The sequence below is a fragment of the Legionella pneumophila subsp. pneumophila str. Philadelphia 1 genome (assembly GCF_000008485.1).
Classification (GTDB): domain Bacteria; phylum Pseudomonadota; class Gammaproteobacteria; order Legionellales; family Legionellaceae; genus Legionella; species Legionella pneumophila.
Window position 1 is genome coordinate 173015 of sequence record NC_002942.5, and the last position, 57671, is coordinate 230685.

The window sequence follows — 57671 nt, forward strand, 5'->3', positions numbered from 1 at the left end:
AAAACTTTGCTGGTGGGGAAGCTATCGCTGCCTAATAAGCACTTTAGTTAAACCATCACTGTGTACTGGCCAATAAACCCAGTATCCCGTTCGACCGAGCCCGCTTATCGGTATCGAATCAACGGTCATAAGAGATAAGCTAGCGTCCTAATCTATCCCGGGTTATGGCGCGAAACTCAGGGAATCGCTGTGTATCATCCTGCCCGTCGGAGGAGCCACAGTTAAATTCAAAAGACAAGGCTATGCATGTAGAGCTAAAGGCAGAGGACTTGCGGACGCGGGTTCGATTCCCGCCGCCTCCACCAATTCATTATCCGATACAGTCCAATACCGGGTCTTTCCCAAATACCTGAATCTTCTACACATCTTGTTTATTCCAAACAAACATGATCAAATCACCTCTTTTTGAGGTATGTATGGACTTAGCAGTTGAAGATACTACAGCATGGTCGGAAGCTATTTTTGGTTCAGTTGCTTTAGGGGATAAACGACTTACTCGTCGGTTAATTCAAATAGGCAAACAATTATCATCGACGCCTGGTGGTTCTCTTTCAGGAAGTTGTGGAGGGCAGGATGCGCTTATAGAAGGTAGTTATCGTTTTTTACGAAACAAACGAGTCACAGCGAATCAAATTGCAGAGGGTGGTTATCAAGTAACAAGCTGGTTATCTCAGTCAATCCCCACGCTTTTAGCCATTGAAGACACAACCACGCTCTCCTATACCCATCAAGTAAAAGAATCATTAGGTGATTTAGGCGGTCCTAAAGAAAAAAGCAATCGAGGTTTTCATGTTCACACCACCATGCTCATGGATGCAGAACAAGAGAAAACAATAGGATTAATCGCGCAAGAACGTTGGTGTCGAGATATCAAAGAAAGAGGCAAAAAAAATCATCGACGAGTAAGGTTATATACAGAGAAAGAAAGCTATAAATGGGAAAAGAATACTCGGGAATTAGAGAATCGATTGGGTTCTAAAATGTCTGATGTGATTTCTGTTTGCGATAGAGAAGCTGATATTTTTGAATACATTCAGTACAAGTTAGACCATGCTCAACGTTTTATTGTTCGAGCGAGCCATAATCGAAAACTAGAAGGAAGTAACTGTTATTTATTTCAAATGTTACCTTCAGCAGTAAACTTGGGTATTTATACAATTGAAGTGGCTCAAAAAGCAAATAGAAAGAAACGCCAAGTGACTCTTGAGTTAAAAACAACATCTGTTACTTTCTCACCTTCTGAACGAAGAGCTAAAGCACGTGAATTAAAACCAATCACTTTAAACGTAGTAATCGCTAAAGAGAAAAATCCATCTGAAAGCGATTGCCTTGAATGGATTCTATTAACAACAGAAGCCACAACAACATTAGAGTGTACCCGAAAAATAACGCGATATTATGAAATGAGATGGCGCATTGAGGATTTTCATAAAGCATGGAAATCGGGGGTTGGTGCTGAAGAGCAGCGTATGCAATCAATTGAAAATTTAGAGAAAATGATTGTCATTCTCTCATTTGTAGCAATTCGATTACTCCAATTAAAAGAGTATTTTGAATACCCGACTACTCTAGTTATCAATGATAGCAGTACTTCTTGCGATGAATTGCTCACTGATGCTGAATGGAAAGTCTTATGGAATAGTGTTGAAAGAAAATCATTACCTGAAAAAATACCTACTGCTGCTTGGGCTTATAAAGCAATAGCCAAGTTGGGCGGTTGGACTGATTCCAAAAGAACTGGGAAAGCAGCTTGGTCTACTATCTGGAAAGGATGGTTCCGATTACAGGAACGAGTAGAAGGGCTTAGGATAGCTAACGAGTTGATGGAGATGTGATCAAGAGACAGCCCAAATACGGGGGCATTTTATCAAGCACATAATACTCTAACTCTTAATCGGTAGTTTTCAAAGTTTCTAAACCCATAAGCTCTTCGTTGTATTAATTTCATTTTCCGATGAAATCCTTCAGTGATGCCATTTGATTTACTAAACCGCCACATACAGGCAATTTCTTCTTTCCATGAATCTAAGGTTTTTCCCAGGGCAACTAATGATTTAAATGGGCTTTGTTTCAAGTTCTGAATCATTTTTAAGAAGAGAGGAATGATTTTACGGCATCGTACTTTAGTTAGAGTTTTATTCATTAATAGCTCATGAAGCTGTTGTTGGAAGTGATAAATGGCTTCAATGGCTGGATTTTCAGCGAGGAAAGTGTCTCGCTTTATTTTCTTATGAGATGTGAGTTTATCTGGTTTGGTTCGCAACAAAGCCAATAGACCTCGGTTATTTTTAATTGAGCTGGATAACTCACGATAAGTCATCATACATTGATGTTGTACTAATCGAATGACGTGAAACCTATCAGCTACTATTTTAGCGTTTGGGAAATGCTTTTTGACCAGAGAGCGGTAGGTATTACTTAAATCCATACAGACCACTTGAACACGGTCTTTCCCTTTTAAAGAGTTAAGGTAGTGATTTAAATCAACCTCTCTTCGTCCTTTAACGATATCAAACACTTTATGCTTTTTAAGGTCACATAAGGTAGTTGCAAAGCCATGTTTTCGACTAAAGAAGTGCTCATCAAGACCTAACACTTTTGGACAAGGCGTATTGAGCAATTCATTTCCTTCTATTTGATAGCGTCTATGATACCAACGTTCAATGGTTGCTTTCCCTTGTTTAAATTGAAGAGATAACTCTTTCTGGGAAATACCACTCGTATGGTGATGAAATATTTGAACTTGTAAACGCTCTGTAGACCGTTGATATTTAGCAATTCCGGGAAATTGTTGATTACCATAACGACCGCATTCATTGCAAAACAGTTTGTATGCTTTGAATCGAAGAATAGTCCGTCTGTGACCTATTAATTCATGATGAACCTTTCGTTCATAACTCGATTTCTTTCGAACCTTTTTGCTTGAACAATGAGAACAGCGTGGTAAACGGTTATAGGTTAAATCCAATAACAAGGGTTGATAACCACTTGCTTTTTTTATAGTAAAACCAGGCAAATTTAGGATAACATCATGTCTCGGCACTTTAATCTCCTTTTTGATCGCGAAATCAAGAGGTTAGTTTATACTAACTTGATTAAAGTGCCCCCTTTGTTGGGGTAGAGCCTTTATAAATACCAGCCTTTGAACTAACTTTTTCTGCTTTAAATCACCGTTAACCCATGTTTTATAAGGGTTTTCCATAAATGATAAAACAGCCATAAGTGCGGTTTCAAAATCAATTTTGTTATTAGAATGAAGCTCTATAGATTGTAATATCTGTAATTTTTGCTCTTCTAATTCTTCAATTTTTTTCTCTAAAGCGCGTTGTATTACCTGGCTAGTAGTTTCAATAAACCTGCTGGTACTAGCGTTTATTTGTTTTTCAATTTTGAGTAACTCTTGCTGCAAGGTGTAAAGATTAATATTTCGTTGTTCCATTTTTTTATTAAAATGCTCTTGTGTAATCGCTTTAGTGAGCGTGACTATCTGCTTAGTGGGAGTAATTTCTTTTAAACTACCTCTAAAAAAATTTTCCAATACTTCTCGACTAATGTTTTTCTTCGTTAAGCCACGTTGTTTATTGTTACAACGATAATAGGGGTATTTGACGAGGTCAAGCAAATTTGTACACCCCAGTTAAGCCACTTTTTTCATTAACCCCCAGTACCGATTTTCAAATTGATTCGGACTTAGATAATCCAAAGACGAATGCAATTTTTGATTGTTATAAAACATAGTCATGTAATCTAGAATATCTTGTTTTGCCTCCCGTCTGGTTTGATAATTACGCCAATGAACTAATTCATCCTTCAAGCGGCTGAAAAAACTCTCAGCAACGCTATTGTCCCAGCAGTCACCTTTTTTGCTCATGCTGCCCACAAGGCCATGTTGATTGAGAAGGCTGCGATATTGTTTACTGGCATATTGTGAGCCCCTGTCGGAATGCACAATAAGGCCTGCTTTTGGCTTTCTCTGCCAAATGGCCATTGTTAATGCATCGCAAACTGTATCAGCCTTCATTCTCGAACTCATGTTCCAACCAACCACTTTTCGGGAAAACAAATCAATTACCACCGTCAGGTATAACCAGCCCTCATGGGTTGGGATATAGTTCATATCGGACACATAGGCACGATTGGGTTCATTGACCTGAAATTTCCTGTTTAAAACATTATCAAAAATAGGTTGCTTGTGATTGCTGTTTGTTGTCACTTTGTATTTCTTTTTATAGCGAACAAAAATACCCGCTTCACGCATTAATCTACGGGTTTTTCTGCGGCCAACCGGATAACCAAGAGCATTCAGTGCTTTCCTTATCCTGCGATTTCCATACGAAAACTTGCTGGATTCTGAGATTTTTTTAACCCACTCCAATAGCTCTTCATGTTCTGGTTCATTGTTCGGTTTTGTGCTCTTCCTTTTTTGATAGCTATAGTATCCAGAAGAAGTAACGCCCATGAGATGGCACATCATGCCAACCGGCCAGGTCTTCTTATGTTGGGCGATAAACGAATATTTTATTTCGCTTCTTTCGCAAAGAAGACCGTCGCTTTTTTTAGTATTTCTTTCTCCATTGTCAGCCTTCTGACTTCTTCTCGTAACTGACGAATTTCAAGTTGCTCTTCCGTCAATTTTCCATTTCCACGAAAAGCATTTTCATTATTCTCCGCTGCCTCTCGAATCCAGCGACTCAAAATATTCGAATTAATTCCCAAGCTCCTTGCTGCTTCTGGACATGTGTATCCTTGCTCAGTTACTAAACTAATCGCATCCAGTTTAAATTCCTTTGTATATTTTCTTCTTATAGACATTGTGACCTCCAATTAAACAAATTATCTCTTAACTGGAGTGTCTAAATCAATTGAACCACATCAATTCGATCTTGCCAAAGATAATGGCGAGAAATTCATTCTACCATACGCGCAATATTTTAATTTAGAAGATTTGAATAAACTTATTAAGGGAGTTATTGAAAATAAAAATCCCTGGCCAATCAATCAGATAATACATGCTGGAGGCATGGACGAGATCTTTCGTCAATTGTATCAAGACAAGAAAGATATTTCTGGTGCTGATGATATGTGGATACAATTATGGGACACAATCTTGGCTGAGAACGCTAATGATAATTTCCATGGATTTGAAGAACTACTAAAAAACAATAATATCATTCAATGAACTACAAAATTTGCTATATATGGAGTTGAAAAAGCATAGAATTTCTCTTCATTATGAATAGTTACTGCAATATCATACCAATCACTTTAATAGGATTGGACAGAATTAAAAAATATGAGCCAAGATAGTTTTCAATCGTCTTATACTCCTGTTCATTATGGGAAATCAGCTTCTGAATTTAGCAAAGAAAGAGGTCAGTGGCTTCTTGCCAACGTAGAGCAGCAGATTGGCTGGCCTCAAAAAAGAGCTTTAATTTCTTATCGCGGTCGCAAAATTTTATTATTGCCGGCTACAAGTAAATATTATGCAGGGGTAGCGGTAATTACTAAAATAGGTCAGTTAGATGAGGGCAAAATTTTTGTAATGCAGTTCTTAAGTGCATTAGCCTGGTACAGGCCTAGCAAAATTGACATTATTCAATGGACTAATTCAGCAACTCAAGGTTCTCTAAATCAATATTTAAGGTTAGAGCTAACTAAACGGCCAGGTATGACAGCATTATTTTTCCGGCCAACCATGTTGCCAGATCCTAAAAATAAAAATGCCCAGCTCGCTTTATCATTATTCAGAGAGGGATTGTCGTTAAATCATTTAGGGTATTCATTCTTAAGCTATTATAAAATTATTAACATGAGATATCCTAACGGTGCTACTCAAAAACAATGGATTAGAAGTAATCTATATAAACTCGAGAGTTTGAAATATTTGTCGGATCGATTAAGTAGTTTAAAACAAAAACATAATGATCTTGCGTATTATATTTATACAGAGTGCCGATGCGCTGTGGCGCACGCCGGGGGAACGGCTCCTGTTTATGATCCAGAGAGCCTCTATGACGAAATTCGTTTTTATGAAATTCAACCAATTGCACATGCTTTAGCAAAAATTATAATAGAAGACGAATTCTGTATTAAAACAACAAATACTATTCTTAAAGAACATTTGTATGAATTAGAAGGCTTTCATTATCTTATAGGGGATAAGGTAACTAAACGATTGAAAGATAGAGAAAGTATATCAACAACAGAGATTCAAATTCCACACTTAATTAGCTTACGTCTTTGGGGTAAAAGGAAATTCAGGGCGTTCGAAAAATTATCTGTTACAGTTATAGGAATTAACAAAGGTATTGTTCAACTAAGTTTGACGCGTGACGGTAGAGTTATCATTCCTTTAGCATTAGATTTTCCCAGTGAAAAATTAATTTTCGAACCAATGACCGGTGCTGATTTATCAGATGATGGCACACCAAATGCGGCATCACAATTTGCTGATACTTATCGATTTTATGGAGAGGTAATTGCAAACGGCATTCTGGAGGTTTGGGACGTAAATTCAAATTTAATCTTAGGTCGATTACTTGAGTATTTACCAGTTAATATATTGCCTTCGCAGACGAAAGATAATTTGATTAAAATTGAAAAAAGATGGAGGGATGAAGCAAAAAGAAGAGTTGTTGCGATTAAATCCCCCAATGGGAAATGAGAAAAGGCATGCATATTTATTTAAGTGTAAAAAGCTGGATATGACCTGACCATGAATTATTGATTACAATCTAATCTGACAATTTCGCCACTATTGCTGACCAACATGAATCACTTTTACACCCGAAACGTTCAATTGCCAGTTTTAATAAGTTCAATTGCTTTGTTTAAGTCTGTTGAAGAAAAGTGTCTAAATTCGCTAGAACCGGGAAAGCTATTTCTAAATGATAAAGGCTGACCAAGTTTAAGAATTTGGCTTTCAATTCTCTTAGCCATTACAGTACCTACATTTTCAAGCATAACTATTTTAGGTATGAATCCAGCGTCTTTGGCAACATCATAAATTCTCTTATCACCTAGATTTTCGCTAGTTATGCCTACTTTATAAATGTCAGCCTCCGCATGCCACAGATAAACCACATCCCTCGTATTATATCTATCTAAATATTCTAAATGCTCTGTAATATCATCTAGTACTCCAAAACGTCTAGCTGCCACATATGCATTGTTATTATTTCTGTAAAAGTCTGCTCTAGTTGAATATTTTAATGCCTCCTCTGCTAGTAATTTCGGTGTCCAATTTACTCTTTCTGTGTATTTCATATGAGAACAAACTTCATCTAAAATACCTCTTTTGTGTGCTATTCCATAGGCTGTAGATCTCATTTGGAGTTCATTTCTGGTCTTATACTTTTTAGCCTCTTGAGCTATCTCTTCATTTGACCAATATTTGTGTTTAAATTCCATGTGCCCGCATGCTTTATCCAGAATAGTCCTTCTTTGGGCTGCTGCATATGCTAAAGGACTTGATAGTTTAAAGTCACTTCGTGATTTAAATTTAGTAGCTTCTTCAAAAATCATTTCGTCAGTCCAATTAACATGATGTACTTCCATGTGTGAACATATCTCATCTAAAATGCCACGTTTTGCAGCTATTTGATAAGCATTACTAATAGAGCTAAACTCGCCTCTTGAACTATATTTCTTAGCTTCCGATAAGAGCATTTCATACGTCCAATCGGTCTTCATATCGATCATATGCATACAGACATCATTTAAAATCCCGCGTTTCCATGCCGCTTTGTAAGCACCAAGGTTACTGGCACGAAACTCTGATTTCGTTTTAAATTTAGAAGCTTCATCTCTTATTTTCTCCTCTGTCCATTTTGGATGTAGGTTATCCATATGAGTACAGATTTGATCTATAAGCTCTCGTTTATGGGCTGCTTGATACGCTCCGGAAGAACCATTCTTGAAGTCGATTTTAGATTGATATTTCTTCGCCTCAGTCGCCAACATTTCATCAGACCAAGACATATGGGCTGGGATCATATGAGAGCAAACTTTTTCTATAATGCCTTGGTACTTGGCTGCCGCATAAGCTGAGCAATTCTTGGTACGAAACTCTTGTTTTGTCTGGTATTTTCTAGCTTCCTCAATCAGCTTTTCATATGTCCATTTCGTGTATGCCATAGTATTACTTATCCGAGTTTTTCATTTTTTTATTTTGTAACAAACTGGAACTCATTAAAAATGTCATTGATGAATTGCTCGATGTAAGTGATTAATTCTAAATAACCAACATTAGTACTTAATGCCAATTTTGAGAGCCATCCTTTAAAGTCTTCTTCATCATCACTTTGATAGCCAGGAATTGAGTTATCATTTAGAAAGATCATAATTAAAGTAGCTATATCTCGAGATACTCCATCCTTATCATGTGTCAGCTCTTTAGCTTTAATGTGAGAATTAATCCCCAAAAATTTGCACAGTTCAGAAGCTAATATATCTTTTTTTCTTATTTTTTCACGCAGCTCTGGTTTAAAATACAAAATGAATATAATGAAAATTGAAAGGTGATACCATTTATCGGGTGCAAATTGATCACTCTTTAATGTATGAAATAACTCCAAGTACAAAATAAAATTACTTATTTCTCGTAAAGAAAGTTCGTTGATTATGATTAAATTATTTAATAAATCAAATCTTGAGTCTAAATAGTACCTGCTGTGTGCCTTTAATATATCGCTATTTCTTATTAATTGGTCTGCGTAATGATAAGACACATGTTGTTTTCTTTTATTTGAATACTTATCCGTAGGTAAATAAAATTTGAATTTAATAAATTTATCAAGATATCTATGAGCATCAAGAGCTAAGCCATAGCAATGGTTCACAGAGGCTTTCATCTGGGTGTAGTTTGTTACCAAAATGAATTTAACATTTGCGACATCAAATACATGTTTAATTTTCTCAATTATTGCGATTGCAAAATCGGGTTTACATCTATCAAGTTCATCAATAAAGATGACAAGCTTTTTTTCGACAGTTAAGTCTTGTAAGATTAATTTTAAGCTATTGATATCTTTTTTAGCCTCTTGATAGTCTGTAATAACTCCATCAACAAGATTTTGACTACCTTCATCAACAGCTTTCTCTAACTCTTTTTGGAACTCCTGATCTAATGTTTCTGTATTTGATCTTAGTAACCAAGCAACGCTTGCTCTAGCAGAAGCTTTTAAGCCATAACGAAAAATAGCTTTTGCTTTGTTTAAGAAGGCAATTTTCTTGGAGCTATCCTCAATTAACTCCGATATTGCAGCAACGATTGGGATTAATGGGTCATTTGTATGATCAGCCTCAAATGCGTCTATATAGGCACAAATCAAGGTTTCATTAAATTCATCGTTAATTAGCTTTATGGTTTTACGGCAAAACTCTGTTTTACCCGTACCCCAGCTCCCATCGATTACCATTGGTGAAATATCAATATTACTATTAAGTATATTAATTAGTTTTTTGGCCACTGGTTTCCGGTCAAACTCATCCCGGGTTGCAAATGAAAATTCAAAATCAGGCAAAGCTAAACTCACTGGTTGGGTGACCGAGAGGGTCCATTAAATTATATTGTTTAGATAATTTCAAGGCTTAAGCTGAGCAATTATATGAATCAAATAAATATTATTTGCTTAAGGTTAAAGAGGCTCTAACTTTTACTATATTTAAGATTAAGCCAAGGGAATAATATCTTAATTTTACGCTACTTTATTAAAGGAATCATTATGAAAAAGATAATCCTAGATACAAGCATACTTAGGTCATTGTCTTTATCTAAAAGTGCAGAGGTTGAAGCATTAAATAAATTGATTAAATATGAACATGTTGAGGTTTATTTACCGTATATTATTTACAATGAATATATTACTCATTTAAGGGATGAATTTAATCAATCGGTAATAATACTTAACAGGGAGGTTAGGAAGTTAAACAAATATTTGTATAAATCTCGCAGCATTAAGGATGAATTTTTAAAAGCCGTTGATCAGATAAATTTTGATGAGATTAACGAGTTTAATTATTGGATTGACAAATACCAAATCCAAGTTGCAACTAATTTAGACTTGGATCCAACAGTAGTCTTAACCGATTATTTTAATGGAAAATTACCATATCGATCACTTAAATGTAGAGAGGATATACCCGACTCTTTTATACATCATGAAATAATGAAATATTCCGAGCAAACTAAAGAAGAGATTATCTTTATTTGTCATGATAAAAAATTAATCAAGTCCTTTGAAAACACAAGAATTTCTTTGTATGACTCTTTAAAAGACTACGTACAAAAACCAGAGACTAATAAGTTATTAAGTGCTATTAAAGCCGAATTTCTTGTCGAACTATATGACTATTTTGTTGAAAATATTGAGGATGTACGTGAGCGCATTGAAAATGATTTATCAACAAAGATTGACTATATGGAGATTCAGTCGAATCACATACCAAGTGATAATAACGAAGGCAATATAGCAAGTATTGAATATGTTGACCCTAAAGATTTTAAAATTATTAAAGATAGCTTGTACCATTATGGAGATGATTTATATACCTTTGATACGGTATTTCTAGCGGATGTCTCTGTAGATTTCTATATCTATAAGCCAGATTACTATTGTCTAGATGAAGAGTTTTATACCGAAGATCATAATGACCATTATTTTTCTGCCCAAAAATCTATTATTGTTGAATTCAAATGTAATATTAAGGTTAATATATTAATTGATGAGGATGATGACTCAGTAACATATGAAAATCTTGAGATTAATGACATTAGTTTTTCAGGCTAAAGTCTAGACATCTCATAATGCAGCCTCCATGCTGACCCTTGTTGTTGTTATACTTCTATTTGGATAACAGCTTAGTAATTAGGTTCTACTCTCTACCGGTGATAATAACTTAATTACATCTCTATAATTGGCATATATTTCAATGGTTATTTTAGATCATTTACTACGCAGCCACTGCCAAAAGCTCATTTCCCCACTCCAAAATATGGGAATTGAACCGGTTCCAATTTTCACACGACACCTCCACCAATTAACCATCCAAGACACTCCAATAACATCCATAACCTCTTGTAAACACTAGGGTTACTACTAGTGGTTTATATCTTAATCTTGTAAAAAATGAGTCTGTTCTTGGCTTAGATCAAAGTTTGGCAGAGACGGCTTTTCGAGAAAAAAGAAATATAGATAAGATTTGTATGGCCATTCGCTAGTCCAAAAGACATACATGTTCAGGATTTGACCCTTTTCTGCTCTTTTCTATAGAATTGAGCCATGTTACAGAGGGATTAATTAATTGGTGCACTATCCCTTTTACCATAAAAATGGTACAACAAATTAAATTATTCGAGACCAAAAGCTAAATAAATGAGGCATTAATTCATGTCTAATGTATCTATTAGAAAGGCTACTCCCTTGGATGCAGAGGCGATTGCATCAGTACATGTTCATTCTTGGAAAAAAGCTTACCAACAATTTATTCCAGAAATAGTACTCAATAGTTTATCAATTGCTGAGCGCACCCAACTATGGAATGAACTACTAAATAATGGCGTAACAGTACTTGTATTGGAAATTGATAATCAAATAATTGGGTTTGCGAGTATTTGTACATTTCGTGATGACATAGAGGATAACTCTAAAGGGGAAATTAGCGCTGTTTATATACACCCCAATTTTTGGCATCAGGGATTTGGTAAGAAATTGTCTCTCGCTGCGTTAAAAAACCTGAAAGAACTAGGCTATTCTGAAGCCTTACTTTGGGTTTTATCAGATAATAGTCAAGCGCGTAGCTTTTACGAGGGTATAGGCTTTGAATTAAATGATAAATCAAAACTTGCGGAGTTTTACGATGGCGGAGCGTTATTAAAGGAAGTGCTGTATAAAAAGAAATTATAATCTCTATATATCATGTTCTTAAAATGATGGGTTTGTGGACTGTGTAAGGAAAAGAATATAGCTTTTCTATTTGGATCTTAACTGGTTGTAAAACTCTGGTCAAAAATCAAAGTTTTTTTCCTACATCCAGAATATTCTTACGCAAATATATAAAACAGACATGCCTATTATTGGAATTATAACAAAGCCAAGAAAAAGGTGAATCTGTGTCCTGTTTTCTGATGAGGATCTGTAAAATTTTTTGAATTTATTAAAAATTGACATTCAATTGATACCCTTGCAATTTATTTCATTATATATCTTAAAGCTCTACTTTTGATGCTAATTAAAATCGTAGAAAATTACCATCCCAGTGCCTGCTGTTTTGATATTAATGTATTAAACAGGAGGAGTAATTTTGAGGCAATCTTGGGTTGGTTCGCAACGAATCAACCCATAAGCTAGAGCACTAATTCCAGGGGTCTTTGGTCCAATGCATAGTAACATTGTTACCAAATTGATCGTAACTCTCCCTTGCTGAGCGTTCTTCCAGTTTAGCGAACAAACTATTAGGGTGTTTGGCTGATGTTGTGCTCGTTAATGGGCGACGGCCGTCCTCGGTGTAGCTCAATCTGGGGTCTTGAGCTTCGGGAGCAATATGTTCTTGTTCTTTACTGTTTTTCATAGGTTTCATTATCTATCCTCAGGTTAAAAGTTGTTTTGGTGTAAGTAAAACTCAAATAGTCCGTAAAATATTTCAAATGAATAAAATACACAATAATTGTACTTTAAATGTCCAGTTTAATTGTGGTTTAAATAGGACAATTTACGGTTATAAAGGGACAATGTGAGCTTATCCAAAGAAGAGTGGGTTAGAGCAAGGTCCTTGTTCGAGATGTGAAAGGCTCTTAAATTAACTTAAATGGGAGCAAGGAAAATCCTTTTATTTGGTGAAATCTTTATGCGTGTTCAACCATTTGGAAAGACGTGTTTGCTGCTGTGGTATTCCTATGGGCGAGCCTCAAGAATAGTCGTTGTATAGGGGAAACAATTCCAATCTTTTTTTACTCCATTGATGATGATACTAATCTCGGAAATTTGCTCTAATCCCCCTTGTAGTCCTGTATTCAAGAAACATACCTTGTTAATTCCATCCATTGTAATGAATAAATTGGTAGTGTCAGGGCTGATAGCTACATTTGGAGGCCAATAATAAAGATCATTGCTGTACCCTAAAGGAGATGGCAGTCCTTTTACCATGATAGTTGCTCCAAAAGACTCGGCACAGATCCACATTAATACTAAAAATAGAGTGGGTTTCATAAGTTCGTATCCCTTTTAACCAATAATATGATAATGAGATTGCCTAAAGACATTTGCCTACATACTCCTATACCATATAGGATAGACTATTATAACGTGGTGTACTTGATTTGAACTCCTCAGACGGGATAAGTAAACACGTGATTGAAGGCAGACCCCTATGTGACCTTTTCAATCTAGTAAATCCCTGTTTGTTTTTAAACTCTCTGTTATGTAACTGTTATGTAAAAACGCTTAATTAGGAGTATTGCTCTTTAAACTAATGCAAGGGTCGTCAGTAGTTGACAAACCATCTGTGGCAAGGCTGCCACAACGTCGATATACCAGTGCAAAATCATTTTTTGCTGACTTGTTTGTATCGCTGGAAGAGTCTTTGGAGCGGGTGCACTACAATGATTTACTAAAAACACTACCAACTACGGCCATTTGCGTTCTGTCAATACGGCGTTAAATCAAGTTGAAAATAGACAAGGGATCTACTCTAAAATGGAATTAAAGAACATGAATCAGCGTCTTGAGCGCCTAGGTTTGTTTATGAAGTGCCATACCGACCCAAGAGGCCATCGTCACCCTGACCTCGGACAACAGCCAAACTTTTTTGACCAGTCGACTGAAAAAGTGAATGTTAAAAGCCATCAAGATAAAGGCATTTCGTTTTGACATCCAGGAACTTGGAAATACCTGTAAAAAGTCAGAATAATGCAATGGGAAGGAGGGCTGCCAACCCCGGGTTTTGGGTGCCACCACTATAAAAATAGGGACAAGCCTTTCTTGTAAGCTTGGCTTCACAAGTTATTTTCCTGAGCTGGGGACATTATTTTAAATTTGAAAAGACAACAAATATCGAATTTTGCATTTACAAAAAACAAATAAATTTGTATCGTTTAAGTGCATCTTGTTTAATAAAAGAGATTTTCTCTATGAAGCGATACATCTGGTTTCATCCATCCTATGTTTTAGAGTCTACTGAGGCAACTTTGCTTGGCCAGCAAACCAATGCCAAGGATCATGGTTATATCTTATTAAACGATCAGGAATTAGGAAAAGTCACATGCGAAGATCATCTGACAATCATGGGACATTCCACACTTGCGCCAACACCAGCAGAGGATACCGGATTGTATATACAGGGGGATACAGCAGATGATCTAATCAGACGATTAACTACTAATGGGTTAAAGGAAGCCCCCAAGATATTGAGCCTTGAATCTTGTCGAGCAGGAATCTCTGGTGGCCTTGCCCAGCAACTGTCACGCTCTCCTTTTTTTAAATACACGTTGATTGAAGCGAACCTAAACAGCGTAGGCCGAAAACCCATGGAAATGCAATGGAATTTTCCAACTGACTCATTAGGTCGCGCCGTATTAAAACTGGATAACAGCCCTTGGATGTTCTATCTGGGTGGGTTCCTGGTTGGGAGACTCACTCATGATGCCTATACTACGGAGGATTTGTTTAGCCTCCTGTCTCCCCCAACTTTTCATAAGCATTTCTTTGCCAATTATCAACCAGGCTTTTTTGGAGGACGATCTGGACGCCATTGTTTGTTTAACAAGACCACAATTACACTGGAAAAAGCGTCAAATTTTGCCCTTGAAGACCAGGATTCAGCCAGTGCTAAGGCTCTTGAAGTGGTCTTGAAAAAGCTTTATTCCCAACCAGCTTAATTCAACATCAACATGACTTACGAAAAAACCCACACTCTTTGTTAAAAATGTTTTTAATTTAGCCATTTAGTTTATCTAAACTCCCTTATTAGCAATATTTTTTGCCTTGACCTTGGGGTTTTTCGTAAGTCCTGAGCAATAGACTTTTAGTCAGACTCACCTCAATAATATTAAGGAACAATATGATGTAACACATGATTATGTAAAATGACTTTTGAGAGAAGCATGGTTAAAACTGAAAATAATTATTTTTTCATGGCATAAAGGAATTGTTTAAAAGGCGATGTCATTGGATTGAACGTCACTGGTTTTAATTTCCTCGCAATTTGGCAGCGTCAAAATGTGATTATTCTGCGATGAAAAATAACCCTTTTTTGTTGGCTTTGACGTAATAGAGTGCTTCATCCGCTCTCGCCAAGAGGGTGTTTATCGATTTGTCACTTTGGATTGAAATAGTCCCTCCAATGCTCACAGAGATGTGAGATTTTGCCAATTTTTTTTGTAGTTGTTGTGCTTTTCTTTCCAGGATTTTCACATCAATGCCTGAAAAAATAATAGCAAACTCATCGCCGCCATATCGAAATACGTTATCCGTTTTACGGACAAGCTTTAAAGATTCCTGGGCAACTTTTTTTAATATCATATCGCCATAGATATGTCCTTGCGTATCGTTTATTCCTTTAAAATCATCCACATCGAAAAATAATAATCCAACTGCTTCCTGGTTTTGATGAAAGTTTTTAATAGCTTCATTCCCTGCGATGAAGAAATTTTCCTGATTGTAAACATTGGTAAGCGGATCAGTCTTTGCTTTTTCAGATAATTTAAAATTTAAATTCTTGAGTGCGGTGATGTCTTTTTCTATTGCGCCTAAATAACATAAATTACCCTGCCCGTCTCTTAAATAAACTATTGAAAAACTAATCCAATAAGGTGTTCCATCCTTAGTATAGTTTAATAAATCCACATTGATATTCGTTTGAGCTTTAAGTGCTTCTTTTATCATTTTTAATGTGTTTTGATTGGTTTCTTTACCTTGAAGGATACGTGGTGTTTGGCCAATAATTTCATTGGCTTTATATTTTGAAATGTTTTCAAAGGCTTTATTCACCCAAACCACTTCCGGACCATTAGGTGCATCAAGTGGTTCTGCTTTGGTTATAATGACCATATCGTTGGTTTCATCAATTAATTGAAGTTTTGCTCTTTCAATGTTTGTAAGCATTTGTCATATATCCAATAGCCAATCCATTTTTATGCGCTTGCTTTGATATAGTCGGGTATTTTTTCGTAAGGCATAGGTTTCTCAAACAAAAAACCTTGATAAAAATCGATGGCATAATTTTTTATAATCTGTAACTCGTCTTCTGTTTCTATGCCTTCGCAGATTATTTTTATCTTTAGTTTAGTAGCCATCTCACATATTTTTTCCAATATGATTTGTTTGAATTCATTTGTATGAATCTGGCTAATCAATTCTTGATCAAGTTTAACGTAATCAGGTTGTAACTCAGTAAGCAAATTCAAAGAGCTGTAACCAGAGCCCAAATCGTCAAGGGCGACACAGTAACCTTGATTTCTGTAATAATCTATTATTTTTAACAAGTGTTTTTTATCTTTTACTTCATCACTTTCAGTGACTTCAAATACAATTTGTGCAGGTTTAATGGATGTTTTTTTTAAGGATTGGTTCGTTGTTGTCAAGCAAAAAAGGGGATCGTAAATGGCTGTTGGGTTAAAATTAATGAAGATTTTTTTGTCAGCGATGTCAATTTTGCTCATATTTTCAATGTGGCATATACGTGCTTTTTTATCTAACAAAAAAAGCATGTCGCTCGATTTTGCTGCTCCAAATAAATCAGAGGAAGGCAGTATATTATTATCTTGCTTTCCCCTGAGAAGGCACTCAAAACCATAGGGTTTGAGTGTGGTATTATGCAAAATAGGCTGGCAGAAGGTTGATAGCCCCTGATTTTCAATGAGTCCAACCAGCCATTGAGACAAACACAACCCCACAATTTTTTTTAATGAATGCGTATGATTGAGTACTCTCTCTACGTTTCTGTCCGCGATATCAATTGGCAACAAAACTGCTTTGCTGTCCTCAAGTTCCGCTTGTGAATAACATCGCTCCAGTGCATGACCTATGTCTTGTGCTCTCTCAGCAGTAAATAATAATTCGATAATTCCGCTGTCTCTTTTATTGATATCAAAATTATTTTCGGTTAAATGCTTTAATAATTTTGAATAGCAATGACCTCGTGGGGGTAAAATGAGTAACTGGTAGGTTCCCGATAAATGGTAGGTTGCCGCTGAATCGCATTTTTCGCAAGGCATGCTATTTCCCTTGATTGACTGGGTTTCCTTTAGTTTGATTATAGTATATGTTTTCCGTCGCGAGGCTTGGAGGAACAGTAATTACCAAGCAAGAGGAGATATGTCTATAGGTGCTCGTCTGCTCTTAAGGTCAGTATTTCATGTCCATTATCGGTCACTAAAATGGTATGCTCCCATTGTGCAGATAATTTATGGTCTTTTGTGACAACAGTCCAACCATCCCCTAAAGTCTTGACTTCTTTACGGCCCAAATTGAGCATTGGCTCAATAGTGAAAGTCATTCCTGCTTGTAATCGTAATCCGGTATTTGGTTTACCGAAGTGCATAATGTGAGGATCTTCCCACATGGATTTACCAATTCCATGCCCACCAAACTCTCGTACTATTGAATATCCATGTTGTTCTGCATGTGTCTGGATTATGTTTCCGATGTCTCCAAGATGAGCCCCTGGGCGAACTATTGAAATAGCTTTGTATAGGCATTCCTGGGTAACTTCCACTAACTTTTTAGCAAATGGCTTGATGTTGCCGACGAGAAACATTTTGCTGGTATCCCCAATATAACCGTCCTTTTGCACAGTCACATCAATATTAATGATGTCGCCATTTTTAAGTTTTTTCTCTGAGGGGATGCCATGGCATACCACGTGATTTATCGAAGTGCAAATGCATGCGGGAAACCCATAGTGGTTTAACGTCGAGGGAATCGCTTTCAAATCCTCGACAATATACTGACGACAAATTTGTTCAAGCTCCTTTGTACTGGTACCTGCAATGACATAAGGCTCTATCATTTCAAGTACAGATGCGGCCAACTGCCCAGCAACGCGCATTTTTTTTATTTCTTCAGGCGTCTTCACTAACATCGTATATTTCACCTAGTGAAGCTTGATGGACTAAAATTTTAAGAATGTCAGTATAGGTAATGGAGGGATTTTCTTCTGCCAATTTCCCTATTCTAATCCAATATTCTGCTTGTGAATTGATTGACCGACTCATGGCTCTTGCCATCAGTTTGGTTGCTTCATGCAATTCGTCCGAAATTTTTACTATGCCCATATTTTCTCCAAAAAATGTATAATATAGCGTTTTAATATAAAATGATACATTTCATTATAAAATATATTTTTTGGGGAATAAATAAATCGGGCAATAGATTAAGGGCAGGCTTCCTTTTTTCCAACGCGAGAATAAGGGAGCGATTACAAATGAAAAAGAGAAGACTCTGGAGGTTTATATTGGTGACAATAATAATTTTCTCTGAACTGCATAGAGAATAAAAGCACTGGTAACTGCCGGAATGATTGCCAGGAATGCAAAGCCAAAAAATAGATAGGAGAGCACTAATTCAACGAATGGTGATATAAAAACAAGTAAGAATTCAGGGAATTTCCATACAATGAGTTCGCGAATAAAAGCATCCAATATGAATAACATCAGTAACGAGACGTTTCCTACGTAGAATCCAAAAATAAAATAAGGATAAGGTTTATCTGAAAAAGTTTTGTATCGAAAAACAAACAACAAAGCGGCGGCAATAAATGAAGAGAAAAATAATAAAGCACCGCTGAGATCCGATTTTGGCGAGGCAAGCAACATGCGTAGGGAATCATCATAACCGAAAGCGATAAGGCATGAAATAATGCTTAATAACCAATAGCTAAGTAGATAGATAATAAACAATTTCAATTGTTTCGCGGTCTTTTCTTTCATAACCAATTTTAATCAAGCTGTTTTAAACGGCGCTTCTATCTTTGGGATTTTAACACGACTCTTTGGGCATTGATGCATGGGCATGCTCCTGAACGGGGCCACAGACTGCTGTCTTAAGGGGGACTCAAATATTAGGATGGCTTTATAATCGAAGCAATCACTTAGCTTTTTATGTGATTATTTTGTATTATAATAATCGAAAGATGACTGGGATTTTCCAATGAACTTAAAAAAAGAAGTGTTCTTAAACCAAAATTGTGCAGAAATGATGATAAAGAAAGCTGCTCGGTTGATTTTAGGCAGTGATCTTGATTTTGAATACACTCGAGATGTTCAAGATATTCAAATTGATCTGGGCCCTGCTTTTATGTTCAGTCCAGACGAAGAAAAAACACTGTGGGTTAGTGGGAAAAATCAGGAAACGTTGGAAAGGGATCTGGCGACTCTTAATAAAAGCAGTGCCTACTTTTTCCGGACTGGTACTCAAGGAGGGGCTGGTCATTGGCAAGTCCTGTACTATGAGGCTGCTAAATCAGGTTGGGTTAGCTATTCATCTCAATCCAATCACTTTCAAGTGACTGACAGCAATGGGAAGTTAACAGCCAGTGGTAAGGGACTGCTTGTTCCCCATGCCAATTGGGGAAAGGAAAATGGAAATTATGCATTTTTGCTCGTAAACGCAAGTGCACAAAACATCATTCATGCAGCGAATTTCGTGTATATTTTCAGAACTCAGAATGAGGATGCTGCAATACAATATTGTGCGCTCAATCAGGCGCTTCATCCAGAAATAAAGAGAATAACTATAACCAAAGTTCAAACACAAACGAGGTTAACACCAGAGATTCATTGTCCCCGGGGAGATTTATCTTATGCGAATCTTAAAAATGTATACAGTAAGCATCTAGCCTTGTTGCATGTTATCAACCGCCTGGAAGCAGGAAGTAAAAGCTACAATCCTTACTGGATGGGTAGTCAAGAGAAGCTCAATAAAATTTTTGAGGCACTTGGACATTGTTATCAAAAAGGCCTTGATGTCGATAATGAATTAAACAATAGCAACAGCAAATTATCCAAAGCAATCAATATGCGCCGCCTCCCATCGCTTTTTAGTTTTTGGTGTGAAAAAAACGAATCTTTCGTGGAATCAAGAAAAATAATTGAAGAACACAGGATTTGCAGGCTAAATAATTTATAAAAGCTGTGTATAGTTTATGGCATGACCTCTCATGTTGTTGATGTTGTATAGGATATAACAGTTAACGGTCATTACTATCTCAAATGGAGTCTGCAGTAACATCTAATGGAGCCAGAGGCTCCAGTTAAATTTTAGATCATGGGCAGGATTTTCCGTTTTCTTTGGCGCGAATTAGGGCACAGAGCTTATTAAGGAAAAAGGAAAAACCGGACCTTTTATGCTTTAATTACTCATGATCCATTCAAGTCATGCTTTATTGACCGATAATCTTTACTAGGACTCTTTTATCACGGTGGCCGTCAAACTCACCATAGAATATTTGTTCCCATGGACCAAAATCCAGTCTTCCTTCTGTAATAGCGACAACCACTTCTCGCCCCATGATTTGGCGTTTGATATGGGCATCAGCATTATCCTCACCAGTGTCATTATGGCGGTATTGCTCAATGGGTTGATGGGGTGCTATCCGCTCAAGCCATTTTTTATAATCCTGATGCAAGCCGCTTTCATCATCATTGATGAATACAGAAGCGGTGATGTGCATGGCATTAACCAATATTAAACCCTCTTGAATACGACTTTCTTTTAAGCATTCAATGACTTTATCTGTGATATTGATAAATCCCATACGCTCTGGGATATTAAACCATAGTTCTTTTCGGTATGTTTTCATGTTTTGACAATGATTTGGGCATAAATCAATAACTGGCAACATATAGCATTCCTGGTTTTATTTCAAATGGATGACAATTTAATCTTTATTAGAGAACTCTTCTGGGTCTTAAGGCATGAATCATGGGGTTGTGGAGAGAACAATCCATTGAGGCATTTTAGGCTTATGGTAAAAATGCAAATGCCTTAATGTATTCGGGTCAATTATATTATTGTTGATTTGCAAAACCCAGATAACACAAGATTGGGTAGAGTTCGCTGACAAAGCCACAAAATTTGCCTGGCAGTTTGGTATTGGAAGCCTCTATGCCCTCAGTGACTCGTTGTTAATCGATATCAATTATAATTTTATTTCAATTGGCGAAGTGAGGAATTCAGGTCAGTATAATGCTATTGCAGCCAATAATACTCCAGCTTCAGGTGCGCCAACAAAATTCACCAACGTGTATAGCAACCAGGCTGAAATTGGTATTCATTACCAATTTAATACTTAGCGCCAATTCAAGGCAGGTTGAAGTAAAAAGATGACATCAATGGGAGCCACTGTTTAACCTGCCCATTGCTATCTACTCGGCTGAAATGAAAACTACCTTCGTACTCAGGTCTTTCCTGGTTTTTAGCTGCCTGGTACTTCACTCATAGTTTTCCTGGCAAATTTTCCCGTAATTTTACGGACTTTACCTCATGATGGAAAAAGTGGGCAGTCAATCTTCCATGATGTTAAACGAGCGGTGCTTTAAGTAGATTGTAATGTATATAAATCGTTGTCCTTGATTGCGTTTCGCTACATCATAGCTATAAGGTTAATAAATATTCCAAATAAATTGGGAAGTTGGCTTAAATGTGTCTATATTTGTTAGTATGTGAACACTTCCAGAATATCCAAACTCTACAGTAGGAATAAATTGAATTGATTTTAGAGTAAGAAAATGGATTGATAAACAGATTTGAATGTTTCTTGTTAGCATCTCAATCAAGACAAACAAGGAAAGCATAATGTCTAAGACTATATATTTTTTCAGTAACAATTTGAAACTGGAAGGAAAACTGGAAGAACCAACAGGTCAATGCCTTGGTTATGTTTTATTTGCTCATTGTTTTACCTGCGGAAAAGATATAGCTGCTGCAAGCAGAATTGCCAGCGCTTTGGTTGCTAATGGATTTGCGGTGTTACGGTTTGATTTTACTGGCTTAGGTAGCAGCGAAGGTTCCTTTTCAGAAACGAATTTTTCTTCAAATGTTGAAGATTTAGTTGCTGCCGCTGACTATTTAAGGACTCATTATCAAGCACCTGTTCTTTTGATAGGCCATAGTCTTGGTGGTGCGGCTGTGCTCCTTGCCGCCAAGAAAATTACTGAAGTAAAGGCAATAGCTACTATTGGTGCTCCTGCCAGTGCTCATCATGTCAAACACCATTTTTCTGCTGATTTAAGTAAAATAGAATCTGATGGCGAAGCTCATGTTACCCTGGGCCCACGCTCATTCACTATTAAAAAACAATTTCTACAAGATATTGACAGATACCAGGAAACGATTAAAAGCGACGCTGGTAAAGCCTTACTCATTATGCACTCTCCTATAGATAAAGTGGTATCCATTAAAGAGGCAGAAAAAATCTATAAAGCCGCCCAACATCCCAAAAGTTTTATCAGCCTTGATAAGGCTGATCATTTATTAAGTAACAAAAGGGACTCACAATACGCCGCAGAGGTTATTGCTGCCTGGGCCAGCCGTTATTTAGCTCCTTCATTAGAGGATAAAAGAGCTGAGTAGAAACAGCTCTCTTCCTTTCCTCTAGGGAGAATAATTGGGCATACTAAGGAAAAAAGAAAGGCTTGCCCCTTTATATGGGATTAATGATTTGTTTTGGCTTCCCCGGTATTGGGGTCGATATATAGCTTCTTTTTTTCATGGCTGGCTGTTTCACCTTTTATTTTATAAATACCTTCATCAAACTCAATTTCAATGATTTTAAATTTACCCTCATTTTCAATTTTTTTGGTAATGTCTATGATGGAATATTTTGGTTGTGGATGTTCTTGTTTTTTTAAAATCTTGCCAGTAGCTGGATCGATGTGAATTTCAAACTTAACGCCTTGTTCATTGCTGCCTTCAACAGTCAATACGCCATCGTCAATTTCAGCGTCATGAATGTTTTTATACCCCTGGTCAGACAACTGTTGAAGAATAGTACTTAATTTTACAGTAGAAGTTTCCTCAGCTTTTGTTGCTTCGGCCATGGCAAAAGTAGCAACCAATAGTCCTGAAAATAAAACCATGGGTTTAAGGTAATGTGTAATATCTGGCATCCTGCTTATCTCCTATTGATAGTATGGTATTAAAATTCAAATAAATCGCAAAAAAAGAATCGCCTGATGAGGTTTGGTGTTAAAAAATTATTGTTTAACTATAGTCATTTGAGCGATGGAATGCAAAGTTACTTTGATTTTACAATGGATTTTGACTCTTATAGTACTTACTTCGTATTCATTAGTTTAAATTTTGATTTCATCTTCTTGAATGTAAAATATAGAGCAGCTGTAATTGCACCTGAAATAATTCCTATAAAAAAATCAACTCCTATAGACATCATTGCAGACAGGTTTTCTGTGAAATGATGAATGGCAGTTATTTGATGAGTAATAATCCCCCCTCCTACTAAAAACATGGCAATTGTTCCTGCCACACTTAAAATTTTCATAAGTATTGGGGCTGCTCCAATCAAAAGAATTCCAATTTGTTTAAGTGGGTGCTTTTTTTCCCGTAAAATGAAGCCCAGATCATCCAATTTGACAATGCACGCAACCAAACCATAAACTCCAATGGTCATAATTAATGAAATCAAAGTTAATACCGCTATTTGGTTAATCAGAGATGTCGCCGCGACCGTGCCTAAGGTGATTACAATGATTTCAGCTGATAATACAAAATCCGTCCGTACAGCACCGCTAATTTTTTCTTTTTCAAATTGGCGCATATCGATGGTCTGCGTATCTGTTTTCTTTTTTGCAGGCTCATTTTTTTTATGGAAAATTTTTTCTACAATTTTTTCAAAACCTTCAAAACACAAATACAATCCGCCCAAAATCAATAGGATACCCACCAGTGCGGGGACGAAAAAATTTATTAAAATCGCTAATGGAATTAATATTAATTTATTAACAGCAGAGCCTTTGGCTACAGCTCCTATGACAGGTAATTCTCTGTTCGCATGTATGCCTATTATTTGCTCGGCGTTGAGTGCCAAGTCATCGCCCAACACACCGGCAGTTTTTTTAGTTGCCACTTTAGTCATGGCAGCTATGTCATCCAGTGCCGTTGCAATATCGTCAATCAATGTTAGTAAACTTGTTCCTGCCATATCGGATCTGACCTTAATTTAATGATTCCTTTCAATACTAAAACAAATTCAAAGCATTGCAAAAAGATGTCTTATCTCCGTTTCAAAGACTCGAACCTGACGATATAAAAATTTCAATTTTAAAATCACCAGACGTGTGAGAAGGAATTGATCGAAGCAAACTGAAAATAATGCCCCTTGGTTAAAGTTCAGGAATCTACAAAAAACTTTAGGGACGTTGTCGGATATTTTGATTTAACTAATTAACTAAAATGATAAGTGGTTAATGTGCCTATTATTCAATGTCATGAGATCGGGGGCTTTTTCTTAGTGTCTTGAGTTGGCTCTGTCTTGATTTTTCATCCAGCATTTTTTGTTTGGATCTTCTTGAACGTCTCTTCTTCTGGCGTTTTATCTTTTCAATTCTTTGTTGTGTCTTTGTTTTTTCATCGCTGAATACGGCTTGTAATTTCTCACAAAGCCGTTGCCTCGCAAAATAGCGGTTATCTTCACGACTCCTGGATTCCTGGCATTTTACTTCCATACCGGTAGGCAAATGTTTCAAATAGACTGTTGATGCCGTTTTATGTAGTTTTTGTCCGCCTTTGCCACTGCCTAGTATAAATTTTTCGCTGAGATCTGTTTCATAGATATGAAGATTGGTCATCTTCTCAGTCAGTATTTCCCATTTATCTTTGCCAATCATGAAGTCTCTTTATTATCCCATAAAATAATGCCTTTAAAGCATTATAATAGCTGAATTCAATCAAAATAATTTTTCTTGATTTGAAGACACTATGAGTATATTACTTAGTCGTGTTTTTTATAAAAAACCGTGCAATTTCTTCAGTTAAATGAGTCAGGTTCGTATTCATGCTCTGCACAAGCGTTTCAATACTGATTAAAGGGACTTTAATATGGTAATAAGCATTTCCTTTGTAGATTAACTCTTCTTTTCGGTAAATAAGGTATTCGGCTCTTAAAATACTGTTACCATGAATATCAATTTCAAATTGTGAAATCATTACTTGAAGATGATAATCCGGGTGGAATTTATTGTTCCAAGGTGAGGTCTGAACTACTACTCCTGGCATTAAAGTTGAAAGATTAGTAGTTAATACAAGAGTAATATTCTTATCCAAGGCCCCAGCCCATTGGTTAAATTCTTCGAGAGTTAGGTGATGAGCTGTCTGGTGAATCATTAATTGAGGTTTTTTCATATAATCAGGAATACTCACTTCATCAACACCGATCTGTAAATGATTATAGGAGTTACGGCTGTTTTTTTGAGGGGGAATAGGTGTTAATAAATAAAATTGAGTTTCTTTGCTTCGACCGCAATCGCAGAGTGTTAAGGCAATGAGCAAGATTAACAGGAACTTCACAGGTTTCTTTCGAAGCTCAATATAGCTAGAAAAAGGCGAGGATGTGATGCGTTCAAATGGGGAATATATAAAAGAGGCTCGAACACTACTTAGCCAACTCAAATCTCTGATGCAATAGAATTTTAAAAAATGTCTATTGTTTTTCATCTTTTGCCTCGAAGTAAAGATTCAGGATATCGAGACAAATAATCCGTCAAGTTTTGAGTGGAGTAAGCTGCACTGGTAATTTGTTTTAAGCTTTGATTTAAATACGCAACAACACTCGGCACATCTTGGTTTAAGCTAGAGGCTAGTTGCCCTAAATTTTCAGAAACTTTTTGTATCGCCTCTAAAGTATCTTGAATTTCTTTGGAACGAACTAATTCACTGACGTCTTCAAAAGCCTTTTTCGCGGCCTCAAACGCTTCTTCCATAGATGTATATTTTTCAGCTGAATTGTGAGTCGGGAAAACAGGATAAGAATGGTAGTATGTTTGTTTATATTTTACCGCTGGGGTTGGCTTAATCAACTCAATTTCAGCAACGCCTGTTAACAGGTTAGGTTTGGTGATATTTGCTACATACCCATTATCAATAAGCAGGTGAATAGGGTCTTGGCTAAAACCATAGGTTCTCTCGACAAAAAATTGTACGTAAACAGGAATAAGTACTTTACTGTGCTCTTTATTTTCAGTGATTTCTATGACTTTGACTTCACCAATCTTCACGCCTCGATAGGTTACTGGGGCAGTAGTGACTAGCCCTTTTAAAGAGCCTTTGAAAAACATGACAAAAGTTTGTTTTTGTGCGCGTTTGTATTCTATATAAAAAAAAGTACCGCCTAGAATCATTAAACATAGGGCGCCTACTATAAAAATACCCACTAATGTATAGAATCGTTCGTTATGCACGTCGTCCCTAAAACGTAAGAGTAATATACATACTGGCAATGATCAGCCAGAATGAGCCACGCGTTAAAATTCGAGAAACTGCTTTTCTCAAATAAATATGTCTAATAGATGCTTCATAATAATAATAACCAGAAGTCAACCCAACTATGATGCATAAAATCAATGTCTTAACGACCGAGTATATCAGATCAAATAAGGTTGTCGAGCTGACAACATAGGATAAAAATTCATTGTTTGTAAACCCTAACATAAAATGAAAAGTGAGATAAAAACTAAAAAAGATAGCGGATACAAGATAAACGTATAGCAGTAAGGAGGCAATGTTCATACCTACAATGATTGGTAATACTTGAGCAAGGATAATTGCCTCTGGATTCTCCTGGTAATGCTCCAAACGGGTGTTAACCATATGCAAGGCGGCTTGGATACATAAAATGAAGCCAATAAGTACCGGTAATATTTCATGGGTTAAAATATTTTGCACAATGGGAAGTACTCGTTGATGTAGCTGAAAAGGTTTTAAGAGCGCATAAACCGTTTGTGAAACAGTAGCGCCTAATAATATACCAATAAAACTCAGTAGAATAACAAGCCGCGCTCCAGAATAGTAAATCATTTCTAGTGTGTTAGGCCAGACGATGGACAGTTTGCCAAAAATAACTTTGATAGTGCTATGAACCAAATGGCCTAAAAATCGAAAAGCGAGCTCAAGCGAATGGAGAAAAGTAATAATAGGCTTCGAAAAACGGCGAAAAACATACATGGCTAATCCATTAGTCCTCTTTCAAAATGCCGCGAAAAGAATAATAGCTTCGTTAGCAAGATGCTTGCATCAGGCAAAAAGGAGTTAATTCTTAACTCAATAGCAGTGAGACTTTTTGCTCTTTTACTACAGCTAAGAATAACATTCTGTTTGGTTTGTTGCTAGTGATATTCGGGTGAGTGGAGGATCAAAATAAGGTTGTAAATATAATAAACATCGAAGAATTAAGTAGAGGAATTCGGTAAATATCGGGCCAAGACCCCAACTACAATGGCTCACATTGGCAGGCCTTGGGATCAGCACTTAAATTCTCTTCCTCCAAGTTTTGTTGTGCAGCGCTTTGACTGGGTTGGGCAAAGAATTGAAAAGCACGGCGATGTGCATGCTGTTTCTCAGCTTTTGTATCACTTTCAATAAAATAATCCACCAGATCATGGGCGAGAGAGGTTATTGCAGCAAACACAAGGATTACGGTTAAGACTTCTATAAGCGCCACAGATTTTTGCGATGCGAAAAAGATTAAAAACACATAGGACGAAGGTATGCTAAAACATAGTAATTCTTCAAATAGCTTAGCCATAGAACTTGCTGTAACTCTTCCTGACATCATTTGTGCTATTGCTTGACGATGGCGTTTTTTATCAAGACGAAATAATGTATTCGTTATTTCTTTGGTATATTCTGGCCGGTCTAGAATTAAATCACGCCAACCATAATTTGTCTGTGAAAGAGCTAGTTTTGATTTGGCATCAAGAAACTCAAGAATCATTACCTTGATTTCAGGAGGTAACTTTTGGAGTCCAGGCTTTGTGGGGTCGTATTTTGCTTTCATAGTGAATAACCTAAATTATTTAATTTTTGAAAAAATTAAAATTTATTTTAGGTGGTTTTGCATTGTGTCAAAAATGATTTATTTGTATAGGAGCTATATAAAATATTGATATGCGGGAGTAAGTAATGCGTTTTCATTAAGTCCAATCGGTAAAAACGCTTTTATTTTGAGCAAAAATGGATAAAATGCCTGCTTTACAATAAATGGGGTTATCTAATGACAACGCTTTACATAAAAAATTTAAGATATAATGAAGTAGCAGTCTGTCGTGCCTTATTTGAAGCGGCTGAAAAGACTGAAGAAGGAATAAAGACCAAGAGATATGGCATGCAAATGACGGCTGATATGCCTGGTTTATGGTCTCCTCTTTCTAATTATGACATTGAGAATGATCTCAGAATGGCAAGAGTTCATCGCAATGGAAGAATGAGGGAAATTGGATATTTGACAGTTAATCTTGTATTTCAATTTGATAGCCTCGATGTTACAGAGTATGAAACAAAATATGGCATTTCAGCAAAAGACGTTTTAGAAAAAGCCGGCTTTACATGCAGTCAAGATGCTGCGGGTTATTCTGAGCCTGCTTCAACTTCAACAAGGTTATTAGGCCAAGAAAGCAAACCCGAAAAACCAACCCAAACAAGTGTTGTTAATACCTCATTTTTTGCTCTAAAGAATGTGGATACAGATAAAAGATTTACCAAGTCGACAAAACTAGGAATATTATACGAGGCAAGATCCTACGGTAAAATAGAAGATGATACTTTGAAAAGCTATGGTTTTACCGACGGACAATGGGAAAGGCAGAAAGAAGGCATCGAGAATATAGTGATTATTAAAAAACTTACCCAGAGTATTTCTCAAGGCCCAGCCGTTTTGGATGAAGCCGTTGATAATATTCCAACACTATCCTAAAGAGCATTAATTTTAAAATACTGAAATTGAAAAATAATGGTCTATTATCAATCAATTTCGGTGTTTTATATTTTTTGCAATAAATTCTATTACCTCAAAAAATAAGCAAAAATCATTGTAATAGCTGAATTAATCAAAATAATTTTCTTTATCATTATCATTGCTTATGGATGATCTGATAATTTGAATGATTTTTTTACTGACAGGATTATTATGTTTTTCAGGTCGGTAGACAAGACAAATCTCATCTCTAAACACAGGCGCATTGAGTACTTTTTTGAGGTGTTTATAGGGATAGGTGACCCTGGTAGGTAGAATGCCATACCCAAGACCTAAGGCTGTGAGTTTGGCTACCACTTCAAGGCTGGTAGAATTAATTACGCCATTGAAAGTTATTTTTTTGCCAATTTTTTTAAGGATGTATTGTGATTGGGCAAGTTTTCTATCATAAATCAGTTTATTTTGCGCATCATTGGCATAAAAGACTGTCACTTCATCCGTAGACAGCTTTATTATAACGAGATCAGGGTGTTGTATGGGATTCACAACAATACCAAAATCGGCTTCCCAACTTATCACTTTTTCAGTCATCTCTCTTGAATGACCATGAATGAAATTAATGCCAAGCCCAGGATAGTTCACTTGCAGTTTTGGCATAAAGTACTGGAGAGTATAAAGCGCAACAGAAGGGTGAAGGGCTATAGTATAGTTTCCCTGAACAAAACCTGATTCAGGGTTAGCTATGTTTTGCACCTGCTCCCATTCATATAATAGACGGTGGGAGCGCCTCTTAAACTCCTCTCCAAGTTTTGTAAGCTGGATTCCGTTTTTAAGCCTGATAAATAGTAATCCACCAAGTTTGTTCTCCAATCTCTTTATAGAATAACTAAGCGCAGGTTGAGATATTCCAATAATTTCAGAAGCTCTTGTCATATTGAGCGTATCGCTGGCCGCTATGAAATACTTTATATCATCCAACAACAAAGACATGACTCACCAACTTCACTTTAGGTATAAGTAAAATTTATCACAATAATTAAAATAAATCATTTTAATTATTTGTCGAAGATCTGTACTCTCTTTTTCAGGAGGGAAGGAAAATGAAGAATACAGCGTTTTTAATTACAAAGAATCATTACCCTAAAGATTATCGACTGAAAAAATCACCCGATAGTGACTCTGCTATGGGAGTAGCCAAAAGAATATTAGCTGAAGTAATGATTTTTCGCCGTGTCCCGGAAACCATTAGTTTATGCGGCACCGGATGCCAAAAGTGCGCTTCACCTCATTTGCCAAAAATCATCTCGGCAGTTAATAAGAATGAACCGGTTACTTTTATATTGCCTGCCTTCCCGGGAAAATCTCCCAACCCTGAAAAAGTTCTGGGTCATCTGCCAGATCATGCTGAACGCCTTTCTCTTAATTTTTTGGGAACACTTTGTCAGCGAATAAAAAATTTTTATACCCCGGGGATTAAAATTATTCTGTGTTCCGATGGAAGGGTTTTTAGCGATGTGGTTGGAATGAATGAAAGTGATGTCACAGCCTACCAGCTCGAGCTGGACAGACTTATAAAAGAAATGTCCCTTGCAGATCTGTCCACTTTTAATCTTGATTATTTTTATAAAGATCTTCATTTTGTCCAAATGCGTGAGGAACTCATGAAAAGCTATGGACAGTCCCTGGACTTCCTTAAACAAAAGATCCGTAATGGTGCAAAACCCTCAGCAAGCCCCGATGAACAAGAAGCCAATCGCATGTATAGCGGAATTACGCGTTTTTTGTTTGAAGATGCCATGCATGCAGGTCAAACCAAAAGTCGTACTGCTATCCAAAAAGAATCTCGTTTTAAAGCCTATGAGGTTATAAGAAGAAGCAACGCCTGGAGTGCGCTCATTGCCGAACGCTTTCCCAAGGCAGTTCGGTTGTCTATTCATCCACAAACTTGCGGATCAAAAAAATTAGGGATTCGGTTGATAGGGAATGAAAGCTGGATGACCCCTTGGCATGGTGTTGCTGTTGAAAGCAATAAGGGGTATGTCTTGCTGAGGCGCTCGGAAGCTGAGGCTTTGGGTGCAAAATTAATTTGTTCCTCTGATGGTCGGCACAGTCATTATCAATTAATGGCGGAGGTGTCATATGAATTATAAAGTGACTTCTCTAAAACCATTTGGAGTACTCTTGGAGCCTGTGAGCGAAAAAACGAAGGTGACTGATGTCGATATAGAGAACTTGCGCCATTTATTTGCAAAGAATCAACTCGTTGTATTAAGAGGCTTTTGCGCCTTTCAAAATGCAGAGGATTTTTCTAATTATTGCGAGTTGTGGGGAGAAGTCAGCCTTTGGCCATTTGGCAAGGTACTTGAGTTAATTGAGCAAGAGGATCCGGAAGATCATATTTTTGATCATAGTTACATGCCCTTGCATTGGGATGGTATGTATCGACCCCAAGTGCCTGAATATCAGATTTTTCATTGTGTGAAAGCGCCTTTGCCTGGACAAGGAGGAAGGACTACTTTTTCAAACACAATTTTAGCGTTACAGTTTGCCTCTTCAGAAATCAAAGAATTATGGAATAAGGTGAGTGGTACCTACCAAAGGAAAATGGAGTTTTATAACAGCAAGACGGTATCACCAATTATCACGAAGCATCCTCAAAAGGATTTTTCAGTCATTCGCTACAATGAACCTCCCTCTGTAGATAAAGGTCATTTTGTAAATCCACCCGATATTGAATTTACTGGTATTGATCAGGAAGAGTTGGACTTCTTCCACCGAAGTTTAGAAAACGCTCTTTACTCACCGGATAATTTCTATGCTCATGAGTGGCAAAACGGGGACATCGTCATTGCAGATAATTTTTCTTTATTACATGGCAGAGAAGGGTTTGTCTCCAGGTCGCCTCGTCATATCCAACGCGTTCATGTTTTGAGTAATCCGCCTTTTGATAACCCGGGTCTGGAGTCTTATCAATGAGCGCACAAGTTGCAGACGTTGTAATTGTCGGTGCGGGTCCAGTAGGGCTCATGTGTGCTTATCTGGGACAACTATGTGGCATCAATGTTGTGATTGTCGATAAGTCTAATTGTCCTTTAGAGGTCGGTAGAGCAGATGCCCTTAACGCGCGCACTTTACAACTTCTTGAATTAGTTGATTTATTTGATGAGCTTTATCCTTTAGGAAAGACCTGCAATACCAGTTCTGTATGGGCAGACGGGCAATTCATTTCCCGACAATCGTCATGGTGGGAAGAATTGGAGGGTTGTTTGCATAAACATTTCCTTATGCTTGGCCAATCCTATGTAGAAAAATTGTTAGATGACAAGTTGAAGGAAACTGCGGCAGCAGTAAAACGTTCAACTGCGATTGTCAACATTGAGATTAATGAAGCAGGATGTCTTACGACTCTTGCCAATGGAGAGCGCATTCAGTCACGCTACGTCATCGGAGCCGATGGATCTCGTTCCTTTGTCCGCAATCATTTTGCAATACCTTTTGAGATCATACGGCCACAAATTATATGGGCGGTAATCGATGGTATTATTGACACCGATTTTCCAAAAGTTCCTGAAATCATTGTGTTTCAGGCAGAAACTTCGGATGTGGCCTGGATTCCAAGGGAAGGGGAAATCGACAGGTTTTACGTAAGAATGGATACTAAAGACTTTACCTTGCAGGAAGCAATGGACAAAATTAATCATGCCGTGCGGCCCCATTCCTTAAATTTTAAGGACATTGTTTGGTTTTCACAATTTTCAGTTAAAGAATCTGTCGCTGAGAGTTTCTTCATTCAGGATCGCATTTTTCTTGCCGGTGACGCCTGCCATATTCATTCGGTAAACGGTGGGCAAGGTCTTAACACTGGTCTTGCAGATGCGTTTAATCTCATGTGGAAATTGCACATGGTCATGCATTTCGGCGCTCCCAAAGAACTTTTACACAGTTATGAAGCTGAGCGTAAGCCAGTAGCTCACGGTGTGATAGAGACTTCCGGTGAGCTTGTGCGCTCGACCAAGTATTCGCTTAATGGAACCCATGCCCAAGACTATGTCAGGATTGTGCAAAAGCGCGCGGGTTATATCACGGGGATGGGGATTCGTTATGGAGAAACAGGTTTGTGTGGTTCTCGACTCTTTGATTTTGAAATTTTTAATGGCATTGCCAAAACACGGCTTTACTCTCTTCTGGATTATATGAAATTCACTTTATTTATCTTTGGTGACTGTGAAGTCGAGTTACAGCCTCCGGAGTTTGTCAAAGTCATTCCAATATATCCAAACCAATACCAGAAAAATTTTTGGACCAATAACACACACTATGCAAACCAGGCCATTTTAGTAAGGCCTGACTCCTACATTCAATACGCTGTGCCGCTGGATAAAATAGAATCCTTATTTGAGTTGGCGCAGTTATGAATAAAAGCCTGATTTTTTTAGCAATAGGCATGTTTACAGTAGGTTGCAATACATTTCTAATTGCTGGTCTGCTTCCTCAAATAGGCGAAACGCTCGAGCAGTCGGTTGCGGTAACTGGGCAAGGAGTGAGTCTATTCAGTTTGACTTATCTTTTTTCAGCGCCACTTTTTTCTCTGATTTTGGTTAATCAGCCGGTAAAGCGTATGATTCAGCTTGCGCTTACTGTCTTCATGCTTGGCAATTTAATAACGCTACTTTCTGAAAATATCGTGCTGTTTTTAATTGGAAGATCTCTGGCGGGAGCAGGAACCGGGATTTTTACGCCGTTATGTATCAGCATTGCCATTCATTTTACCAGGCCATCTGCCAAAGGACGAATTTTAAGTTTTATCTGGAGTGCTAACAGTGCGGGTGTAGTATTTGGCGTTCCTGCCGGACTTTACTTATCCTCCTTGTTTCATTGGCAGTTATCGATTGCCAGTCTTATTATTTTAAGTTTGCTTGCATTGATTGGTTTTTCAATGCAAAACATTGATATAAAACTACCCAAACCTTCGCCATTTGGAGGCAGGCTTCGTCTTCTGATCGAGCCAAAAACGCTATCGGTAATTGGAATTACTTGCTTTACCGCTTTGGCAAGTTTGGGATTATACTCGTATGTCACCCTGATTCAATCAGGATCCCCTAATTCGCTCAGTATGACGCTATTGAGTTGGGGACTGGGTGGATTTATAGGAAGCTCACTGATTGGGGTGTTTATCGATCGAACGGGTAAACCAAGGGTTATTATGGCCTTAATTTTGGTTGGCCTCATGTTTGCTCTGATTGCCATACCATTCACCAGGAATCTGCCTTACCTGGGATTAATCCCTTTTTTTATGTGGGGTGCTTGCGGATGGGCTATAGTGACTCCCCAGCAACACATTTTATATGAATTACATGAAAATCAGGGAACTATCCTTGCCGCTATCAATTCATCGGCCTTGGGCTTGGGGTCAGCTTTGGGAACGTTGCTTGGCGGCTTATTGATTTCCTCTGGATTCAGGGGAATCTATCTTCCTTTTTCTGCTGCCACTTTATTGTTTTTCGTATTGATAATTCAGCTGATAGTAATTAACACTTCACATAAGGTAAATAACATATGAACAGGCCCGTTGTCATTGTCGATCCATTATCATCAGGAATAGAGTTAGCCCCTGCCTTTAAGGCTCGAGGGATACCTGCTATTGCAGTCACGCTTAAACCTCTGGATTGGATTGGATTTGGAGCAAACATGCAAACCTCTGATTTTATCGAGATTATTCCAGACCAACCAAATCTTGTGGAGGTACTTGCAAAATATGACCCTATTGCCATTATTCCTGGTACTGAGGAAGGAGTCCCTCTCGCGGAAGCGTTGGCGATAAACTTGACGCCTCAATTTGCCAATGATCCTGAAAAATCACAGAATAGATTGCACAAGGCTATGATGCAAAAAGCACTGCAGGAAGCTGGAGTTCCTGCCCTTAAGACGCTCAATACGGCATCTGAAAATGAGGTTGAAGCCTGGATCAGGACAAACGGATTAATTGATTCTCCACTTATTATTAAACCCCCAGTATCTGCTGGCAGTGATAAGGTCTTTCATATTCCAGCCAGAGGGGAGTGGAAAAAAGCATTCAACCGGGTTTTATCGGAGCCATCTAAAATTACCGGGAAAGTCAATGCAACTGTAGTTGTGCAAGAGCAGGCCATAGGAACGGAATTTGCTGTAGGCACAGTGAGTGCTAATGGAAAACACTATTTAGCGCATTTAATCCAATACAATAAAACATCCTTTAATGATCGCAAAACAGTTTACGACTATGTGGAATTTGTGCCTTATAGCAAAGAAAGATATGGTGAATTATTTGATTATACGCAAAAAGCATTGGACGCTTTGGGAATTCGCTGGGGAGCTGCTCATAATGAAATCATGCTCACTAAAGATGGCCCTCGCCTCATAGAAACAGGCGCCAGAATGTGTGGTGGTCCAGTGGTTGGCTTTGCTCGAGAGGCGACAGGCAGTAGTCAAGCCGATAAATTAGTGGAAATCTATGTCGATGGGGGTGTTTCAGCAGAAGAATATGTATTTAAAAAAACGGTTGTGCCTGTTTTTTTGAAATCACCCGCTAAAGGCAAAATTTCGAATGTTGAAGCTTTCGCCGACCTATCGAAATTACCAACCTTTCTTAATGAACATATTTGGTTTAAAAATGGTGACCTTGTTCCACAAACCGTTGATTATTTAACGAGTATTGGAATTATTGGGTTGGCTGGAGACCGCGACTCCATTTTATTAGATTACGAAAAAATTCGAAATATGGAGTCGAAATTGGTTATCCAAACATTTTAGGATTTCTATTGTTGAACTGCCATTGAAATATTTTTTCAATGGTTTGAAGTATTATGGTTACTTGAGTTTTATATGAACAATTCTTTAGCCTAATAAACAAACAGCTTATCCATTATAAATCGGCCTATACTTATATTATTTATTTTAAAAATAAAAATGGATAAAAATTCCAAAAGTTTTGGTGAAGCAAATGAGCGAATAGGTAATGCAATACATCATGTCTGTTTAAATGCGTCGGATGCAAAATTCATTAAATCCAATATTCAAGAGAGCTACCAGAGCTGGGCCAATGTGCTTTATGACAGAGTTTTTTTGAACTGGGGATTATGTGATAAAAAAATATATCGCGAATTATCGTCATTGAATTTTGATTTTTCTACAGTAGGTTTTTTCCCTCATGTTTATGGGCAATCACTTCTTTTTTATTTGATAAGGCCATTAATAAAAATCCATTTTTTTAATAAAAGATTACTTGATGTGGGTTGTGGTAATGGCGTAGGTTTGAAAATAAGTTCTGAATTATTAAAAACAAGATACGCGTTAGGCATTGATTTGGTCAGCAAATTGGTCACTAATTCCAATAATAGCTTCTATATAGAAGATAAAATTAATTATATGCAGGCTGATGCAGAAAATATGGCTATTGCAAACGAAAGTTTTGATATTGTCACTAACCTTGAAAGTTCACATCTTTATCCTCAAATCGAGCATTTTTTTTCTGAAGTAGAGAGGGTTTTAGCACCTAACGGATTTTTTTGTTATGCGGATGTTCATTTTGATGTGAAGCAGCAAGCGCAGCGATTAGAAGCATTTGTGAAGACAAAAAAAAATTTACGCATCATAGAAAAGCATAATATTACTAAAATGGTGCAAGCATCAATTTATCAACGCTTAATTGTCAATGAAAAAGGGTTTTACCAATTGGCTCAATACCTTTTGGGGCCTGATAAGATTCACTATACTTCGGAACTGGCTAATGTGGCTAGTTCAATGGGGCTCATGTTTCTTCCCTGGTGGAGGATTCGCTTTAAAAATCCGGCATTGCAAGCGCTGGGAAAATTTGCTCGCCGATGCAAGCACTGGAATAAAAAATATTATTTTTATTATTTAATTCAAAAGATAGACTCATAAAAACCAATCTATTATTTCCAGGGCATTATTTTATTTTGGGTTTGATAAATTTTAAAAGTCATTCCTTACTGTCAGTAAAGTAATGTTTACTCCAAATCAGTCATCCTGTTAATTAGTACATGGCTCTTAGTCTTGCTACTCGTTCTGCTGTCGATGGATGGGTTGAAAATAAGTTAGCCAGCTTTTCTCCGTTTAAGGGGTTAATGATAAACAGGTGCGCAGTGGAGGGGTGAGTTTCTGCTTCATCAAAGTATTGCTCATGGTTGGCTTGATCAAGTTTTAACAAGGCACTGGCCAGCCACTGCGGATTCCCGGAAATTCGTGCTCCACCGGCATCCGCTTCAAACTCCCTGGAGCGCGATATAGCCATTTGAATCAGTCCAGCCGCCAGGGGAGCTACTATCATCATGATCATGCCAACCACTGGATGGACACCTTCTTCATTATTTGAATTGTGGCCAAACATTGAAAGCCACATGAACATATTGGCAATCCCGCTAATCGCCCCTGCTATCGTTGCGCTTACCACATTAATTAAAGTGTCGCGGTGGATTACATGGGCCAGTTCATGAGCTAAAACTCCGGTGATTTCCTCTTGAGTGAGCCTATCTAACAATCCTGTTGTCACAGCGATACTGGCATTCTCTGGATTTCTCCCTGTTGCAAACGCGTTTGGAGTAGAGTTATTAATTAAATAAACTTTGGGTACAGGGGTTCCTGCCCTATGCGCAAGTTCTGAAATAATATTGTTAACAAAGTGATTATTGGGCAGAGGTTCAGCATTATACATTTTCAAAACAAGAACATCAGAGTACCAGTAAGCTGAAAAATTCATAACTCCTGCAAATACTAATGCAATCAGCATTCCTGTAGAGCCTCCAAGCAATCCCCCAATAACAACTAACAATGCTGTTAGAGAGGCTAACAAGATAAAAGTTTTCAGGTTATTTATCATTTCTCATCACCTCATTTACTCTTCCTATATTTTATATCTCATAAATAAGGCCAGATGTTAAAAATTCAACTTGGAACCTTGTCTCTGTTTATTTATGCCCATGCTTTAGAGTTGGAAATCAAGAAAAACCCATTGAGAGTAATACGGCGTTATTTTTATTTTGAGGTCAATGTGATATATTGTTGATCAATTCCGTATGTCATTAAACATTTTATGTATAGTAAATATCCAGCATTTTTCCTAAATAAGAATATAAAATCTTCCTCAGGTGTGCAGTTTTCAAATGTTGTAAAAATTCCCTCTGCAATTGAATCATTATATCGAGGTGATAATAATCTTACAGGTATCATTTTTCTTTTGCCCACTCTAATTACAGGAGTTTTTTGTCAAAATTTTCCTGAAGTTGTGGATATAGAGCAAATAAGATTGCACAAACTGACCAACCTGTCTAATGATTTTCATATGGTCAGTATGTCAGAGGATCCTCAAATTGCATTAGATTGGGGGAATGGATGTTTTATAACAATCGACCCTGTTTCATTTTCCGATTATATTGTAGATGTTCATGCTACCTTTAGTGAAAACCAGCTCAATTTGCCTGGCCGAATGGAACGAGAAAAAGAGCATGTTGCTTTAGCTGTACCTTTTTGCAGCATAAAAAAAATAACAATTCACAATAAAGAATTAGCTAACCCTTTTTATCTCAGCATACCTCAAGAGAATCATGAAGCAAAAATGGAGTTGAATACGCTCTATGGTGAATTAATTTCGCTTTTAAGAAAAAAATACACTCAGGAAGTCGATGAGAAAGAAGAGCAAATCGCATTACGTACTTACGCCATACGTTATTTAGACTTTTATGCTAAATTCTGTGGTTGTGATAATCCTTTTGATAAAACCATTGCACAACTGTCGGAACTCTATCCGGAATTTATGAGCAATTTTTTGCAATCAAGTCATTTTTCATCAAAAACAGGTTTGATGAAAGAGATTGTCGTGAATTCATTGGATAATTTATTTAAAGAACATCCTTATACTAAATCGATTGATGCTTCTTATATCTATAGGGTTAAAGAGAGCACTACTTGTTATGAAGATGACTGGGCAAAGCCAGTTTATGATTAGTAATAAGAAAGATGCTGGTTTTCCTTGAATTCGTTGAAGATGACTACTAACGAGGCGAGGGCGTTTGATCTACGTTACCTTCTGCATTATCCAAAGTATCTGAAAACACGGAATCTGTTTCATCTGTATCACCCAAAAAATCAAAATCTACGGGCGTACCGATGCGTTCTGGTTCCAGTTGTTTAATGATGTTAGCTAAATAAATTGTGGTTTTGTGATTAACGAATGATGATACAGCAATGACTTTTTTATTAAGTAAGAGGTGATAATATTCATGAACTCCATCGTTCCCTTTTTGAATAGCAATAGATGGATCAGCGGGCGAGATAAAATAAGTATTGCCGGCTTTTTTAGATGTAATGCGTGACCCCAGTTTTTCAAATAAACAATCCATGCCTTCTTCAGGAAAAAGAGGAAACTCCTCTTTGGTATCTGAAATGGTAAAAAAGGAATAATCAAAAAAAGATGATTTTTTCATATAGGAGCTACTATTAAGCATAAATATGCCCAAAATTATATCATGATAAACAATTTAAAGGTATTTGAATTGCTAATCACCGACGCTAATGTAACAAATGGAAGAATATACTTGAGTAGCAAATAGAGTAATAACGTTGAGGCAAATTTTTGTAGTAATTCACGATGAGCGTGCGTTATAAAGTTATTTGAAATGAGGCGGCAGTCGTAAATGGAATACAAACAAGTGCATGAACATTGTTTTTAATAATCTCCCTTTATCTTTTCCCAATTAATCACAGAAAGCGTATTTACTTTTTTGTTCTAACCATTTAGTTTACGAGCCTGGTATTTGGAAATGGACTTTTAAAATGACTAAAAAAGTAACGAATATTGCGATAATTGGTGGTGGAACAGGATTAACTTCTGCCTGGGCTTTGGAAAATCAACAAAAATTTCATGTTACTGTATTTGAGGAAAATGATCGCTTAGGCGGGCATATCCACAGCATCAAGGTTAATAATGTAATCCTGGAAGGGGGGGCAGAATTCATAGGGCCACCCACATTGTATCCCAATGTGCATCGATTGTTTCAATATCTGGGAGTGGCTTTAGATCAGTTTGAATTAAATATGGATTTTGACGATCTGAAACAAAAGGATCATATTGTTTTACCCCCTTTGTATCATACATCAAGTGGCAGATCTGAGGACACTTCATCAATTCTATATACATTATCCTGTGGTTTATTTGGCAAGAGAAGGAAACAGAATGAAACCCGTGTTTCAGTGGATACTCTACTCACTGAAATGTACAATTTGCTTGAGATGAACCACTTAATTATGGATGCCAGGAACAAATTACTGCATCCAGATAATTTAATAACATTAGAGCAATTTATAAAAGAGTTTAAAGAGAAATGTGTACACACACTTTCACCTATAGACAAGTTTGCTGAGGAGTTCTTGTATCCTTTGATTGCATCAGGATGGGGAGTATCAATTGAAACAATTAAAACATTTGGTGCCCATTATGCTATGAACTATCTGGCTGCAGGAATGAATTGGTTTGATGCGCCAGAAGGTTTGAGCAGCTATATTGATAGAATGGTGGCGCAATGCACTAATACTCAATTTAACGCTAATACGGCTATAAAAAAATTAATACCAATAACAATTGATGGAAAAATAAAATACCAATTATTGAAAAGGGATGGCACATTCGTTTGTGATGCCACTGGAAGCCCAATGATTTATGATGATGTGGTTATCTCCACACCGGCTTATGTAACGAGTGAACTGCTGTCTGGTATTGAAAGTAACACGATAAAAGTATTGCGTGAAAAACTTGCCAACGTAACCTACTATGACACGACAGTAGTATTTCATCAGGATCCCGAATATCTGTCTCCCTATAGGACAGTTGTGCACAGCCGATTTGATGGGGCTCAATCAGCAAATACCATGTGCAAGCCCTGGAAATTTAATAATGAAGAAACCCCGATAATGAAAACCTGGGTTTTGCCCGGGCAAGCAATGCCTAAAAACGTACTGAGAGAAGTTCATTATAAACACCCGGTAATGGATAAAAATTACTATGAAGCACAGCAAGCTTTACATGCCGCTCAAGGTGAGGCTGGGTTATGGCATGGTGGTATTCTTGCTGGATTTAATGATTCGCATGAAAGTGGTATTACGGCAGCACTCCAAGTTGCTGCGCAATTGAATCACCGTGAACATTGTTTACATAAAAATGAACGTCTCGCACTATTCCCCAACCTGGTTGATTCGGTTCTGTCTCCTAAATTGTCTACGGGTAGAGTCGTGGAGGTTGAAGGAGTAGTTTCTTCTTCCATGTCATATACTTAAAGAGCTTTCACCATATTTATTAAATTAATATCGCTCTCAAAGACAAACTGAGGGCGATATTGGTGCCAAATGAGTTTGCATCCTTAAACTAATCGCTCATATGTGATTCCAATATAGAATGGTTTGTACTTAATTTTTCTTGCGATTTTGATTGCAAGTGGTTTCCTGGAAGCGTTCGAAATTACCCATGACACTATCAAAAAGCAACAAGTCATTGGCTGGAATATAACACATATACTGCAATTTACATTGCAGTATTGATATTTACTGGATTCAATTGATATCGGTTCATCAATACCAGTTGGGTGATACTTAAATAACCCATTAGAAATGGTTGTTGATCCATTACATAATTCACCAGTTTTTTATGAATTAAAGAAACAGTATTGGGTGTTTTATCAAAGGAATAGACTTGAGGTTGATAATTAAAATCATACCTGTCGGGGTGTAATAACATTTGTCCAAGTGGATCTAGTGCTTGTGAGGTTAGGCAAAAAATAATATTCGTTTCTGGATGTATCTTAAAGTAAGATTTGACTCTGGATTGTACTTGATTAGGATCAGTACCTACATCAAGTTCCTCAAAAAAGATTCCTTTATCTTGAAGAATGGTCTTAATTCCATAGGCACGCTTTTCGAGCCCTATATGGCCGGGTTGTGGGTTAAGAACTAGTGCTCTTTTAGCGCTTGGAGTTAATTCCAGAGCTTTTTCACCAAGTTTCTTGCCTGCGAGTAGGTTATCAGAACCTAAAAAGACCAGGTAAGGATTTTTTGTTTTGTCTTTTGGTCTGGTATCAACGGCAATAACAGGAATATTAAGTTTATTTGCCCTTTGCAGGCTTTTGCTAAAAGCTGTGTCTGAAGGAATGGTAGTAGCAATTCCAGAAGGATAGGTAGCCAGTGCGCTCTCTATGAATTGAACCTGTTTGGGTACATCATTGGCTCCTGGAGGAGCTAAAATTTGTAAATCGACTTTCAGTTCTTCAGCAGCTTTTTTTGCTCCCTGGAATAAAGATGTCCAATAAGGATCTTGTGAACCATGGGTTATCAAATAATATTTATCTCTCGCAAAGACAGAGGCGCTTATCAGTAGCGAGAAACACAAGAGAGTTGATGCCAATTTTTTCATAGTTTAACCCTTAATGAGCGTGTTAGTTAATTCCATTATTTCTATTGTTCCGCAACTAAGCTTGATCACTTTGTGTGCGGTATTTTGTATATGAGCTGGATTATGAGTTATAAAAACAATTGCAATTCCGGCTTGAGCTATATTTTTTATGATCTGAAGGACTTTATCTGCTTGCGCAGGTGAGAGGGCACTGGTTGGCTCGTCAAGAATAAGTAGCTTTGCATTAAAATATTTTGCGCGACAAACGACTAGCATTTGGCGTTCACCACCAGATAGTTTTTTGACCGGCAGATCAATATTTGGAAGGCATACAAGCCCAAAGCTTTGCAGGGACTGACTTGCTATATGTTGCATAAGCCTGATGTTTAAGAATTTGAAAGGACCTATTTTTTTATTTATTTCATTACCTAAAAAGAAATTACGCCATATAGATAATTCATCAATAAGCGCTAATTGTTGATGGACAATCTGTATACCCAGGCGTCTCATTTCAAATGGAGCATTATATTGGTTGCTATAACATAAGGGCTGCTCCTGCCAATAAATGTTTCCTTTATCTGCTTGAATATAACCTGAAATGATTTGTACCAGGGTTGATTTACCTGCTCCATTATCACCGATTAAAGCAGTAATTTCCCCGGGATATAAGCAAAAAGATACTTTATTGAGAATACGATGGGAGCCGTAACTTTTTTCAATATTTTCTAACCTGAGTAAAGGTTGAGTTTGATGGCTATTTATCATGAGTCAGATTTCCTCAGATAAACATTAATAGTCATCGCAAAGATTAAAATAAGTCCAATAAAAGATCGATACCAATAAGTTGAAACACCAATTTGTACTATGCCGGTATCTACAGTGCTTAATAATAAAGTAGCCAATAGCGTACTTATTATGGATCCTTGACCTCCTTTTAGTGAGGTACCACCGATTACGGTAGCTGCTATGGCATATAATTCATATTGTTCACCCGCAATGGGGGATAAACTATTAAGGTGGCTAAATTGAGTTACTCCGGAAAATGCGGCTATTATTCCACAACACACAAAACAAAAGAATTTAACTCGAATTGTATTTATGCCAGATAGATAAGCGGAATCACAATTGTTACCAGTGGCAACTATATGATTCCCCAGTTTTGTCCAATTAAGAAGATAGATTAGATAAAAACCAATAGCAAACCACCAAATAAAAGAAGACAATAAATTTTGTGATAATTCACCTGCTAATACTTGCATAACACCATTTGTGTCCTCAACAGATACAGGCAAACCTTGGGTGTACAAAAGGATAAGACTACGTAAAATTAACATGCTTCCCAAAGTTACAATAAATGAGGGGATTTTAAAAAAGACGGTGCATGCGGCATTAATTAATCCTATACAGGCTCCTATTGCCAAAGCAATTGTTAAAGCTAAAAAACTATTGATTCCTAATAACGTAAGTGAACCGAATAGCAAGCCAGATAAAGCAAAATTCGCTCCAACAGAGAGGTCAAACTCTCCTCCTATAAGCAGAAGAGTAACTCCAAGGACAATGATGCCAATATCAGAGGCGGATGCCAAAATACTTGCCCAAGTAGTAAGGGTTAAAAAGTCAGAAGAGAAAATAGTGAATAGACTAACAAGGCTAATAAATGGAACTAGAACACCAAATAAAAAATAATGGTGTATTTTATACATGAGACTATCCCTGGAAATTTATTGTGGAAAGTGTACACAAAATATTATCGATCTTTAAGCACAATTTTCAGAGAACATTGAAGGCAAGTTCAACCCGGGTACCATTGATTTTTACTCAGATTACTTTATAGTGGATTTCTCTTTAAACGCGTCATGCTTTGAATGGATTTCATTTTATGATTTCGAAAAAAATAACTCAAATTTCATTTTCCCTTGCTCTGGCTCTGATCGTTGGGGTGGCAGAAGCGAAGACTACTCGCCCTGCGGATGAACAACAACGTGCTCGCTCTATTTATAAACAATTTATCGAAATACAATCAGGATTTACTACCGGTTCAACAACGCCGTTGGTTGAGGTGGCAGTAAAGTACTTAAAGAAAGCTGGTTTTTCCAATGAGGACATTTTCGTTGGTGGAGCCAGTCCACAAAAAGCCAATCTGGTTGTACGTTATCGCGGTACTGGGGACAAGAAACCCTTGTTATTACTTGCGCATACGGACGTTGTTGAAGCCAAAGCTTCCGATTGGAGCATGGATCCTTTCCAACTGACTGAAAAAGAAGGGTATTTTTATGGCAGAGGCACTTTGGATGATAAAGCGCAAGCGGCTATTTGGATAGCCAACTTAATCCAATATAAGCAGGAAGGATTTAAACCCAAACGCGATATCATTGTTGCCTTGACGGCTGATGAAGAAGGAAGCAGCCCATACAACGGGATTAGTTGGCTGATTAAAAATCACAAGGATTTAATCGAGGCAGATTTCGCTCTTAATGAGGGTGGATGGGGTGATTTGGCCAATGGGAAAAAAATATCACAAAATATCCAGGTGAGTGAAAAATACATTGTCAATTACAACCTTGAGGTTCGTAATAAAGGGGGGCATAGTTCGCTGCCAACCAAAGATAATGCCATTTATCGTCTTGCAGGGGCTTTAGAGCGACTGTCAAAATTTAATTTTCCTTTAAAAACCAATGATGTAACTGCGGCCTATTTTAAACAAATGGCGGCTATTGAGACAGGGCCTCTGAAAACAGAAATGGTTGAAGCAAGCAAAGGCTCGAAGCAAGCTATGCAACGTTTAGCTGATAGTTCACCGCAATGGAATGCCATTTTACGAACAACCTGCACCCCTACCTTACTTGAAGGAGGGCATGCAATGAATGCATTACCACAATTAGCGGCTGTTACCATAAATTGTCGTGTGCTCCCAGAAGATTCACCTGAAATGGTTGAGCAATCTTTGAAGACAGCTATTAACGATCCAGAGGTTACACTAAAGCGCATTGGCAAATTGTCCAGAGGTCCGAGCTCTCCACTTAGTCCTGAAATATTAAAAACAATTACTCAGCTCACTCAAAGGTATTGGCCTGAAGTTCCTACCATTCCAATTATGGTTACTGGTGCAACGGATGGGCGCTATCTGCGATCAGTTGGAATTCCTACCTATGGGGTGATGGGGCTATTTTTAGATCGCGATGATTTCCGAGCCCATGGTCGTGATGAACGGATTAGTGTCGAATCCTTTTATGAAGCTCATGCATTCCTTTATGATTTGGTGAAACAACTGTCAAGCAATGTAACTTAAGAATGGTTTTTCCAGTCGGGGCTTTGCTAAAGGTAGGATATTGATTTGAGGCCCTTGGGTCAGTTTTGCGCAATTTCCCAATGTGAAAGCTTGTAAAAACAACGAATGTTTATTGAGATATGGAAAACAGGTATATTTTAAAGGGCTTAAAGGTCATTGATCTGAGTTCGGTTCTTGCAGGCCCCTCTGTAGGTACTTTTTTTGCTGAGTTGGGTGCATCAGTTGTTAAAATCGAACATCCCGTACATAAGGATGTGACAAGAACATGGAAACTCCCTGGAGAAGATCCTGACTCTGAGATTTCAGCTTATTTTGCTAGTGTTAATTTTGGAAAGGAATATTTGTTTTTAGATCTCATGAAGCAAGAGGATTATCTCTGTTTCCTTAATCTCATCGCAGAATCTGATATTTTAATCATGAATTTTAAGAAGGGAGATGATGTAAAGCTGCGTATACAAGATGATCATCTACACAGTATTAATTCGCGCCTTATCATTGGAAAAATCAATGGCTACGGTGACGAAAGCGATCGCGTTGCCTATGATCTTGTGCTTCAGGGTGAAAGCGGTTTTATGTCAATCAATGGGACACAGGAGAGCGGCCCGGTAAAAATGCCCGTCGCCTTAATCGATGTCCTTGCAGCCCATCATCTGAAAGAAGCCATCCTTCTGGCTCTCTATCAGCGGGAAAAAAGCGGGAAAGGCAGGGTTGTCTCTGTTTCCCTTTATGATGCTGCTGTTAGCAGTCTTATCAATCAGGCATCGAATTACTTGATGACTGGGCAGGTGCCGCAGCGCATCGGATCACTGCATCCCAATATTGCCCCCTATGGCGAATTGTTCCAAACATCTGATGGGGCGCTTATCATACTGGCAATAGGCTCAGATAGGCATTTTGTAAAACTATGCAATATCCTTGGGCTAAAAGATTTACCAGGAAAAGACGAATTCAGGCACAATCAAAACAGGGTGAGGAATCGGGAGCAACTCGCTGTACTAATTGCTGAACAAACAGAGAAACTCCAGAGCAGTGAGCTTCTCGAAATGTTGCACAGGGAAAATATTCCTGCAGGCAAAATTATGGATCTCAAGGACGTTTTCGATAATGAGCGTGCAAAATCCCTCATTCGCAAGGAAGTTATTGATGATGTTCCCACAGCGCGCGTTACATCCGTTGTTTTTAAACAGACTTTATAACTAAAGGGGAGCCATTGAATTATGCAGATGAATAATATTAGTCCTCATGCATAAGCTGTCTCTTCATTGCTGCGCTGCAAACGTCTCTGCAGCGCACATTAGAAAGCATACGCGCTAAACGGTTTTTGCTGATTTCATTAGTTACAAACAATGTTTATTAGGATTTCTCTTCATACAAAGATTGGCAAAGTAATACCGTAAATCGGATACGAAGATATCCCCTTCATTTTCCATTACGAAAATTCTTTCAGGTTGCAATTCAAGGTAATTGGATGCCATAAGGATGGAGTAATAAACTGATCCGGCATAGGAGAAAATCCATTTGTCGAAAAAGGGTAGAATCATATCAGGATCGTTAGAATAAAATCGTTGATAAATATCGCTAATTAATTCCTTTCTCACGTCAAAATTGCTTTTAAAATAAAAATTGTTCCTATCCTGACGATAAAGCGTGAATGGTGTTTTATCGGGGTTACTTTTTAAACCGGCATTAAGATTCATCGATACAATGATGCCTTTGGCATTTTCAATTTGTAATGTTGTCGTATTGAATAAATTGTATCCATTATATTCTTTCAGATAGGATTTTAAATAATCAACAGCGTTATCTGTCAATGGATCGAAATAACTTTGAATAGAGAAGTTTATCGCGTGCTGTTCCGGATCATTGACATCATAGCCACAGCTGACGTAAGTGTTGTAAGTAAACAGATTAGGGGAGATTTTTTTTGAAAAAACTTGATCTATTTCATTTTCTACATCATCACAGCTCAGTTCCAATCCTGTAAGATTACCGCTGACTCGAACAATTTGAGTTGGAAAATCAATAGTTCTTTGAGCCATTTGACTAAGATTAGGCATTTCCTGTTCATTGCTATAGTGCCTGACTACGGTATTTTTATTCTGCGGCAATGGCGAAAAAATAAGGCCATCTGTGTTGTTATCAGAATTGGCAAAAGCAAGAATGGGAGATAAAAGCAAAGCGCCTAATAAATAACCTGGTTTCATAACAAACTCCTTTTTAAATTAATTCAGAACTCCATTCAAATGATTATCCGATTAGAATACTGTTTAATAATTGTTCTAATCGGATGGGACAGACAGTATATCTTATCTGGTTTGAAGATTAGATCCTATAACCAGCATAAATAAAACAGATGCGATGAGCGCATGTGAGCGACAGGGAATAGCAAATTTTTTTACTTTAAAAAGCCATAGATAACTATTGAGAAGTATATGGTTTTGAATGGATGGGCAATACCAAGAAGCAAATGAATGTAATAGTTTATAAAAGAACACAATGGCTTGGGTCAAAATTAATTTAATATTCATTTAATAATTTACTGTTAGAATTTCGAGCCATGTGAAAACCTGAGGAAAAAATATGATATCCCAAAAAGAAGCACTTGCTTTACTCAACAAGTATGAAAAACACTTAAATGAGCTGCAAAATATTATTACAACAAGTTATCAAAATCTTTTACGTTGTGATGCGCAAATTATACCCAATGCTCTGGCCGCTCTAAAAGCTATAGCAAACAACACTCAATTTGTACCAGTTGTAGCTACTTCAGGCATGAGCAGTATAAAAGCATTGAATTCTGATCCACAAATAGCTCTTAAAGAATTGTTAGTTAATGATTTTTTTAAAGATCATTTCCAAAAAATGTGTATTCACTATGCCAAGGATAAACCGGAATTATTAACAAATTTACAAAATTTTCACGCATGCGTAAGCCAAGAAAAAATTATTATTTATAAAGCAAAAAATGGAGAACTTGCACTAAAGTTTCCTACCCAAGAATGGAGAGACCGATTTATTCAAAAAATGGGGGGCATATCTCATTTTGCATCTTCTGATAAATTCAATGCCAATAAAGAATGTCCGCAAACTTATCCTGAAAATCCTACTACGCTGTATCTCAGTACCTATACTGCAAAAAATGGGGAGTTAGCCGTAGTTTTTCCTAATAAGGAAATACGTCAAAACTTTTTAACTTTATTTAGACACGCCTCTTCAGCAACATGGTCAATTTATGAAGGGCAGGATGCGGTATATTTTAATGATAAAAATTTGCATACCCCCGGATATAACTTTGGTATTAATGCACCTGCGTGTGTTTCACAATCATCTAATGCTGCCCATGCGGATGTTCGTTATGCTGCAAGGATTTTGGGCCAAGCCCTTAGAAATCCAAATAACACTTGCTTCTTCAACAGGCTTCCAGAAGAATTAATTAATAAAATCATAAGCTTAAGTACGGACAATGAAGTGCTTGCGGCAGAAGATGCAATAAGTTTGGTTCAACCTAACTTAGGTAAGCCTCAGTTAAAATAATCAGCTATTTTTAAAAATGGTGCCGGGGCTTGAATTTTATGTGCAAAGACAGGGAATCTTTGCAATAGAAAATTCAAACCCAGGCTCTTGATTTCCTTTAACCAGCGCTGCAGAAAATCAAAATTTCAAGCCGGCATCAAACTGTATAATCAATCCTTTCCCATGGTTGTTTTAGCAGGTTATTTAATTAAGCAGATAATGCGGTTAAGAATTTTTTTTAAAAGTAACAATTAAATTTGAGTCTTTCATTTTTGTGACCATGGACTTCGGATCATAGCTCTGGGGCAATGGAAATGATTGCATGTAATTGCTTTGGGAGAAACTGACACTTTTGTTATTATCTTGTTCACGGGTGATTTTCTGAGTGACGTTAGCGCTAAGAACTAACTGCCCATTTTTAACGGTAATATCCACTTTACTATCAGAACCTTGCGGTAGTTTTATCTTATAAATAATCTCATCTTTATTCTCTGTAATTTGAATATTTTTTGCACTGCCAAAGGGATTGTGATGAGGATCGTTTGCAAGGGTATTTTGCATTTGTGAAAATTGACTTTTGATAAATTGATCCATAGCTTGTTGCATTTTGTGTATTTGCAGCAGAACATCATCATGTGATTGAAAAAAAGGATCAGTATCAAATGGATCCTGGGTTAATTGTTCGTTACTATTTTGTATTTGATCATTTTGTTTCGCCTGAACGTTTATGGAGTTAGCATATATTGTAGCGGCAAGAGTGATGATGATTAAATTGGGAAGTAGTTTATTTTTCATTAAAAATCTCCTCACAAGATTTGTTTATAAAAAATTCTATCTCTATTTGATATGGATGTTTTTACTTCAATCCACTCATTAGCCCTCTTGCATAACCTGCCCTCTTTCATTTTATTGCTGAATGCAAACTCCGCTCCTCAAAACGTTAGTGCCTTGGCCTGAAACCAATTAATCAGCTTAGGCAAGAGGTCTATTTTAAAGCGGTTATCTCTTATTGGTGAACATGAAAGTCGCATGCAAAATATTGGGTTAAACCAGATTTTTTCAAGTACAAAGTGGCGAATATTTGAAATGGAATAAAGCCGTATAACACGTAATTCAAGAGAGGGCATAGGCCAAGCTGGAAAACCATAGAGGTTTGGCTAAATTAGCCGGGCTTTGTTAAACCAGTATAAGTCAGAGCCTTATCCGGTGATTTGGGATTTAGGGTAACAAACGATGATTGAGTCCCAGTTTGTCACCTTAAATCTGAAAGAATGAGGATTAACTGTTAATGTTGGCATTTGCCGCTTTGATGTCGAAGCGATCGGCTGTCATTACCTTAACCCAGGCATTAATAAAATCTTGTATAAATTTTTCTTTTGCGTCATCGGTTGCATAGGCTTCTGCAACTGCTCTTAACTCAGAATTCGCGCCGAAGATGAGATCAACCGAGGTCGCTTTCCATTTCAGCTTTCCAGTTTTGCGCTCATAACCTTCATAAATCCCCTCTGTCTCACTTGATTTCTTCCACTCTGTTGACATGCTTAGCAGATTGATGAAAAAGTCATTATTTAGAGTTCCAGGTTTGTCAGTGAATACACCATATTGATTTTGTCCAGTATTCGCGTTAAGTACACGCATCCCACCAACTAAAACCGTCATTTCCGGAACACTTAATTTCAACAGACTCGCTTTTTCCACCAACATTTCTGGTGGCGACATATTGTTGCTTTTATCAAAGTAATTTCTAAACCCGTCTGCTTTAGGTTCAAGAACCTCAAAAGACTTCACATCAGTCATTCCTTGTGTGGCATCTGTGCGTCCTGGCGTGAAGGGAACAATGATGTCGTAGCCAGCTTGCTTGGCCGCTTGTTCGATTGCGGCATTACCACCTAAAACTATCAAATCCGCAAGAGATATCTTTTTCCCATCGGCTTGAGCATTATTGAAGTTATTCTGAATGCTCTCCAATGTTTTTAATACTTTTGCCAGCTCCTGAGGATCATTAGCCGGCCAGTCTTTTTGGGGAGCCAGGCGAATTCGAGCACCATTTGCCCCTCCACGCATATCAGTGCCACGGAAGGTGGATGCCGAGGCCCAAGCAGTTTTGACCAGCTCGGATGTGGTCAATCCCGAGTTGAGAATTTTACCCTTGAGGTTAGCAATATCATTGGCATCAACTAATTTGTAATCAACTGGCGGAACTGGATCTTGCCAAATCATGGCTTCTTTAGGCACTAAAGAGCCGAGGTAACGTGAACGTGGCCCCATGTCTCGGTGAATCAGCTTAAACCAGGCACGAGCAAATGCGTCATCGAACTCTTTAGGATTATCAAGAAAACGCTTGGCAATTTTACTGTAAACAGGATCAAATTTTAGTGCCAAGTCTGTGGTCAGCATGACCGGCGCATGCCTTTTACTGGGGTCAAATGCATCGGGAACCATTGACGAGGCATTCGAATTCTCAGGTACCCACTGGATTGCTCCACCGGGGCTCTTGGTTTTAACCCAATTGAAATTGAACAGGTTTTGTAAGTAGTTATGGCTCCAGTGGGTAGGTGTTACGGTCCAGGCACCTTCTAAACCACTGGTAATCGTGTCTTTCCCTTTGCCGCTGCCGTAACTGTTTTTCCAACCAAAGCCTTGTTCTTCTATGCCTGCTGCTTCTGGCGCTGGCCCCAGATATTTGCCGGACGCGGCTCCATGTGTTTTTCCGAATGCGTGCCCGCCCGCAATTAAAGCAACTGTTTCTTCGTCATTCATGGCCATACGCCCGAAAGTCTCGCGAATTTTTTCGGCCGCAGCAAGAGGATCTGGAACGCCGTTTGGTCCTTCCGGATTCACATAGATTAAGCCCATTACGGTCGCAGCAAGCGGTTTTTCAAGTTTTCCATCTTTATCCTGGCGCTTACTTTCCAGCCATTTGCCTTCAGGGCCCCAATTGATATTGATGGCCTCCCATGCGTCTTCACGCCCTCCAGCAAATCCAATGGTCTTGAAGCCCATAGATTCCATCGCAACATTTCCAGCAAGTACCAACAAATCAGCCCATGAAATCTTGCGCCCATATTTCTGCTTAATTGGCCACAGTAAACGTCTGGCTTTGTCCAGATTGGCATTATCCGGCCAGCTGTTTTGCGGGGCGAAACGCTGGAAGCCACCGTTTGCTCCACCACGGCCATCATAGATGCGGTAAGTTCCTGCCGCATGCCATGACATGCGTATGAATAATGGACCATAGTTACCATAATCAGCAGGCCACCAGTCTTGCGAGGTAGTCATTAATTTTTTGAGATCTTCTATCACGGCATTCAAATCTAAGCTATTGAATTCTTCGGCATAGTTGAATTTTTCACCCATGGGATTCGAAGTGGCATTGGGTTGCCGCAGCGGGCTAAGATCGAGCATTTTAGGCCACCAGTATTGATTGGTTTTCGGCTTGTCTTCTTGCGCATGGGCATAATTTGGGAAAATGGAAGGCGAGATGGCCAGAGTGAATGCTGCAAACAGAGGTATTGTTCGTTTGAACATAGAAATGACTCCCTTTTCTATACAGAAAAGGCAAAGTATACTCCATGTTACTTTTAAGCAGCAACAATACTTTAAGCAGTTAATTTAATTAAGGTAATCTAAAAATATATTTTAATTTCAGAATATTAGGTTTACATTTTTTTTGATAGCTTGCTTATCTGCTCTGCTACCTCCGGTTCATTAATGCCACGGATAATTACCTGATCCTTTGTCTTGATTTTGGCTACTTCAAAGTGAATGTTACCTAAGGTTTTGCTTAAACTTCTCAAGAAATCCGAAGATTTTATTTGATGTGTTTTTTCAACTGTTTCAAGAGAAATTAGTGCGTCCACATGATGCTGCCCATCGGTGCGCAAGTGCGCTGTCACTTCCGGACCGACTAAGGATTTCAAAATGGAAGCAGTCGATGTTTCAAGAGCTTTTGGATCATAATTATAGCAATTGGCGCTTACCTTATTCCAAAAATCGGTATCCAATTCTTTATCTGAGCTTTTAAAAATATTAACTCCCAGTGGGAAATAAGTAGAGAGTCCTTTTTTTGTGTAGGATTCGACCAATTCTTTGTAGGCCTGTGTTTCATTATCCGGGTTATGGACATGGTACCAGAGGTATTGATTGGCATTTTCATCTTGCTCTTTAATCATTTGCTGGAATATGCAATGGCCAAATCCCAGGACAACGACTACTCCTCCATCATTTTCTTTCACATGCTTTAAGGTATTATCGGTAATTGTTTGTTCTCTTCTTATGGAATTGAGACTCTTCTCTTTAAGCTGTTCTGAAACCGGCAAGTCAATTCCTCCAAGTTTGAATCCTTGCTCCTTCATTGCTTCAAAAAGGTCTAATTTAGCAACAACGCTTCTCAATTTTTCAACACCCTGCGCATATTCAGGATGTTCAAGGGGTAGCTCAGATAATTTCTTGACTTGTATCTGGATGAGTATTTTCATCATAGATATATTTTCCTCCAGGGATGCGCATGGTTCCATTCCATCAACACAAATGGTTGTATATCCGGCTTTCTTCAAATCTGGAAGTTGTTTGATAAGAAAATCGCTCGTTGACCTATCCGCATGGCTCTCAAATAACACAACTGGAGGAAGGGCGTATTTGGTTTTAGGCATATCATTCTCCATTTGAGGTATATCTTTAAAGTATAGTTGATTAAATTTAATCGCTCATTTAATGAGCAACATGTTGGAGTGTGGCTATCTAAGGAATAATTTTTCAGATTATTTTACTTGCCAGTATGTGTTGTAGTTATCGGTTAAGTTTATCTTATTCATTATTGTTATGCTGGAACTCAACCGATTAATTCTTTTGGAAAGATGGAAATATTAACTTATGGTTAAACCTATCCTGTTTTCTTCAGACTCATCTTGTTCTCTAACTGCTTTTTCCGATTTTTCTTTCACTGTATCTTGAAATTTTTGTTTGAAGCTCTGTGTGCTTGTGGTTGGTGCTTCAGATGTATTCTCTGTTTTTGCTCTTTGCTGTTCCACAAGTGCTTGATTCGTATTAAGAAGAATCAATTCCGTTTGAACTTGTTGACTGAAATGACGAAACGATGTGGGTGTAGCAATGGTCGTTTGAGATGCTTTTTCTACATTAAACCCATCGGTTTTCATGATATTTTTTAGCTCGTCACTGATACCAGCTTTCACCACTTGCGTTGCTGATGTGGAACAATTAAATTTATAGAAGCTATAGGCGGTTGTGCTTTGTGCCAAACTAGCCATTTTGTCAAGAATTCCTGCTGCATCAAGAGCAAAAGTTGGAGCATTGTGGTCAAGTGTTGTGGGTATTCTAATCACGGATGAAGGAGGCTCTCCAACACTGAGATAACGCTCTTCAAAGTCTATTTGGCATAACTTGATTTGCTCCGCCACTCTTTTTAGTTCTTTGCTAATCTCATAACCACGAGCGATTTCGGCATCAGTTAAACAGAGTTCTTTATTAGGTTGTCTCTGTTCAAGGCCAGATCTGGCCAATTCTTGTTCATAAATTTTGCGTTTATCAATTAATTGCTGTAATTCAGTTTGTAAAGCTGCTTCCTCTGCTTTTAATTGCTGATAGGCTGGGTCATTTTCAATTGTGGTAGTTTCTTTAATACTTTGATGGGAAATCTCTTTTACTTTGGTAATTGTTTTATCACTAATTAATAGTCCCGTAACATTGGTTTTATTAGCGGTTGGAATATTTTCTCCATATAAATGCTCCTGTATTTCCGGTTTAATTTTGGGAGCTGGTTCATGGCGCCATTCTGATTCCAAATCTTCTCTGTGACTGTTAATGTGATGGCCATTGGTATGGCCTGGCCACCAGCTAAAATACACAAAGTAAACAACTTGTTCTTTCGGTTTATAACTTCCATTTTCTTGCTTTTCTGGAACAATTTCAGTACGTTTACTGATTGAAAGGCCAGGTACATCCTGATATTTTTTCGCTAACTCATCCCCTTTCGCATCAGCGGGAAAAGTTAATTCAACGGCAGCATGACCAACATTGCCACCTAATAGCATGGACTTAACTGGTTTGGTAAATCCCAACCCTTTGGAACCATTTTTCCAGGTATAGATTTCAAGACTCATAATAAAATCTCCAAGCAACAATATGATTTTATTATGCTCTAACTGATTAAAATTTAAATTAAAAGAGACTTATGTGTGCAGGGAATTTCAGCATAAACCATTCCTGACAGGAATGACGGTGAATCTTTAAAGATTCATCAAGACTTATGAAAAACGTCAATGGGAGCGAAAACCTGATCTGATAAGAGGGAATATTTCTCAGTATAAACAAAATGGATTAACTATTCTTGCCAATGCTAATCTGTAATCCGGCAAATGATTTTTATTTATAAACAAGGAGGTCTTTATTTAGAAAGTTTTAATAATTTTTTCAATAAGCTTCTATTTTCAAGATTTTAAACTAATATGGAAAGATAAAAGGGATATTTAGTGAGCGATTATGACAATGATGATTACAACAGGAAACTCGTTTGAAGGGAAAGTGATTAAACAATATTTGGGTATTGTGAGAGGTATAGTAGTGCGCTCTCCTACCATCAGCCAGGGATTGATGGGAGGCTTGAAATCGATCGTCGGAGGAAAAATTGGTGCGTACTCGGAAATGTGTGAGCATGCCAGAGAAGAAGCATTTCAGCTCATGATAGAACATGCCCAGGCACTCAATGCCAATGGCATTATTGCCATGCGTTACGATACGGGTGAAATTGGGCAGGCTGGCACAGAGGTTTTATGTTATGGAACGGCAGTGATTATCTGATGCGTTATTTTTCAAGTGCAAGTCATAGAGTATTTCCCGGCTAAGTTAGGAGGGTATAGAGGAAATATGATATTATTCCTGGCTTGATAAGATGAACAAGAAGCCAAATGAACATTGTAAGAATATTTCTTTCATTTCTTTTTTTATTTTTTAATTGTCTTGGTTTCGCACAATCCCGGGTACCACAATTATTTCTATTTTTAGGGGGAGACAAGGCAAGTTCTTTTCAGAATACTCTGCAAAATCCTTGTATCCAGGGAGTACAAATCATTTATTCCTGGAGGCAGTTGGAGCCGCAAAAAGGAGTTTACGATTTTTCGAAAATCGAGGAAGATTGGAATTTCCTAAGTAGGATCGATAAAAAGCTGTTTATTCAAATCCAAGATCGTTCATTTAGCCCAGATGTATTTCATGTACCTGACTACATTCGCCTGGAAAAAGCATATCACGGTGGTGTGGTACAGCAGTATGACTTCCCGGGAGAAGGAAAACCAATGACTACAGGATGGGTGGCTCGGACCTGGGATCCTGCTGTAAGAAAACGATTTCAGTTATTATTAAAAAAACTGGCATCAAAATTTGATGGAAAAATTTATGGCATTAATCTTTCAGAAACTTCAATAGATCTTGACCCTGATAATCTCCCTGAAGATTTTAGCTCAGACAAGTATTTCTATTCGGTCCTTGATAATATTGGTTATTTAAAAAAGGCTTTTCAAAAAAGCAGAGTCATTCAATATGTTAATTTTTTCCCGGATGAATGGAATAATGACCATCACTACATGAGTAGACTATTTGCATTTGCCAGAAAGCACCATATCGGTTTAGGTGGCCCGGATGTGGTGCCTTATAAAAAATCGCAAATGAAAAACAGTTATCCTTTTTTTCACAAGTTCAAAGGAAAGATAGAAACGGCCATAGCGATTCAAGAACCAGATTATACTTATACCAATCCAAAGACAGGCGATTTCTATCGATTTGATGACTTCTATTCTTTTTCACAAGAGTATTTAGGCGCTTTCATTTTATTTTGGAATACGGAAGAACCTTTTTTCTCTGAACAGCTTTTACCTAGATTGAACCGTACTTATTTCAATTGCAAGAAAGGCAATAATGAATCGCAGGCTGCCACGGCTTAATTAAAAGGGTAGAAATCGTATTGTTTTTATTTGAAGCGAATTCCTGATTTACCAAGATATGTATAGGCTTATATGCTAAAATAAATCTACTGAGCCCATCTAGTTGAGGTGACTAATGCTTGTAGAGCTACTATCACGGATTCAATTTGGTTTTAGCATTGGCTTTCATATCTTATTTCCCACTTTAAATCTTGGACTGGCAGTTTTCCTTGTAATCATGGAAGCCATGTGGTTAAAAACCAAAAATCCTGCTTATCTCGAAATATGCAAGTTTTGGACTAAGATTTTTGCTTTGACCTTTGGCATGGGGGTTGTCTCTGGCATTGTTTTGGCTTATCAAATTGGTACCAATTTTGGACCATTCATCACTCAGTTTGGAAACGTCCTGGGGGCTTTGTTTGCTTATGAAACGTTGACCGCTTTTTTCCTGGAAGCTGGTTTTTTAGGAGTCATGCTTTTTGGTTGGAAAAGAGTTCCTCCAGCACTTCATTTTATCGCCACCCTTTTGGTTACTATAGGAACAACCGTATCTGCTTTTTGGATCATGTCAGCCAATTCATGG

At 37.6% G+C, this 57671-nt stretch carries 56 protein-coding genes and 1 other RNA gene (2 of these 57 running past the window's edge); 26 read left to right on the forward strand and 31 right to left on the reverse strand.

Features of this window, described 5'->3' with window-relative positions:
- Window positions 1-305: a transfer-messenger RNA gene (gene ssrA / locus LPG_RS00725) on the forward strand (it extends 101 nt beyond the left edge of the window).
- A 111-nt stretch (window positions 306-416) separates the two neighbouring features.
- Window positions 417-1835 carry an IS4-like element ISLpn3 family transposase gene (locus tag LPG_RS00730; protein WP_015444229.1) on the forward strand — a complete coding sequence of 473 codons (1419 nt, stop codon included), beginning with the start codon at window positions 417-419 and terminating at the stop codon, window positions 1833-1835.
- Between the two features lie 32 nt (window positions 1836-1867).
- Here LPG_RS00730 and LPG_RS00735 read toward each other — a convergent pair whose 3' ends face one another.
- The 3 genes from LPG_RS00735 to LPG_RS00745 all read right to left on the reverse strand — a co-directional run bounded on the left by LPG_RS00735 (window position 1868) and on the right by LPG_RS00745 (window position 4812).
- Entirely contained in the window at window positions 1868-3043 is a 1176-nt protein-coding gene (locus LPG_RS00735; protein WP_010945905.1) for an ISL3 family transposase, read from the reverse strand.
- A 33-nt stretch (window positions 3044-3076) separates the two neighbouring features.
- The gene (locus LPG_RS00740) at window positions 3077-3538 is read right to left on the reverse strand and encodes a site specific recombinase (protein WP_223804307.1); all 462 of its coding nucleotides are present in this window, start codon (window positions 3536-3538) and stop codon (window positions 3077-3079) included.
- Window positions 3539-3637: 99 nt separating this feature from the next.
- A protein-coding gene (locus LPG_RS00745; RefSeq protein WP_102990622.1) for an IS3 family transposase occupies window positions 3638-4812 on the reverse strand; the annotation gives its coding sequence in 2 pieces (ribosomal slippage) (window positions 3638-4548 and window positions 4548-4812; 1176 coding nt in all).
- A 37-nt stretch (window positions 4813-4849) separates the two neighbouring features.
- On the opposite strand from LPG_RS00745, the gene LPG_RS00750 reads away from it, so the two are divergent.
- The gene (locus LPG_RS00750; protein ID WP_015444936.1) at window positions 4850-5179 is read left to right on the forward strand and encodes a hypothetical protein; all 330 of its coding nucleotides are present in this window, start codon (window positions 4850-4852) and stop codon (window positions 5177-5179) included.
- Between the two features lie 114 nt (window positions 5180-5293).
- The gene (gene mauJ, locus LPG_RS00755) at window positions 5294-6664 is read left to right on the forward strand and encodes a methylamine utilization protein MauJ (protein WP_010945909.1); all 1371 of its coding nucleotides are present in this window, start codon (window positions 5294-5296) and stop codon (window positions 6662-6664) included.
- Between the two features lie 131 nt (window positions 6665-6795).
- On the opposite strand, the gene LPG_RS00760 is transcribed toward mauJ, so the two are convergent.
- Both LPG_RS00760 and LPG_RS00765 read right to left on the reverse strand, forming a co-directional pair.
- The gene (locus tag LPG_RS00760) at window positions 6796-8136 is read right to left on the reverse strand and encodes a hypothetical protein (protein ID WP_010945910.1); all 1341 of its coding nucleotides are present in this window, start codon (window positions 8134-8136) and stop codon (window positions 6796-6798) included.
- Between the two features lie 29 nt (window positions 8137-8165).
- Window positions 8166-9524, reverse strand: a complete 1359-nt coding sequence (locus LPG_RS00765; RefSeq protein ID WP_015444935.1) for a KAP family P-loop NTPase fold protein — start codon at window positions 9522-9524, stop codon at window positions 8166-8168.
- A 201-nt stretch (window positions 9525-9725) separates the two neighbouring features.
- Between LPG_RS00765 and LPG_RS00770 the strand changes: the two genes are divergently transcribed.
- A complete protein-coding gene (locus LPG_RS00770) occupies window positions 9726-10790 on the forward strand; it encodes a PIN domain-containing protein (protein WP_010945912.1) in 1065 nt (354 codons plus the stop codon).
- Between the two features lie 600 nt (window positions 10791-11390).
- Complete coding sequence (locus LPG_RS00775) at window positions 11391-11906, forward strand: GNAT family N-acetyltransferase (RefSeq protein ID WP_010945913.1); 516 nt, start codon at window positions 11391-11393, stop codon at window positions 11904-11906.
- A 448-nt stretch (window positions 11907-12354) separates the two neighbouring features.
- Here LPG_RS00775 and LPG_RS00780 read toward each other — a convergent pair whose 3' ends face one another.
- Both LPG_RS00780 and LPG_RS00785 read right to left on the reverse strand, forming a co-directional pair.
- Window positions 12355-12579, reverse strand: coding sequence for a hypothetical protein (locus LPG_RS00780; protein ID WP_014326585.1), 225 nt, complete (start codon window positions 12577-12579; stop codon window positions 12355-12357).
- 314 nt (window positions 12580-12893) lie between these two features.
- On the reverse strand, window positions 12894-13208 hold the full coding sequence (locus LPG_RS00785) for a hypothetical protein (protein WP_010945914.1): 315 nt from the start codon (window positions 13206-13208) through the stop codon (window positions 12894-12896).
- A 247-nt stretch (window positions 13209-13455) separates the two neighbouring features.
- On the opposite strand from LPG_RS00785, the gene LPG_RS15290 reads away from it, so the two are divergent.
- Both LPG_RS15290 and LPG_RS00795 read left to right on the forward strand, forming a co-directional pair.
- Complete coding sequence (locus LPG_RS15290) at window positions 13456-13659, forward strand: hypothetical protein (RefSeq protein ID WP_223804306.1); 204 nt, start codon at window positions 13456-13458, stop codon at window positions 13657-13659.
- A gap of 469 nt (window positions 13660-14128) precedes the next feature.
- Entirely contained in the window at window positions 14129-14875 is a 747-nt protein-coding gene (locus LPG_RS00795) for a hypothetical protein (RefSeq protein ID WP_015444932.1), read from the forward strand.
- A 346-nt stretch (window positions 14876-15221) separates the two neighbouring features.
- On the opposite strand, the gene LPG_RS00800 is transcribed toward LPG_RS00795, so the two are convergent.
- From LPG_RS00800 to LPG_RS00820, 5 genes are all read right to left on the reverse strand, one after another.
- Window positions 15222-16100, reverse strand: a complete 879-nt coding sequence (locus LPG_RS00800; protein ID WP_010945916.1) for a sensor domain-containing diguanylate cyclase — start codon at window positions 16098-16100, stop codon at window positions 15222-15224.
- 29 nt (window positions 16101-16129) lie between these two features.
- On the reverse strand, window positions 16130-17212 hold the full coding sequence (locus LPG_RS00805) for an EAL domain-containing protein (RefSeq protein WP_015444931.1): 1083 nt from the start codon (window positions 17210-17212) through the stop codon (window positions 16130-16132).
- 104 nt (window positions 17213-17316) lie between these two features.
- Complete coding sequence (map, locus tag LPG_RS00810; protein ID WP_015444930.1) at window positions 17317-18078, reverse strand: type I methionyl aminopeptidase; 762 nt, start codon at window positions 18076-18078, stop codon at window positions 17317-17319.
- Window positions 18059-18271: a ParD-like family protein gene (locus tag LPG_RS00815; protein WP_010945919.1), complete on the reverse strand. Its 213-nt coding sequence runs from the start codon at window positions 18269-18271 to the stop codon at window positions 18059-18061. The genes map and LPG_RS00815 overlap by 20 nt, the downstream gene beginning before the upstream one ends.
- Before the next feature lie 174 nt (window positions 18272-18445).
- Entirely contained in the window at window positions 18446-18925 is a 480-nt protein-coding gene (locus tag LPG_RS00820; protein WP_010945920.1) for a hypothetical protein, read from the reverse strand.
- Window positions 18926-19145: 220 nt separating this feature from the next.
- On the opposite strand from LPG_RS00820, the gene ravD reads away from it, so the two are divergent.
- Entirely contained in the window at window positions 19146-20123 is a 978-nt protein-coding gene (gene ravD / locus LPG_RS00825) for a Dot/Icm T4SS effector deubiquitinase RavD (RefSeq protein WP_010945921.1), read from the forward strand.
- A 253-nt stretch (window positions 20124-20376) separates the two neighbouring features.
- On the opposite strand, the gene LPG_RS00830 is transcribed toward ravD, so the two are convergent.
- Window positions 20377-20838 carry a secondary thiamine-phosphate synthase enzyme YjbQ gene (locus LPG_RS00830; protein ID WP_010945922.1) on the reverse strand — a complete coding sequence of 154 codons (462 nt, stop codon included), beginning with the start codon at window positions 20836-20838 and terminating at the stop codon, window positions 20377-20379.
- Between the two features lie 169 nt (window positions 20839-21007).
- Between LPG_RS00830 and LPG_RS00835 the strand changes: the two genes are divergently transcribed.
- Both LPG_RS00835 and LPG_RS00840 read left to right on the forward strand, forming a co-directional pair.
- A complete protein-coding gene (locus LPG_RS00835) occupies window positions 21008-21289 on the forward strand; it encodes a protein SapA (RefSeq protein ID WP_010945923.1) in 282 nt (93 codons plus the stop codon).
- 502 nt (window positions 21290-21791) lie between these two features.
- A complete protein-coding gene (locus tag LPG_RS00840; protein ID WP_015444927.1) occupies window positions 21792-22568 on the forward strand; it encodes an alpha/beta hydrolase family protein in 777 nt (258 codons plus the stop codon).
- A gap of 80 nt (window positions 22569-22648) precedes the next feature.
- Here the strand turns inward: LPG_RS00840 and LPG_RS00845 are convergent, their stop codons facing one another.
- The 7 genes from LPG_RS00845 to legU1 all read right to left on the reverse strand — a co-directional run bounded on the left by LPG_RS00845 (window position 22649) and on the right by legU1 (window position 28005).
- A complete protein-coding gene (locus tag LPG_RS00845) occupies window positions 22649-23104 on the reverse strand; it encodes a PepSY domain-containing protein (RefSeq protein WP_010945926.1) in 456 nt (151 codons plus the stop codon).
- A gap of 167 nt (window positions 23105-23271) precedes the next feature.
- Window positions 23272-24156, reverse strand: a complete 885-nt coding sequence (locus tag LPG_RS00850) for a DUF808 domain-containing protein (protein WP_010945927.1) — start codon at window positions 24154-24156, stop codon at window positions 23272-23274.
- A 274-nt stretch (window positions 24157-24430) separates the two neighbouring features.
- Window positions 24431-24841: a peptide chain release factor family protein gene (locus tag LPG_RS00855; RefSeq protein ID WP_010945928.1), complete on the reverse strand. Its 411-nt coding sequence runs from the start codon at window positions 24839-24841 to the stop codon at window positions 24431-24433.
- Window positions 24842-24941: 100 nt separating this feature from the next.
- On the reverse strand, window positions 24942-25667 hold the full coding sequence (locus LPG_RS00860; protein ID WP_010945929.1) for a PqiC family protein: 726 nt from the start codon (window positions 25665-25667) through the stop codon (window positions 24942-24944).
- On the reverse strand, window positions 25664-26350 hold the full coding sequence (locus tag LPG_RS00865; protein WP_015444926.1) for an MlaD family protein: 687 nt from the start codon (window positions 26348-26350) through the stop codon (window positions 25664-25666). Before LPG_RS00865 ends, LPG_RS00860 begins: the two co-directional genes overlap by 4 nt.
- Before the next feature lie 67 nt (window positions 26351-26417).
- Window positions 26418-27173, reverse strand: a complete 756-nt coding sequence (locus LPG_RS00870) for an ABC transporter permease (RefSeq protein WP_010945931.1) — start codon at window positions 27171-27173, stop codon at window positions 26418-26420.
- Window positions 27174-27438: 265 nt separating this feature from the next.
- Window positions 27439-28005: a Dot/Icm type IV secretion system effector LegU1 gene (gene legU1, locus LPG_RS00875; RefSeq protein ID WP_010945932.1), complete on the reverse strand. Its 567-nt coding sequence runs from the start codon at window positions 28003-28005 to the stop codon at window positions 27439-27441.
- A gap of 189 nt (window positions 28006-28194) precedes the next feature.
- On the opposite strand from legU1, the gene LPG_RS00880 reads away from it, so the two are divergent.
- Window positions 28195-28920 carry a lpg0172 family Dot/Icm T4SS effector gene (locus LPG_RS00880; RefSeq protein WP_010945933.1) on the forward strand — a complete coding sequence of 242 codons (726 nt, stop codon included), beginning with the start codon at window positions 28195-28197 and terminating at the stop codon, window positions 28918-28920.
- A gap of 129 nt (window positions 28921-29049) precedes the next feature.
- On the opposite strand, the gene LPG_RS00885 is transcribed toward LPG_RS00880, so the two are convergent.
- A complete protein-coding gene (locus LPG_RS00885) occupies window positions 29050-29910 on the reverse strand; it encodes a LysR family transcriptional regulator (protein WP_010945934.1) in 861 nt (286 codons plus the stop codon).
- Between the two features lie 110 nt (window positions 29911-30020).
- Between LPG_RS00885 and LPG_RS00890 the strand changes: the two genes are divergently transcribed.
- From LPG_RS00890 to LPG_RS00915, 6 genes are all read left to right on the forward strand, one after another.
- Window positions 30021-31070 (forward strand): pyoverdine biosynthesis protein PvcA, encoded by a 1050-nt coding sequence (locus LPG_RS00890; protein ID WP_015444924.1) that lies wholly within the window; start codon window positions 30021-30023, stop codon window positions 31068-31070.
- Complete coding sequence (locus LPG_RS00895; protein ID WP_010945936.1) at window positions 31060-31896, forward strand: TauD/TfdA dioxygenase family protein; 837 nt, start codon at window positions 31060-31062, stop codon at window positions 31894-31896. Before LPG_RS00890 ends, LPG_RS00895 begins: the two co-directional genes overlap by 11 nt.
- Window positions 31893-33335 (forward strand): FAD-binding protein, encoded by a 1443-nt coding sequence (locus LPG_RS00900; protein WP_010945937.1) that lies wholly within the window; start codon window positions 31893-31895, stop codon window positions 33333-33335. Before LPG_RS00895 ends, LPG_RS00900 begins: the two co-directional genes overlap by 4 nt.
- Window positions 33332-34480, forward strand: a complete 1149-nt coding sequence (locus tag LPG_RS00905) for an MFS transporter (RefSeq protein ID WP_010945938.1) — start codon at window positions 33332-33334, stop codon at window positions 34478-34480. The genes LPG_RS00900 and LPG_RS00905 overlap by 4 nt, the downstream gene beginning before the upstream one ends.
- On the forward strand, window positions 34477-35709 hold the full coding sequence (locus LPG_RS00910; RefSeq protein ID WP_010945939.1) for an ATP-grasp domain-containing protein: 1233 nt from the start codon (window positions 34477-34479) through the stop codon (window positions 35707-35709). The genes LPG_RS00905 and LPG_RS00910 overlap by 4 nt, the downstream gene beginning before the upstream one ends.
- A gap of 156 nt (window positions 35710-35865) precedes the next feature.
- Window positions 35866-36840 carry a class I SAM-dependent methyltransferase gene (locus LPG_RS00915; RefSeq protein WP_010945940.1) on the forward strand — a complete coding sequence of 325 codons (975 nt, stop codon included), beginning with the start codon at window positions 35866-35868 and terminating at the stop codon, window positions 36838-36840.
- Between the two features lie 112 nt (window positions 36841-36952).
- Here the strand turns inward: LPG_RS00915 and htpX are convergent, their stop codons facing one another.
- On the reverse strand, window positions 36953-37795 hold the full coding sequence (gene htpX, locus LPG_RS00920) for a zinc metalloprotease HtpX (RefSeq protein WP_010945941.1): 843 nt from the start codon (window positions 37793-37795) through the stop codon (window positions 36953-36955).
- 213 nt (window positions 37796-38008) lie between these two features.
- On the opposite strand from htpX, the gene LPG_RS00925 reads away from it, so the two are divergent.
- Complete coding sequence (locus tag LPG_RS00925; protein ID WP_010945942.1) at window positions 38009-38920, forward strand: lpg0181 family Dot/Icm T4SS effector; 912 nt, start codon at window positions 38009-38011, stop codon at window positions 38918-38920.
- A gap of 46 nt (window positions 38921-38966) precedes the next feature.
- On the opposite strand, the gene LPG_RS00930 is transcribed toward LPG_RS00925, so the two are convergent.
- Window positions 38967-39398, reverse strand: coding sequence for a hypothetical protein (locus LPG_RS00930; protein ID WP_015444922.1), 432 nt, complete (start codon window positions 39396-39398; stop codon window positions 38967-38969).
- Window positions 39399-39747: 349 nt separating this feature from the next.
- Between LPG_RS00930 and LPG_RS00935 the strand changes: the two genes are divergently transcribed.
- On the forward strand, window positions 39748-41244 hold the full coding sequence (locus LPG_RS00935; RefSeq protein WP_010945944.1) for an FAD-dependent oxidoreductase: 1497 nt from the start codon (window positions 39748-39750) through the stop codon (window positions 41242-41244).
- Between the two features lie 244 nt (window positions 41245-41488).
- Here LPG_RS00935 and LPG_RS00940 read toward each other — a convergent pair whose 3' ends face one another.
- The 3 genes from LPG_RS00940 to LPG_RS00950 are packed head-to-tail and all read right to left on the reverse strand — an operon-like array spanning window position 41489 to window position 44055.
- A complete protein-coding gene (locus tag LPG_RS00940) occupies window positions 41489-42373 on the reverse strand; it encodes a sugar ABC transporter substrate-binding protein (protein WP_010945945.1) in 885 nt (294 codons plus the stop codon).
- A gap of 3 nt (window positions 42374-42376) precedes the next feature.
- Complete coding sequence (locus LPG_RS00945; protein ID WP_010945946.1) at window positions 42377-43117, reverse strand: ATP-binding cassette domain-containing protein; 741 nt, start codon at window positions 43115-43117, stop codon at window positions 42377-42379.
- Entirely contained in the window at window positions 43114-44055 is a 942-nt protein-coding gene (locus tag LPG_RS00950; RefSeq protein WP_010945947.1) for an ABC transporter permease, read from the reverse strand. The genes LPG_RS00945 and LPG_RS00950 overlap by 4 nt, the downstream gene beginning before the upstream one ends.
- 176 nt (window positions 44056-44231) lie before the next feature.
- Here LPG_RS00950 and LPG_RS00955 point away from each other — a divergent pair, with 176 nt between their 5' ends.
- Window positions 44232-45641 (forward strand): M20/M25/M40 family metallo-hydrolase, encoded by a 1410-nt coding sequence (locus tag LPG_RS00955; RefSeq protein ID WP_015444920.1) that lies wholly within the window; start codon window positions 44232-44234, stop codon window positions 45639-45641.
- Window positions 45642-45775: 134 nt separating this feature from the next.
- Window positions 45776-46837, forward strand: a complete 1062-nt coding sequence (locus tag LPG_RS00960; RefSeq protein ID WP_025862451.1) for a CaiB/BaiF CoA transferase family protein — start codon at window positions 45776-45778, stop codon at window positions 46835-46837.
- 141 nt (window positions 46838-46978) lie between these two features.
- Here the strand turns inward: LPG_RS00960 and LPG_RS00965 are convergent, their stop codons facing one another.
- A complete protein-coding gene (locus LPG_RS00965; protein WP_010945950.1) occupies window positions 46979-47845 on the reverse strand; it encodes an Lpg0189 family type II secretion system effector in 867 nt (288 codons plus the stop codon).
- A gap of 376 nt (window positions 47846-48221) precedes the next feature.
- Between LPG_RS00965 and ceg5 the strand changes: the two genes are divergently transcribed.
- The gene (ceg5, locus tag LPG_RS00970) at window positions 48222-49175 is read left to right on the forward strand and encodes a Dot/Icm T4SS effector Ceg5 (protein ID WP_010945952.1); all 954 of its coding nucleotides are present in this window, start codon (window positions 48222-48224) and stop codon (window positions 49173-49175) included.
- Between the two features lie 204 nt (window positions 49176-49379).
- On the opposite strand, the gene LPG_RS00975 is transcribed toward ceg5, so the two are convergent.
- The 4 genes from LPG_RS00975 to ravF all read right to left on the reverse strand — a co-directional run bounded on the left by LPG_RS00975 (window position 49380) and on the right by ravF (window position 55294).
- Window positions 49380-49949, reverse strand: a complete 570-nt coding sequence (locus LPG_RS00975; protein ID WP_015444919.1) for an Hsp20/alpha crystallin family protein — start codon at window positions 49947-49949, stop codon at window positions 49380-49382.
- 483 nt (window positions 49950-50432) lie between these two features.
- Window positions 50433-52682, reverse strand: a complete 2250-nt coding sequence (gene katG / locus LPG_RS00980) for a catalase/peroxidase HPI (RefSeq protein WP_010945955.1) — start codon at window positions 52680-52682, stop codon at window positions 50433-50435.
- Between the two features lie 131 nt (window positions 52683-52813).
- Window positions 52814-53818: a Dot/Icm T4SS effector RavE gene (ravE, locus tag LPG_RS00985; protein ID WP_010945956.1), complete on the reverse strand. Its 1005-nt coding sequence runs from the start codon at window positions 53816-53818 to the stop codon at window positions 52814-52816.
- Between the two features lie 201 nt (window positions 53819-54019).
- Entirely contained in the window at window positions 54020-55294 is a 1275-nt protein-coding gene (gene ravF / locus LPG_RS00990) for a Dot/Icm T4SS effector RavF (RefSeq protein WP_010945957.1), read from the reverse strand.
- Window positions 55295-55652: 358 nt separating this feature from the next.
- On the opposite strand from ravF, the gene LPG_RS00995 reads away from it, so the two are divergent.
- The 3 genes from LPG_RS00995 to LPG_RS01005 form a co-directional block, all read left to right on the forward strand.
- Complete coding sequence (locus tag LPG_RS00995; RefSeq protein ID WP_010945958.1) at window positions 55653-55970, forward strand: YbjQ family protein; 318 nt, start codon at window positions 55653-55655, stop codon at window positions 55968-55970.
- A gap of 107 nt (window positions 55971-56077) precedes the next feature.
- A complete protein-coding gene (locus tag LPG_RS01000) occupies window positions 56078-57109 on the forward strand; it encodes a hypothetical protein (RefSeq protein WP_010945959.1) in 1032 nt (343 codons plus the stop codon).
- Window positions 57110-57224: 115 nt separating this feature from the next.
- Window positions 57225-57671 carry the start of a cytochrome ubiquinol oxidase subunit I gene (locus LPG_RS01005; protein WP_010945960.1) on the forward strand. 924 nt of this gene lie beyond the right edge of the window, so only the first 447 of its 1371 coding nucleotides appear in the window; the start codon lies at window positions 57225-57227; the stop codon falls past the right edge of the window.

What these genes read in the sequence shown, in the direction of transcription:
- LPG_RS00730 (WP_015444229.1), top strand. Translation starts at nt 417, where the DNA reads ATGGACTTAGCAGTTGAAGATACTACAGCATGGTCGGAAGCTATTTTT.
- mauJ (WP_010945909.1), top strand. Translation starts at nt 5,294, where the DNA reads ATGAGCCAAGATAGTTTTCAATCGTCTTATACTCCTGTTCATTATGGG.
- LPG_RS00760 (WP_010945910.1), bottom strand. Translation starts at nt 8,136, where the DNA reads ATGGCATACACGAAATGGACATATGAAAAGCTGATTGAGGAAGCTAGA.
- LPG_RS00770 (WP_010945912.1), top strand. Translation starts at nt 9,726, where the DNA reads ATGAAAAAGATAATCCTAGATACAAGCATACTTAGGTCATTGTCTTTA.
- LPG_RS00775 (WP_010945913.1), top strand. Translation starts at nt 11,391, where the DNA reads ATGTCTAATGTATCTATTAGAAAGGCTACTCCCTTGGATGCAGAGGCG.
- LPG_RS00780 (WP_014326585.1), bottom strand. Translation starts at nt 12,579, where the DNA reads ATGAAACCTATGAAAAACAGTAAAGAACAAGAACATATTGCTCCCGAA.
- LPG_RS00785 (WP_010945914.1), bottom strand. Translation starts at nt 13,208, where the DNA reads ATGAAACCCACTCTATTTTTAGTATTAATGTGGATCTGTGCCGAGTCT.
- LPG_RS00795 (WP_015444932.1), top strand. Translation starts at nt 14,129, where the DNA reads ATGAAGCGATACATCTGGTTTCATCCATCCTATGTTTTAGAGTCTACT.
- LPG_RS00800 (WP_010945916.1), bottom strand. Translation starts at nt 16,100, where the DNA reads ATGCTTACAAACATTGAAAGAGCAAAACTTCAATTAATTGATGAAACC.
- LPG_RS00805 (WP_015444931.1), bottom strand. Translation starts at nt 17,212, where the DNA reads ATGCCTTGCGAAAAATGCGATTCAGCGGCAACCTACCATTTATCGGGA.
- map (WP_015444930.1), bottom strand. Translation starts at nt 18,078, where the DNA reads ATGTTAGTGAAGACGCCTGAAGAAATAAAAAAAATGCGCGTTGCTGGG.
- LPG_RS00815 (WP_010945919.1), bottom strand. Translation starts at nt 18,271, where the DNA reads ATGGGCATAGTAAAAATTTCGGACGAATTGCATGAAGCAACCAAACTG.
- LPG_RS00820 (WP_010945920.1), bottom strand. Translation starts at nt 18,925, where the DNA reads ATGAAAGAAAAGACCGCGAAACAATTGAAATTGTTTATTATCTATCTA.
- ravD (WP_010945921.1), top strand. Translation starts at nt 19,146, where the DNA reads ATGAACTTAAAAAAAGAAGTGTTCTTAAACCAAAATTGTGCAGAAATG.
- LPG_RS00830 (WP_010945922.1), bottom strand. Translation starts at nt 20,838, where the DNA reads ATGTTGCCAGTTATTGATTTATGCCCAAATCATTGTCAAAACATGAAA.
- LPG_RS00840 (WP_015444927.1), top strand. Translation starts at nt 21,792, where the DNA reads ATGTCTAAGACTATATATTTTTTCAGTAACAATTTGAAACTGGAAGGA.
- LPG_RS00845 (WP_010945926.1), bottom strand. Translation starts at nt 23,104, where the DNA reads ATGCCAGATATTACACATTACCTTAAACCCATGGTTTTATTTTCAGGA.
- LPG_RS00850 (WP_010945927.1), bottom strand. Translation starts at nt 24,156, where the DNA reads ATGGCAGGAACAAGTTTACTAACATTGATTGACGATATTGCAACGGCA.
- LPG_RS00855 (WP_010945928.1), bottom strand. Translation starts at nt 24,841, where the DNA reads ATGATTGGCAAAGATAAATGGGAAATACTGACTGAGAAGATGACCAAT.
- LPG_RS00860 (WP_010945929.1), bottom strand. Translation starts at nt 25,667, where the DNA reads ATGAAAAACAATAGACATTTTTTAAAATTCTATTGCATCAGAGATTTG.
- LPG_RS00865 (WP_015444926.1), bottom strand. Translation starts at nt 26,350, where the DNA reads ATGATTCTAGGCGGTACTTTTTTTTATATAGAATACAAACGCGCACAA.
- LPG_RS00870 (WP_010945931.1), bottom strand. Translation starts at nt 27,173, where the DNA reads ATGTATGTTTTTCGCCGTTTTTCGAAGCCTATTATTACTTTTCTCCAT.
- legU1 (WP_010945932.1), bottom strand. Translation starts at nt 28,005, where the DNA reads ATGAAAGCAAAATACGACCCCACAAAGCCTGGACTCCAAAAGTTACCT.
- LPG_RS00885 (WP_010945934.1), bottom strand. Translation starts at nt 29,910, where the DNA reads ATGTCTTTGTTGTTGGATGATATAAAGTATTTCATAGCGGCCAGCGAT.
- LPG_RS00890 (WP_015444924.1), top strand. Translation starts at nt 30,021, where the DNA reads ATGAAGAATACAGCGTTTTTAATTACAAAGAATCATTACCCTAAAGAT.
- LPG_RS00895 (WP_010945936.1), top strand. Translation starts at nt 31,060, where the DNA reads ATGAATTATAAAGTGACTTCTCTAAAACCATTTGGAGTACTCTTGGAG.
- LPG_RS00900 (WP_010945937.1), top strand. Translation starts at nt 31,893, where the DNA reads ATGAGCGCACAAGTTGCAGACGTTGTAATTGTCGGTGCGGGTCCAGTA.
- LPG_RS00905 (WP_010945938.1), top strand. Translation starts at nt 33,332, where the DNA reads ATGAATAAAAGCCTGATTTTTTTAGCAATAGGCATGTTTACAGTAGGT.
- LPG_RS00910 (WP_010945939.1), top strand. Translation starts at nt 34,477, where the DNA reads ATGAACAGGCCCGTTGTCATTGTCGATCCATTATCATCAGGAATAGAG.
- LPG_RS00915 (WP_010945940.1), top strand. Translation starts at nt 35,866, where the DNA reads ATGGATAAAAATTCCAAAAGTTTTGGTGAAGCAAATGAGCGAATAGGT.
- htpX (WP_010945941.1), bottom strand. Translation starts at nt 37,795, where the DNA reads ATGATAAATAACCTGAAAACTTTTATCTTGTTAGCCTCTCTAACAGCA.
- LPG_RS00925 (WP_010945942.1), top strand. Translation starts at nt 38,009, where the DNA reads ATGTATAGTAAATATCCAGCATTTTTCCTAAATAAGAATATAAAATCT.
- LPG_RS00930 (WP_015444922.1), bottom strand. Translation starts at nt 39,398, where the DNA reads ATGAAAAAATCATCTTTTTTTGATTATTCCTTTTTTACCATTTCAGAT.
- LPG_RS00935 (WP_010945944.1), top strand. Translation starts at nt 39,748, where the DNA reads ATGACTAAAAAAGTAACGAATATTGCGATAATTGGTGGTGGAACAGGA.
- LPG_RS00940 (WP_010945945.1), bottom strand. Translation starts at nt 42,373, where the DNA reads ATGAAAAAATTGGCATCAACTCTCTTGTGTTTCTCGCTACTGATAAGC.
- LPG_RS00945 (WP_010945946.1), bottom strand. Translation starts at nt 43,117, where the DNA reads ATGATAAATAGCCATCAAACTCAACCTTTACTCAGGTTAGAAAATATT.
- LPG_RS00950 (WP_010945947.1), bottom strand. Translation starts at nt 44,055, where the DNA reads ATGTATAAAATACACCATTATTTTTTATTTGGTGTTCTAGTTCCATTT.
- LPG_RS00955 (WP_015444920.1), top strand. Translation starts at nt 44,232, where the DNA reads ATGATTTCGAAAAAAATAACTCAAATTTCATTTTCCCTTGCTCTGGCT.
- LPG_RS00965 (WP_010945950.1), bottom strand. Translation starts at nt 47,845, where the DNA reads ATGAAACCAGGTTATTTATTAGGCGCTTTGCTTTTATCTCCCATTCTT.
- ceg5 (WP_010945952.1), top strand. Translation starts at nt 48,222, where the DNA reads ATGATATCCCAAAAAGAAGCACTTGCTTTACTCAACAAGTATGAAAAA.
- LPG_RS00975 (WP_015444919.1), bottom strand. Translation starts at nt 49,949, where the DNA reads ATGAAAAATAAACTACTTCCCAATTTAATCATCATCACTCTTGCCGCT.
- katG (WP_010945955.1), bottom strand. Translation starts at nt 52,682, where the DNA reads ATGTTCAAACGAACAATACCTCTGTTTGCAGCATTCACTCTGGCCATC.
- ravE (WP_010945956.1), bottom strand. Translation starts at nt 53,818, where the DNA reads ATGGAGAATGATATGCCTAAAACCAAATACGCCCTTCCTCCAGTTGTG.
- LPG_RS00995 (WP_010945958.1), top strand. Translation starts at nt 55,653, where the DNA reads ATGACAATGATGATTACAACAGGAAACTCGTTTGAAGGGAAAGTGATT.
- LPG_RS01000 (WP_010945959.1), top strand. Translation starts at nt 56,078, where the DNA reads ATGAACATTGTAAGAATATTTCTTTCATTTCTTTTTTTATTTTTTAAT.